Origin of the sequence: Stenotrophomonas sp. 1337, assembly GCF_031455455.1 — a bacterium.
Lineage (GTDB): Bacteria > Pseudomonadota > Gammaproteobacteria > Xanthomonadales > Xanthomonadaceae > Stenotrophomonas > Stenotrophomonas indicatrix.
Genome location: NZ_JAVDSR010000001.1, coordinates 166,361 through 223,252 on the forward strand (window position 1 = coordinate 166,361; position 56,892 = coordinate 223,252).

51 protein-coding genes and 1 pseudogene (2 of these 52 only partly in view) are annotated in these 56,892 nt (G+C 67.8%); 14 read left to right on the plus strand and 38 right to left on the minus strand.

What is annotated here, in order from left to right:
• On the plus strand, nt 1-49 hold the end of the coding sequence (locus tag J2X70_RS00795; RefSeq protein ID WP_309908394.1) for a methyl-accepting chemotaxis protein. Its footprint begins 2,072 nt before the window's first position; only the last 49 of its 2,121 coding nucleotides appear in the window; the start codon falls outside the window, past its left edge; the stop codon is at nt 47-49.
• 102 nt (nt 50-151) lie between these two features.
• On the opposite strand, the gene J2X70_RS00800 is transcribed toward J2X70_RS00795, so the two are convergent.
• Nucleotides 152-1,054, minus strand: a complete 903-nt coding sequence (locus J2X70_RS00800) for a LysR family transcriptional regulator (RefSeq protein ID WP_059065568.1) — start codon at nt 1,052-1,054, stop codon at nt 152-154.
• A gap of 105 nt (nt 1,055-1,159) precedes the next feature.
• Here J2X70_RS00800 and J2X70_RS00805 point away from each other — a divergent pair, with 105 nt between their 5' ends.
• Together J2X70_RS00805 and dkgB are read left to right on the plus strand one after the other, a co-directional pair.
• Nucleotides 1,160-2,374, plus strand: coding sequence for an MFS transporter (locus J2X70_RS00805; protein WP_025877602.1), 1,215 nt, complete (start codon nt 1,160-1,162; stop codon nt 2,372-2,374).
• An 85-nt stretch (nt 2,375-2,459) separates the two neighbouring features.
• A complete protein-coding gene (dkgB, locus tag J2X70_RS00810; protein WP_100437066.1) occupies nt 2,460-3,269 on the plus strand; it encodes a 2,5-didehydrogluconate reductase DkgB in 810 nt (269 codons plus the stop codon).
• A gap of 138 nt (nt 3,270-3,407) precedes the next feature.
• Here dkgB and J2X70_RS00815 read toward each other — a convergent pair whose 3' ends face one another.
• Together J2X70_RS00815 and J2X70_RS00820 are read right to left on the minus strand one after the other, a co-directional pair.
• Nucleotides 3,408-5,162 (minus strand): ATP-binding protein, encoded by a 1,755-nt coding sequence (locus J2X70_RS00815; RefSeq protein ID WP_309908400.1) that lies wholly within the window; start codon nt 5,160-5,162, stop codon nt 3,408-3,410.
• Nucleotide 5,163: 1 nt separating this feature from the next.
• A complete protein-coding gene (locus J2X70_RS00820; RefSeq protein ID WP_032976819.1) occupies nt 5,164-5,568 on the minus strand; it encodes a hypothetical protein in 405 nt (134 codons plus the stop codon).
• 309 nt (nt 5,569-5,877) lie between these two features.
• On the opposite strand from J2X70_RS00820, the pseudogene J2X70_RS00825 reads away from it, so the two are divergent.
• Nucleotides 5,878-6,540: pseudogene (locus J2X70_RS00825) on the plus strand (YdcF family protein); the annotation flags it as partial.
• A gap of 76 nt (nt 6,541-6,616) precedes the next feature.
• Here the strand turns inward: J2X70_RS00825 and J2X70_RS00830 are convergent.
• A complete protein-coding gene (locus tag J2X70_RS00830; RefSeq protein ID WP_309908403.1) occupies nt 6,617-7,318 on the minus strand; it encodes an alpha/beta hydrolase in 702 nt (233 codons plus the stop codon).
• 45 nt (nt 7,319-7,363) lie between these two features.
• Between J2X70_RS00830 and J2X70_RS00835 the strand changes: the two genes are divergently transcribed.
• On the plus strand, nt 7,364-7,744 hold the full coding sequence (locus J2X70_RS00835) for a YbjQ family protein (protein ID WP_309908406.1): 381 nt from the start codon (nt 7,364-7,366) through the stop codon (nt 7,742-7,744).
• Nucleotides 7,745-7,786: 42 nt separating this feature from the next.
• On the opposite strand, the gene J2X70_RS00840 is transcribed toward J2X70_RS00835, so the two are convergent.
• Nucleotides 7,787-10,513: a bifunctional acetate--CoA ligase family protein/GNAT family N-acetyltransferase gene (locus J2X70_RS00840; protein ID WP_099844117.1), complete on the minus strand. Its 2,727-nt coding sequence runs from the start codon at nt 10,511-10,513 to the stop codon at nt 7,787-7,789.
• Between the two features lie 136 nt (nt 10,514-10,649).
• Entirely contained in the window at nt 10,650-12,020 is a 1,371-nt protein-coding gene (gene mgtE, locus J2X70_RS00845; RefSeq protein WP_025877611.1) for a magnesium transporter, read from the minus strand.
• A 344-nt stretch (nt 12,021-12,364) separates the two neighbouring features.
• On the opposite strand from mgtE, the gene J2X70_RS00850 reads away from it, so the two are divergent.
• The gene (locus J2X70_RS00850) at nt 12,365-14,143 is read left to right on the plus strand and encodes a monovalent cation:proton antiporter-2 (CPA2) family protein (RefSeq protein WP_080149582.1); all 1,779 of its coding nucleotides are present in this window, start codon (nt 12,365-12,367) and stop codon (nt 14,141-14,143) included.
• Nucleotides 14,144-14,655: 512 nt separating this feature from the next.
• Here J2X70_RS00850 and J2X70_RS00855 read toward each other — a convergent pair.
• The 26 genes from J2X70_RS00855 to J2X70_RS00980 form a co-directional block, all read right to left on the minus strand.
• Nucleotides 14,656-17,994, minus strand: a complete 3,339-nt coding sequence (locus tag J2X70_RS00855; protein WP_309908412.1) for an ankyrin repeat domain-containing protein — start codon at nt 17,992-17,994, stop codon at nt 14,656-14,658.
• A complete protein-coding gene (locus J2X70_RS00860; RefSeq protein ID WP_025877986.1) occupies nt 17,987-18,247 on the minus strand; it encodes a YcgL domain-containing protein in 261 nt (86 codons plus the stop codon). Before J2X70_RS00860 ends, J2X70_RS00855 begins: the two co-directional genes overlap by 8 nt.
• 159 nt (nt 18,248-18,406) lie before the next feature.
• Nucleotides 18,407-18,847: a hypothetical protein gene (locus J2X70_RS00865; protein ID WP_025877987.1), complete on the minus strand. Its 441-nt coding sequence runs from the start codon at nt 18,845-18,847 to the stop codon at nt 18,407-18,409.
• 37 nt (nt 18,848-18,884) lie between these two features.
• Nucleotides 18,885-20,123, minus strand: coding sequence for a beta-ketoacyl-ACP synthase (locus J2X70_RS00870; RefSeq protein WP_279208198.1), 1,239 nt, complete (start codon nt 20,121-20,123; stop codon nt 18,885-18,887).
• Nucleotides 20,123-20,854, minus strand: coding sequence for a 3-ketoacyl-ACP reductase FabG2 (locus J2X70_RS00875; protein WP_279208197.1), 732 nt, complete (start codon nt 20,852-20,854; stop codon nt 20,123-20,125). The genes J2X70_RS00870 and J2X70_RS00875 overlap by 1 nt, the downstream gene beginning before the upstream one ends.
• Entirely contained in the window at nt 20,851-21,309 is a 459-nt protein-coding gene (locus tag J2X70_RS00880) for a hotdog family protein (RefSeq protein ID WP_025877993.1), read from the minus strand. Before J2X70_RS00880 ends, J2X70_RS00875 begins: the two co-directional genes overlap by 4 nt.
• Nucleotides 21,306-22,493, minus strand: a complete 1,188-nt coding sequence (locus tag J2X70_RS00885; RefSeq protein ID WP_099844121.1) for a beta-ketoacyl-[acyl-carrier-protein] synthase family protein — start codon at nt 22,491-22,493, stop codon at nt 21,306-21,308. The genes J2X70_RS00880 and J2X70_RS00885 overlap by 4 nt, the downstream gene beginning before the upstream one ends.
• Nucleotides 22,490-23,044, minus strand: coding sequence for a DUF3261 domain-containing protein (locus J2X70_RS00890; RefSeq protein ID WP_033832520.1), 555 nt, complete (start codon nt 23,042-23,044; stop codon nt 22,490-22,492). Before J2X70_RS00890 ends, J2X70_RS00885 begins: the two co-directional genes overlap by 4 nt.
• Nucleotides 23,032-24,306 (minus strand): NAD(P)/FAD-dependent oxidoreductase, encoded by a 1,275-nt coding sequence (locus J2X70_RS00895; RefSeq protein ID WP_105164857.1) that lies wholly within the window; start codon nt 24,304-24,306, stop codon nt 23,032-23,034. Before J2X70_RS00895 ends, J2X70_RS00890 begins: the two co-directional genes overlap by 13 nt.
• A gap of 62 nt (nt 24,307-24,368) precedes the next feature.
• The gene (locus J2X70_RS00900; protein ID WP_309908419.1) at nt 24,369-26,714 is read right to left on the minus strand and encodes an MMPL family transporter; all 2,346 of its coding nucleotides are present in this window, start codon (nt 26,712-26,714) and stop codon (nt 24,369-24,371) included.
• Complete coding sequence (locus J2X70_RS00905) at nt 26,707-27,336, minus strand: outer membrane lipoprotein carrier protein LolA (RefSeq protein ID WP_049466720.1); 630 nt, start codon at nt 27,334-27,336, stop codon at nt 26,707-26,709. The genes J2X70_RS00900 and J2X70_RS00905 overlap by 8 nt, the downstream gene beginning before the upstream one ends.
• Nucleotides 27,333-27,764 carry an acyl-CoA thioesterase gene (locus J2X70_RS00910; RefSeq protein ID WP_025878003.1) on the minus strand — a complete coding sequence of 144 codons (432 nt, stop codon included), beginning with the start codon at nt 27,762-27,764 and terminating at the stop codon, nt 27,333-27,335. The genes J2X70_RS00905 and J2X70_RS00910 overlap by 4 nt, the downstream gene beginning before the upstream one ends.
• Complete coding sequence (locus J2X70_RS00915) at nt 27,751-29,301, minus strand: aromatic amino acid ammonia-lyase (RefSeq protein WP_080149574.1); 1,551 nt, start codon at nt 29,299-29,301, stop codon at nt 27,751-27,753. The genes J2X70_RS00910 and J2X70_RS00915 overlap by 14 nt, the downstream gene beginning before the upstream one ends.
• Nucleotides 29,291-30,232 carry an acyltransferase gene (locus J2X70_RS00920; RefSeq protein ID WP_025878007.1) on the minus strand — a complete coding sequence of 314 codons (942 nt, stop codon included), beginning with the start codon at nt 30,230-30,232 and terminating at the stop codon, nt 29,291-29,293. Before J2X70_RS00920 ends, J2X70_RS00915 begins: the two co-directional genes overlap by 11 nt.
• 1 nt (nt 30,233) lies before the next feature.
• A complete protein-coding gene (locus J2X70_RS00925) occupies nt 30,234-31,004 on the minus strand; it encodes a glycosyltransferase family 2 protein (RefSeq protein WP_309908422.1) in 771 nt (256 codons plus the stop codon).
• A complete protein-coding gene (locus J2X70_RS00930; RefSeq protein ID WP_309908424.1) occupies nt 30,994-32,682 on the minus strand; it encodes an AMP-binding protein in 1,689 nt (562 codons plus the stop codon). The genes J2X70_RS00925 and J2X70_RS00930 overlap by 11 nt, the downstream gene beginning before the upstream one ends.
• Entirely contained in the window at nt 32,675-33,226 is a 552-nt protein-coding gene (locus J2X70_RS00935) for a membrane protein (protein ID WP_025878012.1), read from the minus strand. Before J2X70_RS00935 ends, J2X70_RS00930 begins: the two co-directional genes overlap by 8 nt.
• A 22-nt stretch (nt 33,227-33,248) precedes the next feature.
• The gene (locus tag J2X70_RS00940) at nt 33,249-33,506 is read right to left on the minus strand and encodes an acyl carrier protein (protein WP_025878014.1); all 258 of its coding nucleotides are present in this window, start codon (nt 33,504-33,506) and stop codon (nt 33,249-33,251) included.
• 16 nt (nt 33,507-33,522) lie between these two features.
• On the minus strand, nt 33,523-33,780 hold the full coding sequence (locus tag J2X70_RS00945; RefSeq protein WP_005411610.1) for a phosphopantetheine-binding protein: 258 nt from the start codon (nt 33,778-33,780) through the stop codon (nt 33,523-33,525).
• A complete protein-coding gene (locus J2X70_RS00950) occupies nt 33,767-34,564 on the minus strand; it encodes a lysophospholipid acyltransferase family protein (protein WP_309908428.1) in 798 nt (265 codons plus the stop codon). Before J2X70_RS00950 ends, J2X70_RS00945 begins: the two co-directional genes overlap by 14 nt.
• On the minus strand, nt 34,557-35,303 hold the full coding sequence (locus J2X70_RS00955) for a beta-ketoacyl synthase chain length factor (RefSeq protein WP_309908430.1): 747 nt from the start codon (nt 35,301-35,303) through the stop codon (nt 34,557-34,559). Before J2X70_RS00955 ends, J2X70_RS00950 begins: the two co-directional genes overlap by 8 nt.
• A gap of 229 nt (nt 35,304-35,532) precedes the next feature.
• Nucleotides 35,533-36,546, minus strand: coding sequence for a cytochrome d ubiquinol oxidase subunit II (gene cydB, locus J2X70_RS00960; protein WP_025878022.1), 1,014 nt, complete (start codon nt 36,544-36,546; stop codon nt 35,533-35,535).
• A 1-nt stretch (nt 36,547) separates the two neighbouring features.
• A complete protein-coding gene (locus J2X70_RS00965) occupies nt 36,548-37,945 on the minus strand; it encodes a cytochrome ubiquinol oxidase subunit I (protein ID WP_309908432.1) in 1,398 nt (465 codons plus the stop codon).
• Between the two features lie 180 nt (nt 37,946-38,125).
• A complete protein-coding gene (locus tag J2X70_RS00970) occupies nt 38,126-38,341 on the minus strand; it encodes a hypothetical protein (protein WP_080149569.1) in 216 nt (71 codons plus the stop codon).
• Nucleotides 38,338-38,982 (minus strand): sigma-70 family RNA polymerase sigma factor, encoded by a 645-nt coding sequence (locus J2X70_RS00975; protein ID WP_309908434.1) that lies wholly within the window; start codon nt 38,980-38,982, stop codon nt 38,338-38,340. The genes J2X70_RS00970 and J2X70_RS00975 overlap by 4 nt, the downstream gene beginning before the upstream one ends.
• Before the next feature lie 37 nt (nt 38,983-39,019).
• On the minus strand, nt 39,020-39,349 hold the full coding sequence (locus J2X70_RS00980; protein ID WP_025878030.1) for a hypothetical protein: 330 nt from the start codon (nt 39,347-39,349) through the stop codon (nt 39,020-39,022).
• Between the two features lie 166 nt (nt 39,350-39,515).
• Here J2X70_RS00980 and J2X70_RS00985 point away from each other — a divergent pair, with 166 nt between their 5' ends.
• Genes J2X70_RS00985 through hemF form a run of 6 tightly spaced genes read left to right on the plus strand, consistent with a single transcriptional unit; the run spans nt 39,516 to nt 46,257 of the window.
• The gene (locus J2X70_RS00985; RefSeq protein ID WP_080149568.1) at nt 39,516-41,888 is read left to right on the plus strand and encodes a S9 family peptidase; all 2,373 of its coding nucleotides are present in this window, start codon (nt 39,516-39,518) and stop codon (nt 41,886-41,888) included.
• Nucleotides 41,885-42,304, plus strand: a complete 420-nt coding sequence (locus J2X70_RS00990; RefSeq protein ID WP_059065604.1) for an NUDIX domain-containing protein — start codon at nt 41,885-41,887, stop codon at nt 42,302-42,304. The genes J2X70_RS00985 and J2X70_RS00990 overlap by 4 nt, the downstream gene beginning before the upstream one ends.
• Before the next feature lie 30 nt (nt 42,305-42,334).
• Nucleotides 42,335-42,898, plus strand: a complete 564-nt coding sequence (locus tag J2X70_RS00995) for a hypothetical protein (protein WP_140225361.1) — start codon at nt 42,335-42,337, stop codon at nt 42,896-42,898.
• A 35-nt stretch (nt 42,899-42,933) separates the two neighbouring features.
• On the plus strand, nt 42,934-44,127 hold the full coding sequence (locus J2X70_RS01000; protein ID WP_309908437.1) for a hypothetical protein: 1,194 nt from the start codon (nt 42,934-42,936) through the stop codon (nt 44,125-44,127).
• Between the two features lie 41 nt (nt 44,128-44,168).
• Nucleotides 44,169-45,350, plus strand: a complete 1,182-nt coding sequence (locus tag J2X70_RS01005; RefSeq protein ID WP_309908439.1) for a hypothetical protein — start codon at nt 44,169-44,171, stop codon at nt 45,348-45,350.
• A gap of 10 nt (nt 45,351-45,360) precedes the next feature.
• A complete protein-coding gene (hemF, locus tag J2X70_RS01010; protein ID WP_059065612.1) occupies nt 45,361-46,257 on the plus strand; it encodes an oxygen-dependent coproporphyrinogen oxidase in 897 nt (298 codons plus the stop codon).
• Nucleotides 46,258-46,359: 102 nt separating this feature from the next.
• On the opposite strand, the gene J2X70_RS01015 is transcribed toward hemF, so the two are convergent.
• On the minus strand, nt 46,360-46,842 hold the full coding sequence (locus J2X70_RS01015; protein ID WP_025878041.1) for a YetF domain-containing protein: 483 nt from the start codon (nt 46,840-46,842) through the stop codon (nt 46,360-46,362).
• A gap of 315 nt (nt 46,843-47,157) precedes the next feature.
• Nucleotides 47,158-49,932 (minus strand): DNA polymerase I, encoded by a 2,775-nt coding sequence (gene polA, locus J2X70_RS01020; RefSeq protein WP_309908441.1) that lies wholly within the window; start codon nt 49,930-49,932, stop codon nt 47,158-47,160.
• Nucleotides 49,933-50,029: 97 nt separating this feature from the next.
• Between polA and J2X70_RS01025 the strand changes: the two genes are divergently transcribed.
• Nucleotides 50,030-50,314, plus strand: coding sequence for a DUF2782 domain-containing protein (locus J2X70_RS01025; protein ID WP_025878043.1), 285 nt, complete (start codon nt 50,030-50,032; stop codon nt 50,312-50,314).
• 459 nt (nt 50,315-50,773) lie between these two features.
• Here the strand turns inward: J2X70_RS01025 and J2X70_RS01030 are convergent, their stop codons facing one another.
• The 4 genes from J2X70_RS01030 to J2X70_RS01045 form a co-directional block, all read right to left on the minus strand.
• Nucleotides 50,774-51,220, minus strand: coding sequence for a universal stress protein (locus J2X70_RS01030; protein WP_025878044.1), 447 nt, complete (start codon nt 51,218-51,220; stop codon nt 50,774-50,776).
• A 192-nt stretch (nt 51,221-51,412) separates the two neighbouring features.
• A complete protein-coding gene (rtcA, locus tag J2X70_RS01035) occupies nt 51,413-52,429 on the minus strand; it encodes an RNA 3'-terminal phosphate cyclase (RefSeq protein ID WP_025878045.1) in 1,017 nt (338 codons plus the stop codon).
• 81 nt (nt 52,430-52,510) lie between these two features.
• Nucleotides 52,511-53,737 (minus strand): RtcB family protein, encoded by a 1,227-nt coding sequence (locus J2X70_RS01040; protein WP_134833270.1) that lies wholly within the window; start codon nt 53,735-53,737, stop codon nt 52,511-52,513.
• 528 nt (nt 53,738-54,265) lie between these two features.
• Nucleotides 54,266-55,813: a VWA domain-containing protein gene (locus J2X70_RS01045; protein ID WP_025878049.1), complete on the minus strand. Its 1,548-nt coding sequence runs from the start codon at nt 55,811-55,813 to the stop codon at nt 54,266-54,268.
• A gap of 187 nt (nt 55,814-56,000) precedes the next feature.
• Between J2X70_RS01045 and rtcR the strand changes: the two genes are divergently transcribed.
• Nucleotides 56,001-56,892, plus strand: partial view of an RNA repair transcriptional activator RtcR gene (gene rtcR, locus J2X70_RS01050; protein ID WP_309908448.1) — the 5' portion only. It continues 701 nt past the right edge of the window; the window shows 892 of its 1,593 coding nt (coding positions 1-892); it begins with the start codon at nt 56,001-56,003; the stop codon falls past the right edge of the window.

The following is a 56,892-nucleotide window of genomic DNA, read 5'->3' on the forward strand; positions in this document are numbered from 1 at the left end:
TCTGGGAACCGCGACGGCGAGCAAGGGTGCGCTGGCGCGCGCGGCCTGACGGATCCACCGGGCAGTGTGGGGGTTGCCGGCCAGTGGCCGGCACTACCATGCGTGCGATTCCCGGTAATGCCGGCCGCTGGCCGGCAACCCGGACACTCCATCAGCGCAGGTAATCCGAGGCGGCCATCGCCTCGCCCAGGTAATCCAGGAACGAGCTGATCCGTGCCGATACGGCCGTGTTGCGGTAGTACACCGCATGGATCGGCTGGTACACATCCAGCGTCTGCGCGGCCAGCACCGGCACCAGGGTGCCGGCCGCGCGGTCGCGTTCGGTCACGAAGTCGGACAGGCAGGTGATGCCCACGCCCTCCACCGCCAGCGTGCGCAGGGTCTCGCCGCTGGACACCGCGATGTCTGGCCGCACCAGCAGCTGCCCCTCGGCATCACCCGGCAGCGGCCATCGGTTCAATGACTCCGGCTCGTTGAACCCCAGCAGCGTGTGCTGACCCAATGCCACCACGCTGGCGGGCTGGCCGTGCGTGGCCAGATAGGCCGGGCTGGCCAGCACCTGCAGCCGGCAGCGCCCCAGCGGCCGCGCATGCAGGGTGGAATCGGCCAGCGGGCCGATACGGATCGCCAGATCGGTGCGCCGTTCCAGCAGGTCGATGTAGCGCTCGGAACTGTTCAACTCCAGCTGCACGTCCGGATAGCGCGCGCGGTAGCCAGCCACCAGCGGCGCGATCACGTGCAGCACGAACGGCATCGCTGCATCCACCCGCAGCCGGCCGGCCGGACGCTCGCGCCGCGCCGCCATCTGTTCCTCGGCCGATTCCACTGCATCGATGATCGCCCGCGCATGGCGCAGGTAGGCCTCGCCCTCGGCGGTCAGGTGCAGGCGGCGGGTGGTGCGGGTCAGCAGGGTCGTGCCCAGCTTGTCCTCCAGCCGGCCCAGCGCGCGGCTCACGCCCGAGGGTGTCTGCCCCAGCTGCTCGGCAGCCGCGCTGATCGAACCGCTGTCGATCACCGCCAGGAAGGCCTGCATTTCGTCGAGGGTGGTTTTCATGGCGCCATTATTGACCACGCGGCAAGAGTGATTGGCGTGAAGACCGGTTTTTCGGCAAAGGTCGGCCGCGCACACTGCGCGCCTTCCTTCCCTCTGGACACTGTCATGATCCGTGGCATTCCGCTCGCCCTGCTGGCGCTGACCCTCGGTGCCTTTGCCATCGGCACCACCGAATTCGTCATCGTCGGCCTGATCCCGACCATCGCCGCCGACCTGCAGGTCAGCCTGCCCTCGGCCGGCCTGCTGGTCTCCCTGTATGCCCTGGGCGTGGCCGTCGGCGCGCCGGTGCTGACCGCGCTCACCGGCCGCGTGCCGCGCAAGACCCTGCTGGTGGCGCTGATGGTGCTGTTCACCCTCGGCAACGTCATCGCATGGATGGCACCGGGCTACACCTCGCTGATCGTCGCCCGCATCCTCACCGGCCTGGCCCACGGCGTGTTCTTCTCCATCGGCTCGATCATCGCCACCGCCGTGGTGCCGAAAGAGAAGGCCGCCAGCGCGATCGCCATCATGTTCACCGGCCTGACCGTGGCGCTGGTGACCGGCGTGCCGCTGGGCACCTTCATCGGTCAGCACCTGGGCTGGCGCGCCACGTTCCTGGCCGTGGCCGGCCTGGGCGTGATCGCGCTGCTGGGCAGCCTGCTGTTCGTGCCGCGCGGCCTGGCACAGAGCGCGCCGGCCACCTTCCGCCAGCAGCTGGGCGTGCTTGCGCAGCCGCGCCTGCTGATGGTGTATGCCATCACCGCGCTTGGCTACGGCGGCACCTTCCTGTCCTTCACCTACCTGGCGCCGATCCTGCAGGACGTCACCGGCTTCTCGGCCAACGCGGTCAGCCTGGTGCTGCTGGTGTATGGCGTGTCGGTGGCGATCGGCAACCTGTGGGGCGGCCGCATGGCCGACCGCATGGGCCCGATTCCCGCGCTGAAGCGCATCTTCGCGCTGCTGGCCATCGTGCTGCTGGTCATGACCTTCACCGCCCACAACACCTGGCTGATGCTGCTGACCGTGCTGGCACTGGGCGCGGTGGCGTTCGGCAACGTGCCCGGCCTGCAGGTGTATGTGGTCAAGCAGGCACAGCGCTACGCACCGCAGGCGACCGATGTGGCCTCGGGCCTGAACATCGCCGCCTTCAACATCGGCATCGCGCTGGGTGCGTCGCTGGGCGGCCTGGTGGTCGAGCACATCGGCCTGATGCATACGCCGTGGCTGGGTGCGCTGGTGGTGGTCGGTGCGTTCGCACTGACGGCACTCAGCGGCCGCCTGGACCGTCGCGACGGTATCGGCGATCGCGCCGAAGGCATTGCGGTGAGCGCGCACTGATGCATGCAATGCACCGTTGCCGGCATGCACACGGCCCCTGCCCTACCCTTTGCGATCACCTCCTTCCCCCGCTTTGGAGTTCTCCATGACTGTCCCCGCTTTCGGCCTCGGCACCTTCCGCCTGAAAGACCAGACCGTGATCGACTCGGTGCGCAACGCGCTGGACGTCGGCTACCGCGCCATCGACACCGCGCAGATCTACGGCAACGAAGCCGAGGTCGGCCAGGCCATCGCCGAGTCGGGCGTGCCGCGTGACGAGATCTACCTGACCACCAAGGTGTGGATCACCGAGTTCAAGCGCGATGCGCTGCTGGCCAGCCTGCGCACCAGCCTGGAAAAGCTGCGCACCGACCACGTCGACCTGGCATTGATCCACTGGCCGTCACCGAACGACAAGGTCGATACGCCGATGGAGGAATACCTGCCTGCCCTGGCCGACGCCAAGGCACAGGGGCTGACCCGGGAGATCGGTATCTCCAACTTCACCATCGCCCAGACCCGCAAGGCGATCGAGATCCTCGGCGCCGATGCCATCGCCACCAACCAGATCGAGATCCACCCCTACCTGCAGAACCGCCTGCTGGTGAAGTTCCTGCAGGACAACGGGATCCGCGTCACTGCCTACATGAGCCTGGCCTACGGCGAGGTGATCAAGGACCCAGTGATCCAGGCCATCGCCGGCCGTCATCAGGCCAGCCCGGCACAGATCGCGCTGGCATGGGCGCTGCAGCAGGATTACGCGGTCATTCCGTCGTCGACCAAGCGCGAGAACCTGGCCAGCAACCTGGAAGCCGCCGCGATCCGCCTGACCGAAGACGACATGGCGCAGATCGCCAAGCTGGACCGTGGCCACCGCCTGGCCAATCCGGAAGGCATCGCACCGGCTTGGGATTGATCCCCCCGGGGACGGACGCCTGCTGTGGTAGACGCCGACCTTGGTCGGCGCTGACCTCTGGTCGACCGATGAAACAACGTGCCGACCAAGGTCGGCACCTGCCAGAGCCACCGCACCGGGGTCGGCGCACGCGTGGCCCTACACCGTTGCACCGGAACCACCGCGTCCCGCAACATCGCGCAACCTATCCAGGACCTCCTGGATGTCCAGTGGCTTGCACAGAAAGCCGGCCGCACCCAGCGCACGCGCCCTCTCGATCACCTGTACCCGGGTATCTGCGCTCATCACCAGAACGGGGGGCGACTCAGGGTCCCTGACCAGTACCTCCAGTACATCCCATCCGCTGCAGCCAGGCATATGCAGATCAAGCAGAACGACGTCGGGCGCCAGTGCCTTGATGATGGCCTGCGCATCGTGACCATCATGGCGGCAGCTGAGGCGATGGCCGGCACACTGCAGCAGGTGCCGCACCACGTCGCGGTTGGTCTCCACGTCCTCGAACAGCAGGCAGTGCAGCGGACGAACCATCGCCGCGTGCGACTGGAAGAGCTGTTCCAGGGAAGGAAGCGGATCAGCCTCATCGGCCGCGGCCACAGTGAAGGACCACACGAATGAGGCGCCCCCGGCGTCGCTGCGGCCTACGTTGATCGTTCCGCCCATGGCATCAGAGATCAGCCGAACGATGTACAGCCCGAGCCCGACCCCCTGCTCGCAGCGCGCTTCGCCCTGGCTGACCTGCACGAAGGGCGAGAAAATCATCTCTCTCTGCGCATCATCGATGCCCGTCCCGGAGTCGCAGACCGAGATCCGCACCAGCCAGTCCTCTGCCGATCGAACGGCGCCAACCGAGACCTTCGCCTCGCCCGCCATGGGGCTGAACTTGATGGCATTGCAGAGAAGATTGGTCACCACCTGTTCGATGCGACCGCCATCTGCCAGCATCCATACGTCCGGCCTCCCTGCGTCCACCTGCAGAACCACGCCTTTGTCGGCAGCCGCAGGCATACAGCTGGCCTGCGCCGCCTCGATGATGGAAAACAGCGAACAAGGATGTGGCCGCAGCTGCAGCTTGCCACCATCAATGCTGGCAACGTCGAGGACATCATCGATGCGATGCCTGAGCGCCTGTGCCTGCCTGGCAACCGTGGCCAGTGCATGTCGCTGGGCAGCACTTGCCGTATCGACTTCCAGAAGCTGGATACCGCTGATGATCGCATTGAGCGGTGTGCGAAGCTCATGGCTCATTGTGCCGGCGAATCGCCCCTGCGCCTCGCGCGAAGCAATGGCACGCAACGCGATTTCGCGCATTGCAGCCACCAGTGACGCCACGACCAGCGGCAACAGGATGGTCAATGCCAGCGCATAGGCCAGATAGGCGGGCCGCGAAAACCAGTAGCCTTCGGGTGCTGCCCACAGCAAAGCCAATGCCGTTACCGCGATTGCCGGCGCCATGGCCTTGCGTCCGTAAGCCACCGTCGCAGCAATGACGAGGAACGGCAGGATTGCATTGAGCGCCATCAACAGGATGAAGGCCGAGTGCACCTGGATGGCCACCATGACCAGACTGAGCAGAAGACCCGCCGCGTCGTACCACGAACGGCGACGCTGCGAGCAGAGATTTATAAAGAGAGCCCAAGCCACAGACACTGCCAGAAGTACGATGGCGACCGGCAACACGCGCGCGGCCTCATCGGCCAGAACCCGCTGCGGGCCATCCAGCCAGAGCCAGCACCACAGCACCGCAAGCGCCTGCAACAGCACCCGGAACCCGCTGGCGCGCGGCTCCTGCAGGCACGACAGCAACATAGCCAGGCGGTGCATCTCCAACGCACGCGCGGCATGCAGCAGCGCTGCTGGGGACGAGGTGTGCAAAGACGTGTGCGGACCATGCATGTCAGCGTCCCCTGGTCAGTGATTGACCCGTCGTGCGCCGCAGCAGGCGCTGTGCCGAGATCGCCAGTGCGCAGCCGCGCAGACGCACGGTGCCGATGACTTCACCGGAGCGGAGAGCGTCAGCCAGGCCTTCGCAGGCATCGGCGATCCTGCGGCTGCCCAGCGCCGAAGTTACGCTTTTCAATGCATGCACGCGCGAGAGTTCCTGTTCCAGACAACCAGAGGATTCATTCTCCGCAGCGTTCACCCAACGCGAGATCGCCTCGTCCAGGGCGGCGGTGAATGATGAGAGCTGGTCTGGCGCAGCCACTGCAATCAGGCTGAGCATAGATCGCTCGCCGAGCTCAGGACCGTCTGCAGGGTACTGCCGCGACTGTGCCCCTTGCGTTGTGTTCAAGCGCCGCATTGCGTTCCTCCGCCTGTCGCATTCAACACCTGAAGAGATGCTTATCCGCGTTCCGCAACGCTCGACCAGAGGCCTGAAGCGACAGCGTGCGAGACATACGGACTACTGCATCCGTTGATGGATCTGCAGGAACAGCTGCGGAAACGTGCTACCGAGAAGAAGCCCGACAGCAACCGCGAGCAGGATGGCGCCCACGATGGCAGCACATCTGACCGGGAGTGACATTCGCTTCAGATCCATGGCATCCAGCATGGAAGCGCCCATCGCGCAACGCCATCGGAATCCATTCAAATTGTCCTGAGGTTCGTCATGCTGGCCTTGACACTTTTCCTGCTGCTTTTGTGCGCTGTTCTTGTCCGAAAGCAACACGTACGCAGCGCCGCCGCGCTGGCCTTGGCGCCGCTGGCGATCCTGGCCAGCGCGAGCCCGCCCATCACGCAATGGCTGCTGGACCTGGCACAGGACGCACCTTCAAGCATTGCACCGGCGCCGCATCCACGCACGGCCATTGTCGTGCTGGGCGCTGGCATCGATCAGGATGCTCACAGCTCTAGGCCAAGCCTGGCTGGCAATAGCCGGTTGATGGCCGCAGCGCAACGCTACCTCGCCTGCGAGCGCAACGGCGAAACCTGCGCGGTGCTGGTCAGTGGAGGTGCCACGACGCCGGACAACGCCACGGAAGCCGAGGTCTACGCGCGTGAACTGATTGCGCTGGGCGTGCCTGCGGGCCACATTGTCCGCGAGCAGGCCAGCGTGAACACCTGGCAGAACGCCAGGAACAGCAGCCGAATCATCCAGCACGACAGTCTCCGGGTGGTGCTGGTGACTTCAGGCCTGCATCTCAAGCGCAGCCTGATCTACTTCCGGCACTTCGGTGTCGTGGCCGAGGGCCTGCCCAGTGATCGCCTCCGCGCCGCAGCAGGATGGCTTCCCTCCGCATACAACCTGCTGCTGATCGAAGTGATGGTGCACGAATACATCGGCGTGCTGCGCTACCGCGTTTACAACGGCATGGGGTGGAACGAGGAATCCATCAGGCAGGACAGTGTCACACCTGCAACAACCATCCGCGCATTGCCGCACTCACCTCGTCCGGCTTCTCCATCGGTGCCAGGTGCCCGCAATCGGGCACCACCACCAGCTGCGAATGCGGCACCAGCGCGTGCATCTCCTCGCTCACCGCCAACGGCGTGATGCGGTCGTTCGCACCACAGACGATCAGCAGCGGATCGCGGTAGCCGGCCAGCACATCGTGGCCATCACTGCGCTCCAGCGCGCTCTGGCGCAGGAACACCTCCGCACCCAGCCGTGCGGTCATGTCACGCACGCGCTGCACCAGCACGTAGTCGTCCAGCCGCGAGGCGTCGATATAGCTGCGCATCAGCGCGTCACCAAAGCCGTGGAATTTACCGGGCAGGCGCACGCTGGCGCACTGGCTGCGGCGCTGTTCGGCACGTTCCGGGGAGTCGGCATGAATCGAGGTGTCGATCAGGGCCAGCTGCAGCACACGCTCCGGCGCGGTGCGCAGGATCTGCTGGGCGACGAAGCCGCCCAGTGAGAAACCGGCCAGCGCAAACCGTTCCGGCGCCTGCGCCAGTACCTCCTCGGCAACGGCCTGCAGGGTCTCGCCGCGGGTCTGGTCGCCCACGGTGCAGTCGGCGATATCGGCCAGGTCGGCCAGCTGGGCGCGCCAGAGTTCGGCGTCGTTGAGCAGGCCCGGGAGCAGCAGCAGGGGAATGCGGTCGGTCATGCGGGTATTGTGGCGTCTTCAAACCCACAACACGACCAGACACCCATGGCCGACCCCTACAACAGCGGTACCCCGACCACGTCAGCAGCGCGCTTCGAGGATTCGATGGTGACGACCGCCTTCGAGCTGCCCGGCTACCGCATCGCGCGCAACCTGGGCGTGGTACGCGGCATCACCGTGCGCTCGCGCTCGATCGTGGGCAACTTCCTTGGCGGCATCCAGACGATCTTCGGCGGCAACATCACCATCTACACCGAGTTGTGCGAGCAGGCGCGCGAGGAAACCTATCGCGACATGGTCAAGCATGCGCGGCAGCTGGGTGCAAACGCGGTCATCGGCATGCGCTACGACGCCACCGATGTGATGACCGGCCTGACCGAAGTGCTGTGCTATGGCACGGCGGTGGTGGTCGAGCCGCTGCATTGAATCCGAAGTTCCGCCGGGCATGGCCCGGCGCTACCGTCACGGTCACGCCACCGGCGGGACGTCGGGCACTTCCACCTGCTGCACCGGCAACGTCACCATCATCACCGTCGGGTCGTCCGGGTCCAGCCGGGTCTTGAAGCCCAGGCTCTGGCACATCGCCAGCATGGTGCTGTTCTCGCGCAGCACCTGGCCTTCCACCACGTCCAGGCCCAGCCACTTGGCGTACTCGATCATGATCGCCATCAGGCGCCAGCCGATGCCGTGGCCCTTCAGATCCGAACGGATCAGGATGCCGTACTCGCCACGGTGGTAATCCGCATCGGCATGCAGTCGCACCGCGCCGAGCATCTCGCCGCTGCGCGGTTCGAGCGCCACCAATGCGATCGAGCGGGCGTAGTCCAGCTGGGTCAGGCGGGCGATGAACTCGTGGCTGAAATGCTTCACCGACTGGAAGAAACGCAGACGCAGATCCTCGTCGCTGACACGCGCGAAGAACGCACGGAACAGCGCGTCATCTTCCGGCCGCACCGGGCGCACGAACGCGCGACCGCCATCGGACAGCTCGATGGTGCGCTCCCATTCCTTCGGATACGGGAACACGGCGAAGCGTGGATGGCCACGGCCCTTGTGCAGGATGCGCGACGGCGCAACCGCAACGCGCGCGTCCAGCGCGAGGATGCCCTTGCTGTCCACCAGCAGGGGATTGATGTCCAGCGTGCGCACTTCGGGAATGTCCGCCGCCAGCTGCGCCAGTTTTACCAGCGCCAGTGCCAGTGCACGCTCATCGGCGGCGGGCACGTCGCCATAGGCTTTGAGAATGCGCGAAGCCCGGGTCTGGCCGATCAGCTCGTGGGCCAGGCGCAGGTCCAGCGGCGGCAGCGCCAGTGCCTTGTCGTTGATCACTTCCACCGCCGTGCCACCGCGCCCGACCACGATCACCGGTCCAAACGTGGCGTCGTCGGCGATGCCGACGATGATCTCGCGCGCCTTCGGGCGGACGATGGTCGGTTGCACCAGCAGGCCGTCGATACGCGCGTCCGGCCGCAACTGCCGTGCACGGGCAAGGATCGCCTTGGCCGCGCTCTGCACCGCCGGCAGCGTCGCCAGATTCAGGCGCACGCCATCCACTTCGGATTTGTGCGGAATATCGGGCGACAGGATCTTCAACGCGACCGTCGCGCCACGCTCCAGCAAGGGTTGCGCCAGGTCCATCGCCTCGTGCGCATCGCGCGCGTGCATCACCGGTGCAGAGGGGATGCCGTAGGCCTTCAGCAGTTCATGGGTGGCCAACGGGTCCAGCCAGCCCTGGCCATTGGCCAGCGCGGCTTCGACCAGCGCGCGCGCACGCGCGGTATCCACGCTGAAATCCTGCGGCAGGCTCGGCGGCGTTTCCATCAACGCACTCTGTGCCTCCCGGTAACGCACCAGATGCTGGAAGCCGCGCACGGCCTCCGCTTCGGTGGGATAGGTCGGCACGCGTGCGGCATTGAGGGTGGCAGTGGCCTGGTCGTCGTTGCCCAGCCACACCGCGAATACCGGCTTGTCGCGGTGGTGGCGCGGGCGCAGGCCGAGCGTACGGGTCAGCGCCTGCGCCGCATCGGCCGACGAGGTGAACGCGGTAGGCACGTTGACCACCAGCACCGCATCGTTCTCGCTGTCGGCCAGCAACGCTTCGATGGCAGTGGCATAGCGATCACCATCGGCGTCGACCACGATGTCGACCGGGTTGCTGCGCGTCCAGCCCTGCGGCAGTACCGCATCCAGCTTCTGCACGGTGCTGTCGGACAGTTGCGCCAGCGTGCCCTGCAGGGCGATCAGCTGGTCCACCGCCAGGTGGCCGACGCCACCGCCGTTGCTGAGGATGGCCAGGCGACGACCGGGGAAGGTGCCAAGCCGGCCCAGCGACTCGGCCGCGGTGAACAGTTCGTCCAGCGCGCTCACCCGCAGCAGGCCGGCACGGTTGAATGCCGCGCCGTACACATCATCGGCGCGCGCCAGTGCCTGCACGTGGGTATCGGCGCTGCCCGGCTGTACCCGTTCGGCGCGCCCGGACTTCACCACCACCACGGGTTTGGCACGCGCAGCGGCGCGCGCGGCCGACATGAACTTGCGCGCGTCCTTGATCTGCTCGACATAGAGCAGGATGGCGCGGGTACGGTAGTCGGTGGCGAAATAATCCAGCAGATCGCCGAAGTCCACGTCCATGGTGTCGCCCAGCGAAACCACCGCGGAGAACCCCACCGAGCGCGCCACGCCCCATTCCACCAGGGCGGCGGCAATCGCCGAGGATTCGGAAATCAGCGCGAGGTCGCCGGCCTGTGGGAAATGCGCGGCGATGCTGGCATTGAGCCGTGCATGTGGTGCGATCACGCCCAGGCAGTGCGGGCCAAGGATGCGCAGGCCATGCGCGCGCGCGGCGGCCTCCACCTGTGCCCATGGCGAGCCCGGGCCTTCTCCCAGGTGCGCGGTGAGGATGATCGCGGCCTGCACGCCACGTTCGGCAGCGGTGCGTACCACCTGCGGCACGATGGCGGCCGGTGCGGTGATCACCACCAGTTCCGGCACCCAGTCCAGGTCCTTCAGCCGCTTCACCGTGCGGATGCCATCGATCTCGGCATGGCGCGGGTTGATCCATGCCACTTTGCCGGGGAAGCCGGTGCCGCGCAGGTTGCGCATCACCGCGCGGCCCGCCGAGCGCTCACGCGGGCTGCCGCCGATCACCGCGACCGACTGCGGACGGAACACGGACTGCAGGTGGTAGGTACTCATGTGCCTACGTTACACGGACCGGCGCTGCGGCGGCATGATCGTGCGCAGGAACCTGGCATCGCATCCACGCATGGCGTGGATCTACTGCGCCGGCCAGAACCAGTAGATCCACGCCATGCGTGGATGACGCCCCCCGTTACAGCAGCGTCCCGTGCAGGATCATCGCGGCGATGCTGAAGTAGATGACCAGGCCGGTCACATCCACCAGGGTGGCCACGAACGGGGCCGAGGCGCTGGCCGGGTCGAAGCCCAGCCGCTTGAGGATGAAGGGCAGCATCGACCCGGACAGCGAGCCGAACGTGACGATGCCCACCAGCGCGGCACCGATGGTGATCGCCAGCAGAATCCAGTGCTCGCCGTAGTCATGGAAGCCACCGAGCTGCCAGATCACGATGCGTACGATGGCCAGGCAACCGAGGATGGCGCCGAGCACCATGCCGGTGGGTACTTCGCGTAGTGCCACCTTCCACCAGTCGCGCAGGCGCAGTTCGCGCAGCGCCAGGCTGCGGATCAGCAGCGAGGTCGCCTGCGAACCGGAGTTGCCACCCGAGCTCATGATCAACGGAATGAACAGGGTCAGCACCACCGCGCGCGCCAGTTCGTCCTCGTAGTGCTGCATCGCGCTGGCGGTCAGCATCTCGCCGACGAACAGCACGCTCAGCCAGCCGGCGCGCTTGCGCAGCATCTCGAAGAAGCCGATCTGCATGTACGGCTTGTCCAGCGCCTCCATGCCGCCGAACTTGTGCGCGTCTTCGGTGGACTCTTCGATCAGCGCATCGAGGATGTCATCGACGGTGACGATGCCGAGCATGTGCTGCTGCGCGTCCACCACCGGAATGGCCAGCAGATCGTGGCGGCGGATCAGCCGCGCCACGTCTTCCTGGTCCATCTGCGCATCCACCATCACCGGCGGATTGACCTGGGCCACGTCCAGGATCGATTCCTCCGGCAGCCCGGTGATCAGCCGGCGCATGGTCACCACCTGCTGCAGCTGCTGGTTGGCCGGGTCGAGCACGTAGATCGCATACACGGTCTCGCGCGTGCGTTCGACCTGGCGGATGTGCTGCAGGGTCTGGGCCACGGTCCAGGTGGCGGGCACGGCGACGAACTCGGTGGTCATCAGCGCACCGGCGGTGTTCGGCGGGTAGCTCAGCAGCTTCTGGATGGTCTGCCGGGCTTCGTTGCCCAGCAGCGGAATCAGCCGCGCGCGTTCTTCTTCATCCAGCTCGTGGACGATATCGGTGGCACGGTCGTCGGCCATCAACCCCAGCAGCGCGGCGGCGCGCGCCGGCGGCAGTGCGGCAACCAGTTCGCCACTGCGGTGCAGCTCCGGCGCCTCGAGCATCTTCACTGCGCGCGGCAGCGACAGCGCGGCCAGCGTCTCGGCGGCGCGCTGCAGTTCGAGCGTGTTGAGGAATTCGACCGCGTCGGCGGTGTTGTAGTTCGCCAGCGGTGCCGACAATGCTGCGGCATCGGCCACCGGACGCAGCAATTGCTTCTGGTTCATGGTGATTCGCCTTCATGGGGTGCGACCTCGCGCAACGCCAACGCAGGCAAACCGTCCCGGTGTCAGGCGGTGGCCATCGCTGGCGTCGACCGAGGTCGACTTCTACTGTCGCTGGACATGGGTTGGGGACTCCGGAGGGGTGTACTGCCGGACACGCCGGCAGCGGCGGGCAGTCTGGACCTGCGGTCGGTGCAGGTCAACCCGCCACGCTGACCGGACAATGGGCCCGCTGCCGTTCTCGTGCGTACACAGCGGCGCGCGCATAATGACCAGGTGGCATCCGCCGCGCTTCCCCTCCCCGCCGAACGGACGCACAGCCGGCCTCCCGATGACCAGGTATTCCCATGCATAGCGGTGGTCTGGAACTGGCACTGGTGCTGCTGCTGGCCGCGGTGATCGCGGTGCCGGTGTTCAAGAAGTTCGGCTTCGGCGCGGTGCTGGGCTACCTGGCGGCCGGCGTGGTGCTGGGTCCGGACGGTCTGGGCTTCGTACAGGACGCCGACCGCATCCTCGGCGCGGCCGAGATCGGCGTGGTCATGCTGCTGTTCGTGATCGGGCTGGAGCTGTCCCCGGCCCGGCTGAAGGTGATGCGGCGCTCGGTGTTCGGTGCGGGCGCGGCGCAGGTGGCGCTGTCCGGGCTGGTGCTGGGCGGCCTGCTGCTGCTCGATCACTTCCAGTGGAAGAGCGCGCTGGTGGTGGGCGTGGCGCTGGCGCTGTCGTCGACTGCGGTCGGCCTGCAGCTGCTGTCCGAACACAAGGCGATCAACAGCGACCATGGCCGGCTGGGGTTTGCCATCCTGCTGTTTCAGGACCTGATCGCCATTCCGCTGCTGGCCGCGATTCCGCTGCTGGGCGGGGTCAAGAACGAGACGCTGCGCTGGGAAGATGCGGCCGTCGCGCTGGGCGCGCTGGCGGTGGTGATCCTGTGCGGGCGGCCGGTGCTGCGCCGGGTGTTCGGCATCATCGCCCGCACCCGCAGCCCGGAGGTGTTCACCGCCACCGCGCTGCTGGTGGTGCTGGGCACCGCCTGGTTCATGCAGGAAGCCGGGCTGAGCCCCAGCCTGGGGGCATTCCTGGCCGGCGTGCTGCTGTCCGATTCGGAATTCAGGCATGAGCTGGAATCGCAGATCGAGCCGTTCAAGGGCCTGCTGCTGGGCCTGTTCTTCATTGCCGTGGGCATGGGCATCGACCTGGACCGCATCGCCGCCGAACCGTGGATGATCGCTGCGGGCGTGGCGATCCTGCTGGTGGTGAAGTTCAGCCTGCTGTACGCCATCGGCCGCATCGCCAGACTCAGCTCGCGGCAGTCGTTGCTGCTGGGCAGCGTGTTGTGGCTGGGCGGCGAATTCGCCTTCGTGGTGTTCAACGAAGCCCAGCGTGCGCATCTGCTGGGCAATGCCAACCATGACCGGCTGGTGGCGATCGTCGGCCTGTCGATGGCGATCACCCCGTTGCTGATGATCGCCCTGATGCGCCTGCTCGGCGAGGAGAAGGTCGCGCCCCGCCAGGCGGCGGAGGCCGACAAGGTGGCGCCGGACAATCGCCCGAAGGTGCTGATTGCCGGCATGGGCCGCTTCGGCCAGGTGATCGCGCGCCTGCTCACCGCGCAGAAGGTGCCGTTCGTGGCACTGGAGGCGAACCCGGACACGGTGGCCGACCTGCGCCGCTTCGGCAACCAGCTGTACTACGGCGATCCGACCCGGCCGGAGATGCTGCGCGCCGCCGGTGGCGAGCACATCGACGTGTTCGTGATCACCGTGGACGACCCGGAAACCAACCTGCGGGCGGTGCGCATGGTGCGCCGCCTGTACCCGGACGCGACGGTGCTGGCGCGTGCGCGCAACCGCCAGCATGCCTGGCGGTTGATGGACATGTCGGCCGAACCGTTCCGCGAAGTATTCGGTACCAGCCTGGAAATGAGCGGGCGCGTGCTGACCGCGCTGGGCGTGGCACCGAACGTGGCCGAGCGCCATGTGCAGCAGTTCCGCGAGCACGACGAGAAGCTGCTGCGCGACCAGTACCTGGTCTACGACGACGAGGCCGCCGTGATCCAGACCTCGCGCGATGCCCGCAACGACCTGATGCACCTGTTCGAAGCGGACGCGGAAAGCGACGACAAGTAGATCCACGCCATGCGTGGATGTTTTTGTTTCCGTGCGCGGCGATCATCCACGCATGGCGTGGATCTACTGAAGGCATCCTGCCGACCAACGGTCGGCACCCACCCAATGGAAGGCGACCGTCAGCCGTTGTCGCGCAGGAACCTGGCCATCGACGATACGCCCGGCACGCGCGGCACGCGCGGCTCGGACGCGGAAAGCGACGGCGACAAGCAACGCTGATCGACGGAGTTGGGTAGTGCCGGCCGCTGGCCGGCAACCTCATGAACCTCGCCAGGATTGCGAAGCTGCCGGCCAGCGGCCGGCACTACCGCGCCCAGGGGTTAGCCGTTGTCGCGCAGGAACCTGGCCATCGACGATACGCCCGGCACGCGCGGCTCGGACGCGGAAAGCGACGGCGACAAGGAGCGCTGATCGACGGGGTTGGGTAGTGCCGGCCGCTGGCCGGCAACCTCATGAACCCCGCCAGGATTGCGAAGCTGCCGGCCAGCGGCCGGCACTGCCGCGCTTTGGGGTCAGCCGTTGTCGCGCAGGAACCTGGCCATCGAAGAGACACCCGGCACGCGCGGCTCGAACTCGGCGGCGACGTCGATGAAGCCGCGCATCACCGCGATCTCGCGCGGGCTGCGGTTCAAGCCATCGCGCGCTTCCGGGTCGGCACCGGCGCGCAGCAGGCGCTGCACCAGCAGCGGCAACCCGTGCAGGGCGGCCAGGTGCAGCGGGCCGAAGCCGCGCGGATCGCGCACGTCCAGGCTGACGTCTTCATCCAGCAGGCGCTCGACGGCGGCCATCACCACCTGCTCGTCGCAGGCGGTTCCCGGTTCGGCGCGCGCGCCCAGCAGCAGCAGCAACGGCGTGACCGCACCGGCGGCGGCCTGATCCGGCTCTGCACCAGCCAGCAGCAGGGTATCGAGCAGCGCCAGCAGGCGCGAACGGTCGCGCGCACTGAAGCCATACAGGGCTGCGCAGTGCAGCGGCGCCAGCTGCTGGGCATCGCCGGCGTGCACATCGGCACCGGCGGTGAGCAGGCGCGCCACGATGTCCGGCAGGCCCAGCGCCGAGGCCAGCATCAGCACGGTGACCCCGCCTGGCAGGCGGTGTTCGAGCTGCGCACCGGCGTCGAGCAGGGCCGAGACGATCTCGACCTGGCGCATGCTGACCGCCGCTGACAACGGCGTGGCACCACTGGCAGCGGCATGCTGCGGATCAGCGCCGCGCGCCAGCAGCAGGTCGACCACGGCCAGGTGGCCACCGCCGGCAGCACGCAGCAGTGCGGTGCAGCCCTGCGCATCGACGGCGTCGACGGCAAAGCCCAGATCATTCAAACGACGCACGGCGTCGACATCACCGGCCATCGCGGCGGCCGGCAGATCGCCTTCGCGCAGGGTCCGGCGCGGCAACGGCCAGACGCGCCAGTCCAGCCAATCAGCCAGATCACGACGACCGATCGACAACGCCACGCCCAGCGGTGTCTGCCCATCGGCAGCACGCGCTTCCGGCGAGGCGCCGTGCTGCACCAACAGCTTCAAGGCGCTTTCGCGCGCCAGTGCGGTGGCCAGATGCAGCGCGGTCATGCCATGGCTGTCGCGTGCTTCGCGGTCCACGCCGGTGGTGAGCAGGGCCTGCTGCAGGCGCAGCCAGCCCAGGCGCACCGCCAGCGACAACGGCGGATCACCGGCTGGCGAGGCGGCAAACGGATCGGCGCCCCGCTCCAGCAGTTCCAGCGCCAGCTGCTCAAGGCCACGCGCCGCCTGGTCGTGCTGCGCACAGGCGGCCAGGAAACGCGCCAGGCCGCCACGCCCGGCCGGCGACAGGCCGTGCTGCAGCATCACCTGCAGGGCTGGCACGGCATCGATGCCGCGCGAAAGCAGCGCGAACATCGGCGTATCTGCGCAGGCGTCGCGCACGTACGGATCGGCACCATGGGCGAGCAGCCAGTCGACCGCACGCGGCTCCAGCGCCAGCTCCGGATCGAGCAGCAAGCCACCCAGTTCTTCGGGCTGGCACAGCTTGGCCAGTGCGGCCACGCCATCGGTATTGCCGAACCCCAGCGCCTCGCGCAGCAGGGTCAACGGCGGGCGGTCGGGCAACAGGCCGCTGGCGCTGGCCGTCTCACCGCGCTCGGCCAGGCCATCGCTGACCGCGGCGGGCAGCGGGTAGGACGGGTCCAGCAGGGCCACGATCGCCCAGCGACCGGCTTCGGCGGCATAGTCCACCGCGCGCCGGCCGGCCGGATCGCTGCCGTCGGCAGCGATGCCCAGTTCCAGCAGGCGCTTGATCAACAACGGCGAAACGTCCTCGGCCATCGTGGCCAGCAGCACCGCGTTGCGGCCATCGGTGTCGACCGCAACCAGGTCGGGTTTGTGCGGCAGCAGGTGCTCGACCACGGCAGCGCGGCCGGCGCGTGCGGCTTCCAGCCACGGCGTGCGGCCCAGCGCATCGCGCGCTTCCAGGTTGGCACCGGCGGCCAGCAGCACGCCGATGATGTCCACGTGGCCGGCCAGTGCGGCTTCATGCAGCGCGCTGCGGCGCTGGCGGTCGCGCGCGTCGGCACGTGCCTTGTGCTTGAGCAGCAGCTGCACGCCGGCCGGATCGTCGTCCTCGGTGGCGGCCGCGGCCAGCAGCACCGGGGTGCCGTCAGCCGGTTCGCTGCGCGCGCCACGCTCCAGCAGGAAGCGCGCCAGGCGCCAGTTGCCGACCTGGCAGGCCACCGCCAGCGGTGACCAGCCATCACGGTTCAGTGCGTCCACTTCAGCCGCCGCATCGCGCAGCAGCGCGGCCACGCCCGGGTCGGAACTGCGCGCGGCGTGGTGCAGGGGCGTGTTGCCCTCGCTGTCGGTGGCGCGCGAATCGGCACCGTTGGCCAGCAGGGTCATCACCGCTTCCGGACGCCCATGCCAGCTGTCGCGGGTCGCGGCCAGCAGCGGGGTCATGCCACGGTGCGGCGCGTTCACATCGACGCCGCGGCCGATCAGCTCGCGCAGCAGGCGCAGGTCCGGCAATACTGCGGCCAGTACAGCCAGGCTGCGCTGGTCGCGCCAGTTCGGGTCAGGCAATGAATGCGGATCGGCGCCGGCCTGCAGCAACTGCAGCGCGCGGTCGATGCGGCCGTGGCGTGCGGCTTCGTACAGGGCCGGGGTCAGCTCCTGCGGCGCCAATGCTTCCAGCGGCGTGGTGTCCACCGCAGTGCTGAACAGCGTTTCGCGATCGACCGGCAGTTCAGCGCCAACCGGGCCGCGCAGCGAGACCAGCGGCGCCGGTGCGATGCGCTGCAGCAGCAGGTGGAGCAGCGGCGACAGCAGCAGCACCGCCAGTGCCGACGGCCAACGCGCGCTTTCCGGCAGCAGGCCCGGCCAGGTCGGCAGTACCACCAGTGCGGCCAGGGCCATCACCAGTGCGGCCACGCCAAGGCCACGCCAGGCGCTGAGGTCGCGGCCGGCCAGCGCCTGCCAATGCTGGGCCAGGCCACCGTCGAGACGCTCGACATCATTCCACAGCGGCCAGGTGCGCCAGGCCGCCAGCAGGCCAGCGCTGACCAGCACGCTCAGACCCAGCACCGCAGCCAGGCTACCGCTGTCGCGCAGCGCGGCCAGCGGCCAGGCCAGCAACAGGGCCAGCAGCAACGGCGCGGCGATCCACAGTGCCAGCAGCGCCGGCAGGTCCTGGCGGACGATCACCTTCGGCGGCAGCAGCGCACGGCTGCGCCGCCACCACGAGATTCCCAACGCGAACGCCGGTTGTGCCAGTGCCGCCAGCACCGCACCGGGCAGGCCGCCCAGCGCCGAACCCAGTGCCAGCAAGGCACCCAGGGTGAAGGCCAGCGACAGGGCGCGGGATCGGGAAAGCTCAGTCATAGTGGCGCAGCATCATGCTGCTCACCGACGGCGGCACCTGCAGGTAGAACCCGCGCTCGGTCAGTTCGCTGCGCACCTTGGCCGGGTCGGCCTGGGCCAGCCGGCGCTCCGCGTCCAGGGTCACGTCCAGCACGAAGACGAGCGGACCCAACGACGCCGACAGCGGCGCAGGCAAAGCGCTGAAGTCATCGCGTCGGGCGAGATAGACGTAGGTGTCCGGCTTGAGTTGGCTTTTATAGACGTAGGCGTGCATGTCCACGGGACGATAACCCGGGAAGAGCCGTGATTGTGTCGGAAAGCCGACACCGGGGAAAGCCGTCACGCGACGATGGCGGCGCGATCGACGGCGTTTCCCCGTTGAGGTTCAGCAATGTGGCGGCGCCGTTCAGGCTGCGCCACCGGTCGGCAGCGCTTACTTGACCTTGGCGTAGGTGCCCTTCAGGGCCACGCCGGCGACGAAGGTGCCGGCCCAGCACTCGTAGTTGGTCGCGCTCTTGAACTCGTTCTTCTTGTAGTAGCTGACGATGTCGACCACGGCGTTGGCGCCGCGCGACTTGGCACCGTCCTGCAGGGCCAGCAGTGCCGACAGCGCGACCCAGTTGCAGGCCTCGACGTCGCTCTTGTTGGCGGCGTTGGTCTTCTTGTTGGTCACGTCTTCGCCCAGGCGCTGCTGCACGCTGACCGGCTGGCCGGCCAGGTAGAAGCGCACGCTGCCGTCGATGCCGGCATCTTTGGCGGCCTGCGAACTGATCAGCTCGCGCAGGGACTGTTCGACGCGGGTATCGCGCGCCGAAGCGGTGGAAGTCAGGGCCAGCAGCGCGGTGGCAGTGGCGATCAGCAGGGTGCGGCGCATCGGAACGTCTCCTTGTTGGGGTGCGGGTACGGCGGGGTCACGCGCTCCAGCGGCGGAACACCAGCGAGGTGTTGATGCCGCCGAAGGCGAAGTTGTTGCTCATCACGTACTCGGCCTGCAGCTCGCGGCCTTGCCCGGTGATGAAGTCGAGCTGGCCGCAACGCGAGTCCACCTCGACCAGGTTCAGGGTGGGCGCGAACCAGCCGGCGCGCATCATCTCGATGCTCATCCAGGCTTCGAACGCGCCGCAACCGCCCAGCATGTGGCCGACGTAGCTCTTCAACGAGCTGATCGGCACGCGGCTGCCGAACACCTGGGCGGTGGCCTGGGTCTCGGCGATGTCGCCGTGGTCGGTGGCGGTGCCATGGGCGTTCACGTAGTCGATCTGTGCCGGCTGCAGACCGGCGTCTTCCAGCGCCAGGCGCATGGCCTGGGCCATGGTATCGGCGCTGGGCTGGGTGACGTGCTGGCCGTCGCTGTTGGTGCCGTAACCGACGATCTCGGCGAGGATGGTCGCGCCGCGTGCCTGCGCGTGTTCCAGATCCTCCAGGATCAGCGTGCAGGCGCCCTCGCCCAGCACCAGGCCATCGCGGCCGGCATCGAACGGACGCGGGGTGGTGTGCGGTGCATCGTTGCGCGTGCTGGTGGCAAACAGGGTGTCGAACACCGCCGCAGCCGTGGCGTCGAGCTGTTCGGCCCCACCGGCCACCATCACCGTCTGCTTGCCGCTGCGGATCGCTTCATAGCCGGCGCCCACGCCTTGGCTGCCCGACGTACAGGCGCTGGAAGTGGTGTAGACACGCCCGGACAAGCCGAAGAACACACCGATGTTGACCGGCGCGGTGTGGCTCATCATCTTCAGGTAGGTGGTGGCGCTGATGCCGTCGGTGGTGAACTCATGCAGCATGCGGCCGAATTCGCCGGTGGCTTCGTGGCTGCCCGACGACGAGCCATAGGCCACGCCGGTACGGCCACTGCGCAGCACCGGGTGCTCGAACAGGCCCGCCTCACGCAGGGCGACCTCGGTGGCGCGCACCGACATGATCGCCACCTTGCCCATCGAGCGGGTGGTCTTGCGGTTGTAGTTCGGCGGCAGCTCGTAGTCCTGCGCCGGCGCGGCAAGCTTGGTGTTCAGGCCCGCGTACACATCCCATTCCGGCATCGAACGCACCGCATTGCGGCAGCTGCGCAGATGGGCCTGGATGGTCGGCCAGTCGTGGCCAAGCGGACTGATGGCGGCAGCACCGGTGACCACCACGCGACGATCGGCGGCCATCAGATCATCCCTCCGTTGACCGAGATCACCTGGCGGGTGATGTAGCCGGCCGGCTCGGACAGCAGGAACGCGACCGTGGCCGCCACTTCCTCGGGACGGCCGACGCGGCCGGCCGGGATCAGCTTCAATGCGTGATCGACCACTTCTTCGTTGAGCATGTCGGTCTCGATCAGGCCCGGGGCCACGCAGTTGACGGTGATCTGGCGGCTGGCCAGTTCCAGCGCCAGTGCCTTGCTGGCACCGATGATGCCGGCCTTGGCCGCACTGTAATTGACTTGGCCACGGTTGCCGGCCACGCCCGACACCGAGGACAGGGTGACGATGCGGCCCGGCTTGCGCCGCCGCACCATCGGCATGATCAGCGGATGCAGCACGTTGTAGAAACCGTCCAGGTTGGTGTGGATCACCTGGTCCCAGTCGTCCTCGGACAATGCCGGGAACGCGCCGTCACGGGCGATGCCGGCATTGCACACCACGCCGTAATAGGCGCCATGTGCCTCCACGTCAGCCTCCAGCGCAGCACGCGCGGCAGCACGGTCGGCCACGTCGAAGGCCAGCACGCGCGCCTGCCGGCCCAGCGCCTGGATCTCGTCGGCCACCGCCTGTGCTTCTTCCACACGGCTGCGGCAATGCACCACCACGTCGAAGCCATCGCGCGCGATACGCAGCGCAATGGCCCGGCCGATGCCCCGGCTCGCGCCGGTCACCAGCACGCTTGGATTCCCTGTCATGCCTGTCCACTCTCCAGATAGGCCATCGAGTCGGCCGGTTCGAACACCGACACGTTGGCAACCGCCCATTCTTCTTCGCCTGCCAGGATGCGGCAGGCGAACATCCCTAATCCATTGTCGCCCAACAGCTCGCAACGCGCCTGTACCTGCAGGCGGGTGCCGCTGGGGAAACTGCTGCGCGTGCTGGTGTAGCGCCGGCTGCCAAGCAGGAAGCCCAGCTGCGGCGGGTTGCCGGCCGTGCGTGCGCGGCAGCCGGCCCAGGCAGCGATGGCCTGGGCCATGTATTCGATGCCGACCCATGCCGGGACCGCACCGTCTTCGATGAACAGGCCGGCCTCGGGCACCACCAGTTCCGCCTCGATGCCGTCCTGGTCCCAGCGCAGGATGCGGTCCAGCAGGCACATGTCCTGGCGGTGCGGCACCACCTCTTCGATGGCATACAGCGGCATGTTCATCGGCGCTCCAGTGCCAGTACGGCATTGCTGCCGCCGAAGGCGAACGAATTGCTCAGCACCCGCCGCGGCAGCTGCTGCAGGAAGGTCGCCGGGGCTACCAGCGGCAACGCCGGCAGCGCCGGATCGGCCACGCCGTCCCACCAGTGCGGTGGCAGCTGCTGCTGCGGATTCTCGGCCAGCAGGATCCAGCACAGCGCCGCTTCGATCGCACCGGACGCACCCAGCGTGTGGCCGGTCAGTGGCTTGGTCGAACTGGCCGGCACGGCGGTGCCCAGCACCTGCGCCACGGCGTGGCTTTCCATGGCGTCGTTGTGGCCTGTCGCGGTGCCATGCAGGTTCACGTAATCCACTTCCGAAGGTGCCCAGCCAGCACGCTGCAACGCCTGCTGCAGGGCATCGATGGCACCCAGACCCTGCGGGTCCGGTGCCGACATATGGTGCGCGTCGGCCGACTCACCCCACCCCGCCAGGCTGACCGGGCCTGCATCGCGGGTCAGCAGGAACAGCGCGGCGCCTTCGCCGATGTTGATCCCGCAGCGATGCTGCGAGAACGGATTGCAGCGCACTGCGGAGACCGATTCCAGCGCGCTGAACCCGGCAACGGTGAACCGGCACAGGGAATCGGCACCACCGGCGATGACCGCATCGACGATGCCCGAACGCAGCATGCGCGCGGCCGACATCAACGCCTTGGCGCTGGACGAACAGGCCGTGGACAGCGTCCAGGCCGGGCCCAGCGCACCGCTGCGCTCACGCACGAACTGCGCGGCGGTGCCCATTTCCTGCTGTGCGTAGTCGAAGCCTTCGGGCCAATGGCCGTGCTCGGCGCGGGTACGCAGCGCCTGTTCGGATTCACCGATGCCCGAGGTGCTGGTGCCCAGCACCACCGCCACACGCTCGGCGCCGTAACGGTTGATGGCATCGGCAACGGCCGGCGCGATCTGCGCCAGTGCCACGTCCAGCAGAGCATTGTTGCGGCCACGCAGGGACACCGGCAGTTCCTCCAGCGTCGGCAGCGGGCTGTGCACTTCGCCCAGCGCGAGGGTGCGACCCGGCAGCAGGCTGGCGTTGTCGCTCAGGCCGCCGGGCGCATCGGCGAACAGCGCAGCAGCCACCGCGGTGCGGCCCTCGCCCAACGCGCAGACCACGCCGAGGTCGTTCAGGAAAATGGGAGCGCTCTTCATTCCTGGCCGGCCATGTCGATCGATTCGATGCGCAGGGTGTAGCCCTCGGCGCGGTTGTCCAGCTGCACGCTGCCATCGCCCAGGCGCTGCAGCTGCAGCCACACGGTGCCGTCGCGGGACAGGCTGCGCTGGCGGCCGTCGTCGCTCACCTGCCAGCCGGCCGGCAGCGCGGCGGCAATGGCGTCCGTCGGCCACAGCGCGAACTGCAGGTCATCCAGTACGCGTTCGGCACGTACCTGTGGCGGCAGCCACGGTGCACGCTGCTGGGTCAGCTGCTGGCCGTCCCACTGCAGGCGCACACCGGTCTGGCCCATCGCCTGCACGGCCAGCCGCACCTGCTGCGCGTCGGCTTCCAGCAGCGCATCCAGATCACGCTCGTGGCTGCCGAAGCGGAAGTGCAGTTGCTGCTGCAGGGCCAACGGCGCCGGCAGGCTGGACGGTGCCAGCCGCAGCGGCGGCAGGTCGACCAGCGGCCGCGGCATGCGGCTGGCACAGGCGGCCAGCAGCAGGCACAGCAGGACCGCGGAGAGGCGGACGATCAGGCGCTGCACAGTTCCTCCAGCACGCGCATGCGACGGCCACTGTCGTCGGCCACATACGGATTGTTGGTGTCCCAGGCGTAGCCGGCCAGGATGGAGCTGATCATGTCGCGTACCTGCGGCTGCTGGTCGGGGTGGTAGATGATCTTCTGGAAGCCGCCCTGGTACCAGCTTTCGACGAAGCGGCGGAAGGTTTTCACACCGGCGCGCAGCGGAATCGAGAATTCGCTTTCCCAGTCCACGGTCTCGCCCGCGTAACGGCGCTTCAGGCATTCGCTGGCCAGCTGCGCCGACTTGAACGCGATGGTGACGCCGGAGGAGAACACCGGGTCGAGGAACTCACCGGCGTTGCCCAGCAGCGCATAACCCGGGCCCCACAGCGAGCTGACATTGGCCGAATAGCCGGTGATGCGGCGCACCGGCAGCACCGCCCATTCGGCATTGGCCAGCAGCGAGGTCAGGTTCGGATCCTCGCCGACGATGGCCTGCAGCTTCTGCAGGTCGTCGCCTTCGTAGCGCTCGAAGAACGATGGCTCGGCGACCACGCCCAGCGAGCAGCAGCCGTTGGAGAACGGAATCGTCCAGTACCAGACGTCGATGTGCTCGGGATGGGTGGTGATCAGGATCTTGTTGCGGTCGAATTCCGCTTCGGCCGGGATGTTGTCGCGCACGTGGCAGAAGATCGCGCCCCGCACCGGGAAGTTGGACGGTGATTCCAGGTCCAGCAGGCGTGGCAGCAGGCGCGCGAAACCAGAGGCGTCGAGGATGAAATCGGCTTCGATGCGGTACTCGCTGCCATCGGGGCGGCGCACGCTCACCAGCGGCTGCTCGCCCGGCTCGACGGACAGCACTTCGTCACCGAAGCGCAGGGTCGCGCCCATGCGCTCGGCGCCGCGCGCCAGCACGTTGTCGAAGTCAGCGCGCTGCACCTGGTAGGTAGTGCCCCAGCCCGGCGAGAACTTCTTCCTGAAGTCGAACGCGGTGCGCGCTTCCCCGTGCACGAAGGCCGCGCCGTTCTTGTACTGGAAGCCTGCCTCGACCACGTCCTGCAGCAGGCCCGCCGCTTCGATGTATTCCATGCTCTGCGGCAGCAGGCTCTCGCCGATGGAGAAGCGCGGGAACTGCTGGCGCTCCAGCATCAGCACCCTGCGGCCCTGCTGGCGCAGCATCGCCGCGGCCACCGAGCCAGCCGGGCCGGCGCCGATGATCAGGATCTCGGTACGTTCCACGTCTTCGTGGCGGGAAGAATCAGCGGCATCCACAGCAGTAGTCATCGGTGCGTCCTTGTTGCTCGATCAGGTGGAAAAGCGGAGGAATCGGAATGAAGCGTGCCCGGTCAGGCCGGCGGAGCGTCATGCGGTGGCGGCCGGAACAGCGGCGAGATCAGCCACACCAGGCCGATGCCGAACAGCAGGGTGAGCCCGAACGCACGCAGCGCCGGCGTCTGCGAAAGACCCAGCAGGCCGAACGACAGCCAGGTGCTGGCCGCACCCACGCATACCGCCAGCCAGGCGCTGGCATCGCCGCGGTGCTCGATCAGGAAGATGCCGTAGTCGATGCCCATGCCCAGCAGCAGCATCAGTGCCAGCACGTTGAACAGCTGCAGCGGCTGGCCGAACAGGCCGAGCAATCCAAGGGTGAGCGCACCGGCCACCAGGGTCGGTGCGAATACGCGCCAGGCCTGGCGCCGGTAGCGCAGCCACAGGGCGCCGAACACCAGCACGATGCCGACCAGCAGCAGGCCGCCCATCAGCTTGCGGTAGTGGCCCAGCAGCTGCGAGAAATCGGCCGTACGGTCGACCCAGCGCACGCCGCCCAGGCCTTCGGCAGCACCGCGCAGGGTGGCCAGTGCATCGGCACGCGACAGGTCATCGACCATCACCACGCTGATCATCTGCCCGCCCACGTTGCCGACCCACAGGTGGCGGAACGGCTGCGACGCCGGCGACGCGAGGAACGCCTCGGCGCTCAGCGGCGCCGCTGCAAATGCCGGGCGCTGCAGGGGCTCGCCCACCGCTTCGCCCACCGCGGCCAGCACGCCGGGTTCCACCCTGGCGGTCAGCGCCGCATCGGCCTGCTGCCGTGCGGGCGATGGCAACCAGTCACTGATTGCGCGGTAACCGCCGATGCGCTTGTCGTGGGTCAGTTCACGCAGGCGCGTGGTCAGCGCTTCTTCGCGCTGCAGCAGTTGTGCGGCATCGCTGCCCTGCACCAGGTAGAACTGCGCCGGGCTGGGCATGCCCAGCAACTGGCTGAGGCGGATCTGCTGGGCCATCAGCGCCGGCGGCGACGACTGCAGGCTGCGCAGGTCGTCGTTGCTCTGCAGGCGGGCGATGCCGATGACCGACACCAGCGCGGCCACGCCGAGGAAGATCGCCACCGGGCGACGCCCGTGCAGGCGCGGGAAACGCTCCAGCGTGTTGCCCAGCCACTGCGCGAAGCGGGTGGTACGGATCTCGCCACCGTCCAGCCACGGGAACCAGAAGATCACCGTGAGGAAGGCAGCGGCCAGCCCCACCACCGAGAACAGCGCCATCTGCCGCAGGCCGGGGAACGGCGCCAGGCCCAGCGCCAGGTACGCCAGCGCACTGGTCAGCAGCGCCAGCCACAGGCCCGGCAGCAGATGCCGCAGCAGCTTCCAGCGACGGTCGGCCGGCTCGGCCTGGCGCGAAGCGAACCAGTGGATGCCGTAGTCCTCGGCCACGCCAACCAGCGAGGCACCGAACACCAGGGTCAGCACATGCACCTTGTCGAACACCAGCACGGTCACCGCCAGCGCCACGCCACAACCGATCAGCAACGAAGCGGCAACCAGCAGGATCGGCCGCAGCGAGCGGAACGCCAGCCACACCAGCAGCAGCACCGCCGCCAGCGAGCCCCAGCCGATGGTGTTGATCTCCTGGTTGGCCTGCACGGCAGCCGCTTCGGCATGCAACGGCACGCCGGCATGCAGGATCTCCAGATCCAGCGCAGCGGCCTTGGCCGCCTGTCCGGCGCGTTCGAGCAGGCCATCGAGATGACGCTCGCCATCGAGCCTGAAGGCCGAGCCCGGCGTATCGAACTGCAGCGCCGCCCAGTGCTTGCCTTCGGCCTCGAGCAGGCCGTCATCGCCCAGGCGCAGGCCGGAGCCCTGGGCCTGCTGCTGCCACCACTGCGGCCACAGCGACAGCGGATCCTGCCGCCACTCGGTCAACCGCGGCGCGCCCATCGGGCCGTACAGCGCGCCGAGTGCCTGTTCGGCCAACGCACCGGGTTCGGCCTGCTGCAACTGCTCGCGCTGGGCCGGGGTCAGCAGGCGATCGCGGTACGGTGCGTAGAACCCACGCGCCTCATCGAACCAGCCTTCGATCGAACCACTGGGCACCAGCAGCGCGCTGTCGGCATCACTGGCCATCGCCGCGGCGAACGCGGCCTGCGCGCGCTTGGCAGCGGCACCGTCGGTACTGCCGAGCAGCACCACCACCTGCCGCGAGCTGCCATCGGCAATGCGCCGGGTGACGTCGCTGAGCAGGCGGTCGTGCGCGTCCTGCGGCAGCAGGGCAAGGATGTCGGTGTCAATCCGCGACTCCTGGCTCCACAGGCGCCACTGCTGCGCACCCAGCACCAGCAACAGCAGCAGCCAGGCGATGCCCAGCCAGTGCCACCAGCGGCGCAGGCGATCCGGTGCGGCGCTGTCACTCAAAGCGGCGCGCCTCGTCGGCGTTCAACGTGGCCGGCGCTTCGCTCAGCGCAGTGAACTGGATGCGGGTGCGATCCTGGTTGGCTTCGATGATCTCGACCTGGCGCACGTAACGGTCGCCCTGCAACGTCAGCGACTGGAAGGCCTTGGCCAGCATCGCCGACTTCGGCGTCAGCTTCAGGCGCCAGCCCTGCCCTTCACGGGTGGCCTCGACGTTGAACTGGCTGGACAGTGCCTGCACGTCACCGCTCATCAACGCGAACATGATCGCGTTGACCGAGCGCATCGCCGGCTGCTGGCGCGCGTCCAGTTCGACGCGGGTGCTGCCATCGCGCTGGCGGCTGAGGATTCGGTCGGCAGTGACCACCACCTCCGACGGGAACGGCTTGAGCGTGGACCAGATCACGCCGTGCTTGCGCGCGACCACGAACTGGCCCTGCGAACGCAGCGGGTTCTTGAAGCCGCTGACCTGCTTTTCCTGGGTGAACTGCCCGCGCAGCACGTCCGGTCGGGCGACGGCCTGGGTGATGGCATCGACGGCGGCATCGGCCGCCTGCACCAGCGGTGCGGCCACCAGCAGCAGCGCGCACAGCAGCACGCGCGTAAGACGAAGGGATCGGTTCACGGGGCAGGCACTCCAAGACGCTGCCACAGCACCGGCGGGCACTGATACAGCATTTCCTTGCTGGCCGCGTCGACCGCGACCTGGATGGTCATTGCGCGGGTCAGCACCTGGCCGCTTTCCGCATCGAGGATCTCGTATTCGATCTTCAGCCGGTTCTCCCACTCGACGATGCGCGAGCGCACGCGCAGCGCCTGGCCAAACAGCAACGGCCGCACGTACTTCACCCGCGCGTCGACCACCGGCCACAGGTAGCCCGATTCGAGCATCTGCGGATAGTCGTAGTCGTAGCGCTTCAGCAACGCGCAGCGCGCGATCTCGAAGTACTTGAAGTAGTTGCCATGCCAGACCACGTTCATCGGATCGCAGTCATGGAAAGCAGGGGCCAGCTCGACCTCGCCGACCAGTTCGTTACCTTCATTCACCGACATACAGCTCCCAGCGTTGCGCGCGGATCTCCACCAGCAGTTCCCGCAGTTCGCGATCCAGCGCGCGGTCTTCTTCGACCAGGGCGATGCGCTGCCCCAGGTCGGCGTACATGTCGGCCAGACTGCCATGCAGCTGCGCGTTCATGCCAACCCGTTCGCGCAGCGCCAGGCCCTGGCGGGCAGCGATCAGCATGGCCGCCACCACCTGTTCAGTCAGTTCGATCACGCGCAGGCAGTCGCGCGCGGCGATGGTGCCCATGCTGACCTTGTCCTGGTTGTGGCATTCGGTGGACCGCGAGAACACCGAGGCCGGCATGGTCTGCTTCAGGGCCTCGGCCGTCCACGCCGAAACGCTGATCTGCAGCGCCTTCAGGCCATGGTTGATCGCCGCGCGCGGGCCGGTGGCCGCCGACAGGTTGGCCGGCAGGCCGTGGTTGTAGCGGGCGTCGACCACCAGCGCCAGCTGCCGGTCGAGCAGGTCGGCGATGTTGGCAACCGTGTTCTTCAGCGTGTCCATCGCCAGTGCGATGTGCCCGCCGTAGAAGTGGCCACCGTGCAGGATGCGCTCGCCGTCGGCGTCGATCAGCGGGTTGTCGTTGGCGCTGTTCAGTTCGGTTTCGATCAGCTGGCGCAGGAACGGCAGGGTGTCTTCCAGCACACCGATCACGTGCGGCGCGCAGCGCAGCGAGTAGCGGTCCTGCAGGCGCTGCTCGTTGCGCGGCGGGCGCTCGCTGTGCAGGTCGCTGCGCAGGCGTGCGGCAATGCGCGACTGCCCCGGGTGCGGCTTGGCGGCGAACAGGGTTTCATCGAAATGGTGCGCGTTGCCGTCGCTGGACAGCACGTTGAACGCGGTCAGGCGCGTGGCCATGCGTGCCAGGTAATCGGCGCGCTGCCAGGCCAGGCAGGCCAGGCCGGTCATCACCGCCGTGCCGTTCATGATCGCCAAGCCTTCCTTCGGCCGCAGCTTCAGCGGGGTCATGCCGATCTTCGCCAGCACGTCGGCAGCCGGCTGTACGCGGCCGTCGTGCAGCACCTCGCGTTCGCCGCACAGCACGGCCGCCACGTACGACAGCGGGGTCAGGTCGCCACTGGCGCCCACCGAGCCTTCGGCCGGAATCAACGGCAGCACATCGTGCTGCAGCAGCGTGGCCAGGCCTTCCAGCAACGACACGCTGACGCCGGACATGCCGCGCACCAGCGAGGCCAGGCGCGCGGCCAGCACGGCGCGGGTCTCGGCCGGGTCGAGGTAACGGCCCAGGCCGCAGCCATGGTAGGTGTACAGATGGTGCGGCAGCTCGGCGACCAGTGCCGGCGGAATGTTCACCGTGCACGAATCGCCGTAGCCGGTGGTCACGCCATAGATGACGCCATCCTCGCGCAGCAGGCGGTCGAGGAAGTCGGCACCACGCTGGATATGTGCGCGGAACGCCGGCACATCGCTCAGCGCGGCCTCGCACTTGCGCTGGGCCAGGGCGACCACGTCTTCGATGGTCAGCGGTGCATCGCCGAAACGGCACACGGGTACGGCGTCAATCGTCATGAGGAGCCTGATCCCAGAAGGGGAAGAAATTGAACCAGTCCAGCGGGGACTGGATGACCTGGAGTTCCAGCCAGCGCGCGAAGCGCTGCGCCTGTTCGGCCAGTGCGGCATCGCGTGAACCGCGCGGCAGCACCACGCGGTCGGCGAACTGTTCGAATGCCACCCGATAGCCGTCGCCCTGGTGCAGGCACGACATCGTGTAGACCGGGCAGCCGAGCGCGGCCGCCAGCACATAGGCGCCGATCGGGAACGGCGCGCGGTGGCCGAGGAAATCAGCCATCACGCTGCGCCCGCCCTGCACCGGCACGCGGTCGCCAACGATGGCGACGAAGCCACCCGAGGCGACCTTGTCGGCCAGCATCATCGCCGTGGCCGGGCCCATCTCGGTAACCTGCACCAGCTCCACCGCGGCCAGCGGGTCCAGCCGCTGCAACAGCCGGTTGAAGCGCTGCGCGTGCGCGGTATGCACCAGCACGGTGATGCGGAAGCCCGGCACCTGCTCGGCCAGCACCTGGCACAGTTCCAGGCAGCCGATGTGCGCGGTCAGGATGAGGCCGCCTTCGCGGCGCGCGATCCTGCCCAGCACCAGGTCACGCTGCAGGCGGATGCGCTCGGGCGGATAGCGGCCGCCGAGGCCGAGAATCTTGTCCAGCATCGTGTCGGCGAAGCTGAAGAAGTGGCGCAGGCTGTCGCGCCGGGTGGGCGCATGGCCCAGCGCACCGGCATGGGCCTGCAGCCGCTGCAGGTACTGCATCGAGGCCTGGCGACCAACGCGGTTGCCCAGCCAGTGGCAGGCCACGACCGGCCACACGCAGAGGTGGAACGGCCAGCGCCCGAACCAGCGGTGCACCCAGCACAGGAACAGCACGCCGGCCACCGACGTGGACTCGCCGATGTCGGCCCAGTGCGGGGCGTCGTGCGCGTGACTCATCTCAGCCCTGCCCCTGCAGGCGGCGCCACAGCAGGCGCGGCGCGCGCCAGAGCATGCCGAAGAACAGCCGGGTATGCATGCGGCTGATGCGCACGTTGTCGCGCCACACATCGAAATGCGAAACGCCGTCGGCGGGATAGGTCACCCGCGTAGCCAGGTGGTCGACCGGTACCTGCCGCCAGTACAGGCGCACCATCACTTCGGTGTCGAAATCCATGCGCCGGCCGACAGTCTCCTCGCCGATCAGGCGCAGCACCGGCGGCAGCGGATACACCCGGAATCCACACATGGTGTCGCGCAGGTGCAGCGACAGCGTGTTGATCCACACCCAGATGTGGGTGGCGTAGCGACCATACAGGCGCGCCTTCGGCACACTGGCATCGTAGGCGGGAATGCCGCAGATCACGGCGTCCGGCCGCGCGCGGGCGGCGTCGATGAAGCGCGGCAGGTCGCCGGTGTCGTGCTGGCCGTCGGCATCGATCTGCAGCACATGGGTATACCCACGACGCTGCGCTTCGGCGAAACCGGCCAGCATCGCACCGCCCTTGCCCTGGTTCACGTCCAGCCGCAGCAGGTCGACGCCCGCTCGCTGTGCCAGTTCCCGCAGTACCAGCGCGCAGGACGGCTGCGAGCCATCGTCGACCAGCAGGCAGGGCAGGCCCGCAGCCTGCACGCCATCGACGACCGCGCCGATGGCGTGTTCGTGGTCGTACACGGGAATGACCACCAGCGGCGCGAACGCGCCGCCAGCGGTGGCCGGCTCAATACGCATCGGCGAACACCACCCTGCCGCTGGCGTGCACGCCATGCACCGAGGTGTAGCGGAACGTCAGCACGCCGCGCCCGGTGTCCCAGTCCAGGTGCAGGGTCAGCTCGTCGCCGGGGCGGGCCACGCGCTGGAACTTCACTGCATCCATGCGCTGGAAACCAACCGGCAACACGAAGGCCTGGCGGCCGAAGCGCACCGCCCAGTCCAGCTGGGCGACGCCGGGCAGGATCGCCGCCTGCGGGAAGTGGCCCTGGAACGCGCGCAGCGCGGGGTCCAGCGTCATCCGCAGGGTGGCCGCCGCCTCGTCGCGACAGTCCCAGACCGGCACCGGCATCATCGGCTGGAACAACGCCACAAGTGAAGCCTGGGTGACCTTGCCCTGGGCATTGATCGGGAGCGATTCGACCAGGCGCCAGCGCCGCGGGCGGGTGACCGCATCGTGGCCCTGCGCCAACCGCGCACCGAGCCGCTGCCCCAGCGCACGCCGTGCGCCGTCACTGGCACGTGCCAACGTCGGATCGGCCGGCACCACCACGGCCGCCAGCTGCTCGCGCTGGCCCTGCAGCACCAGCACGCGCACGTCCTCGACTTCTGGATCCTCGCGCAGCGCGCGCTCCAGTGCATCCAGCGAAACGCGGCGCTCTTCGATCTTGACGATGCGGTCGGCACGGCCCAGCAGGCGGAAACGGCCATCGGCCAATGCTTCCACGCGATCCTGGGTGCGCCACCAGTCCAACGTCTCCAGGTGCGGCGAGGCCACCGCCAGGCAGTCCTCCTCGATCCGCCACTGCACGCCCGGCAACGGCTGCCACGGCGGTGCATCGGTGTCCCAGCGGCGCCAGGCGATGCCACCGGTTTCACTGCTGCCGTAAACCTCGGTGGGCGCCACGCCCAACCACTGGCGGACCTGGCGCGCGGCGTCCTCGGGTAGCGGGCCGCCGGAGGAGAACACCGCACGCAGGCGGCCGTGCAGGCACGCCCAGTCGAGCTGCTCGGGCAGGCGCTTGAGATGGGCCGGGGTCGCCACCAGCACCGTATCGGTACCGGCCAGCGCGCCCACCAGGTCTTCGTGGAAGAAGCGCCGGGGCTGGATCGCACGGCCGGCAGCCAGCGGCCACAGCACGCGGAACAGCAGGCCGTAGATATGCTGGTGGGACACGGTGCCATGCACCTGGGTACCGTCGAGCTGGGCGCCGAAGGCGGCCTGCAGCGCATCGACTTCGCGCGCCAACTGGTCCAGCCGCTTGCTGATCGCGCTGGGTTGGCCGGTGCTGCCGGAGGTGAACACGCACAGTTCGCAGGCGCGCTCGTCCAACGGCAGCAGCACCACGCCGGCGGCGGCGCTGTCGGTGGCCTGCAACGGCTGGTAATCCGCCGACAGGTCACCTGCGAAGCCACTCACCTGCGGCTGCAGCGCCTGCAATGTCGCGGGCAGGTTGTCGGCGGCCAGGAACACCCGCTTGCCGGCATGCCAGGCACCGAACAACGCTGCAGCGAAGGCCACGGTGTCATCGAAGTAGAGCGCCCAGTCACGACCTTCGGCAGCGCTGAAAGCGTCATGCCAGGCCAGTACGCGCAGGCGGAAGGCGACATGGTCGAGGGCAGTGCCATCGCAGATACCGATGTCACGACCGGGCTGCGCCGCGATCAGCAGCCGGTCCAGGGCAATCCAGTCAGCCATGCGCGTGCGCTGCCTTGACCCGACGCCGTACCAGCCATTCGCCCCCGAACAACAATCCCATCATCACGTACGCCAACAATCCGTTGTAGAGCATCCAGACCCGGTCCGACGCATACAGCGCGGTGAGCAGGGCGAGACCACCATTGAGAACGAAAAAGCCGCACCACACCTGGGTGACGCGGCGGGTATAGACCACCGCGAACGGTGGCAGGTCCGGCTCCTGCAGGCGCGCCAGGCGTTCCACCAGCGGCGGACCGAAGCGCAGGCTGGTGGCGAACACCGTCAGCATCACCACGTTCACCAGCGCCGGGTACAGCTTCAGCGGCAGGGCCTGGTTGAGCACGGTGGCCAGCCCGGCCAGCAGGCCCGCGCCGGCGGCGGCGGCCCACCACAAGGGCTGGCGGGTGCTCAGCGCGCGCAGCAGGGCCAGCGCGAACAGCAGCAGCGACAGCCAGCGTGGCTCGAAGCGGCCCATCGCCAGGTAGACCAGCACCGGATAGGCAAGCGAAATCGCTGCCACCACGACCATGCGTGCCCGTGCCATGGTCGCGGCGTCCGTGCTGCTGTCAGGCAGCGGCCTGACCGGGCAGCAGGCCATGCACGACATCAACGATGTCCTGCACGGTGCGCACGGCCTTGAACGCTTCAGGCTGCAGGTTGCGGCCGAGCAGCGGCTTGAGCTGCACGATCAGGTCCACGGCATCGATGCTGTCGATGTCCAGGTCGTCGTACAGGCGCGATTCCGGGCTGATCCGCGCCGGCTCGATCTCGAAGCTGTCGGTCAGGATGCGGACGATGCGCTCGAACAGTTCATTCTTGGTCATGGCAGTTCCTGGCGCCTTACGACTGGCGGGCGGCGACGAACTCGCCGAGCGCGCGCACGCTGGAGAAATGGCGACGGGTTTCTTCCGAGTCGGCCGAGAGGCTGACACCGTACTTCTTCTGCAGCGCCAGGCCCAGTTCCAGTGCATCGATCGAGTCCAGGCCGAGGCCTTCCACGAACAGAGGCGCGGTCGGATCGATGTCCTCCGGGGTGATGTCCTCCAGTGAAAGCGAGGAAATGATCAATTCCTTGATCTCGTGCTCAAGTGCTTGCACGGGTCGGATCTCCAGACAGGTCGAAATAACGAGTGAGGTGGTCGGTGACGCGACGGGCCGCCAGGGCATCCCCCCTTGGCGAGTCATCTTCGGCCAGGAACGGCGCGATCGGGATATCTTCGCCGATCTGCAGCTGAACGTGAAAACGACGTGAGGGTACACGATACCACTTCTGGCCCTTGGTCAACGTCGGCGGGGTGCAGGTGATGCGCACCGGGGTGATGTCCAGGCGCCCGCGCACGGCGATGTTGGCCGCGCCACGCTGCAGCCGCAACGGCTGCCCCGGCACGCTGCGGGTGCCTTCCGGGAAGATCACCAGGGTGCCGCCGGCGTGCACGGCCGCCGCGCAGTCATCGACCAGCCCAGCGCCGTCGTCATTGGAGATGTAGCCGGCGGCACGCACCGGGCCGCGCATGAACGGGTTGCAGGCCACCGCCCGCTTGACCACGCAGTCGGCATTGGGCAGCAGGGCGATCAGGCAGACCACGTCGATCAGGGTCGGGTGGTTGGCCAGCACCAGCAGGCCGTCGCGCTGCAGGCGTTCGCGCCCGTCGACCCGCAGGGTCATCACGCCCAGCCGGCACATCAGCCACACATGGCTGGCGAAGGCGCGCTGGACCAGCCGGCGGGCCCGGCGGCGACGTGCCACCGGGTCGCGCATCAGCAGCAGCACCGGCATCACCAGCACGCCCAGCAACAGACCGCCGACGCCAAACGCGGCGAAGCTGAGGCCGGTGCCGAACACCCGCCAGGCATGATCAAGGCGGCGCAGCGCCTCAGCCACGGCGGCGCCAGGACCAGCGTTGGCCCTGGGTCAGGTGCTGCAGCTGCGGATCCCCGGCCAGCAGGAAGCGGTGCAGGTCCAGCGCATGCGGCAACACGCCCGGCGCGGTCGGCCCGGCGTCGCCGGCGACCTGCCAGGACAGCGAAAGATCGGTGCCGCCGGCAGTACCGGCGGGTGCCAGGCGCCAGCACCAGGCGAAGAACGGGTCGGGTTCGTCGGCGAATTCGGCGTAAACGTCGGGCAACGGCGACTCATAGACCACGATCCGCACTTCACTGGCACCATCACCAAGCAGGCCGACGGCCTCCAGACACGCCGCTTCCACCGTCGACTGGCCAGCGGACAACGCCAGGTAGTTGCCCCGGTGGCCGCGGGCGATCGAATACAGCGCGGCGATCGCGTTGTGCACCGACAGGCCGAAGCCGGTGGGCGACAGCGGCTGATCGGCCACCAGCGAGCCCAGCAGGTCCATCGATCGGGCGACATCGCCATGGCGGCTGGCGAACACCAGCGGTACCTGGCTGTCAGCGCCCTGCCCGTCCTCGCACCAGCACGCAGCCTGGATCGCCATGCGGCCCAGGCGTTCGATACGGCGCCGCTGCATGGCCGGAATCTCGGCCAGCGCCGGCGTGTCCTCACCCTGCGGCAGGAACGGTGCTCCGGCCCAGCCCATCCATTGGCTACGCTCGGTCAGGCCAGGCGCCCAGGCGGCCCAGTCGACAACGGAAAATTCGATCATTACCGGTGATGTTTCGATGGGCGAACGAGAGTCTCGAGCCATTACGGCGACACGCGGCTGCCCCCCATTCCTGCAGCCATGCATCCGTCCAGGACGTCGCCGGCTGCCCCCCTGGCTGCCGGAAAGGAGCGCACGCTAGCACGTCCGACACAGGGATGACATGTTTCACAAAGCACAACGGGGAGCGGTCAGCGACCGCCCCCCGCATGGACCGATCCAGCGAGCCGGTTCAGTGGTAGCCGGCGTCGGCGCGTACCTTGCCGCGGAACACCCGGTAGGACCATGCCGTGTAGCCCAGGATCACCGGCAGCAGCACCACCAGCCCCACCAGGGTGAAGCCCAGCGACGAGGCCGGCGCGGCGGCCTGCCACAGCGTCATCGACGGCGGCAGCAGGTACGGCCACATGCCCAGCACCAGGCCAGCGAAGCCAAGCACGAACAAGGCCAGGCTGAGCAGGAACGGCGGCAGGTCGCGACGCGGATGGGTGGCGCTGCGCCACAGCGCGATGGCCACCGCCAAGGTCAGCAGCGGCACCGGCGACAACCACCAGAAGTTGCCGTCGCTGAACCAGCGGTCCATCAGCCGCGACTGCAGGAACGGCAGCCAGCTGCTGACCAGGCCCATTGCCGCGATCACCGCGACCACCAGCGGGCGGGTCATCTGCCGGGCCAGCGCCTGCACGCGGCCTTCGGTCTTCAGGATCAGCCAGGTGCTGCCCAGCAGCGCGTAGCCGGCTACCAGCGCGGCACCGGTCAGCATCGCGAACGGGCTGAACCAGCCGAACGCGCCGCCTTGGTACACGCCATCGACCAGCGGCAGGCCCTGCACCAGCGTGCCGAGGATCACGCCTTGGGCAAAGGTGGCCAGCAGCGAACCGAGGCCGAACGCCACGCTCCACAGCCGCCGTGAACGGTGCGCCTTGAAGCGGAACTCGAAGGCCACGCCACGGAACACCAGCGCCACCACCAGCAGCAGCACCGGCAGGTACAGCGCCGACAGCAGTACGGCGTACGCCTTCGGGAAGGCGGCCATCAGGCCGGCGCCGCCGAGCACCAGCCAGGTCTCGTTGCCGTCCCAGATCGGCGCGGCGGTGTTCATCATCAGGTCCAGCTGTTCCTCGTCCTCGGCGAACGGGGCGAGGATGCCGATGCCGAGCACGAAGCCGTCCAGCACCACGTACATCAGCACGCCGAAGCCGATCACCGCGAACCATGCCACCGGCAGCCAGGTCATCAGGTCCATGTCAGCGCTCCTCCAGCGGTTCGTCGGCGGCCGACAGCGGCCGCGCCGGGGTGTGGCTGCCATGGTCCAGCGACGGGCCTTCGTCGTACGGCTGCGGGCCGTGGCGCAGGATCTTCACCAGGTACCAGATGCCCCAGCCGAACACGAAGGCATAGCCGATCACATAGACACCCAGCGACAGCGCGGTCATCCATGCACTCTGCGGGCCAACGGCATCGGCGGTGCGCAGCACGCCATAGACCACCCACGGCTGCCGCCCCATCTCGGTGACGAACCATCCCGACAGCAGCGCGACGAAGCCGCTGGGCAGCATCCAGTTCCAGCCACGCAGCAGCCACGGCGAGGCCAGCAGCTTCTTCCGCCACAGCTGGAAGGCCGAGACCCAGGCCAGCACCAGCATCAGCGTGCCCAGCCCGACCATGATGCGGAAGGCGAAGAACACCGGCGTCACCGGCGGCCGTTCGCTGGCCGGCACCGACGTCAGCGGATCGAACGTACCGTCCAGGCTGTGGGTGAGGATCACGCTGCCGAGCTTGGGAATGGCCACCTCGAAATCGTTGCGCTCCTCCTTCTCGTTGGGCAGCGCGAACACCACCAGCGGCACGCCCTCGCCCTCCTTGGTCTCATGCCAGTGCGCTTCCATCGCCGCGATCTTCATCGGCTGGTGCTTGAGCGTGTTCAGGCCATGCATGTCGCCGACGAAGATCTGCACCGGCACGGTCAGCGCCGCGAACGCCACCGCCGCGATCAACATCCGCCGCCCCGCTTCCACGTGCGTTCCCCTGCGCAGATACCATGCGCCCACACCACCGATCACGAAACAGGTGGTGATGAACGAACCCAGCGCCATGTGCGCCAGCCGGTATGGGAAGGACGGGTTGAACACCACCTGCCACCAGTCGACGGGGTGCACGACGCCGTTGACCATCTCGTAGCCGGCCGGCGTATGCAGCCAGCTGTTGGACGAGAGGATCCAGAAGGTAGAGAACAGCGTGCCCAGCGCCACCATGCAGGTGGACAGGAAATGCAGGCGCGGCGACACCCGGCCCCAGCCGAACATCATCACGCCGAGGAAGCTGGCTTCCAGAAAGAACGCGGTCAGCACTTCGTAGGTCAGCAGCGGGCCGATCACCGTACCGGCCACTTCGCTCAGCCGCGGCCAGTTGGTGCCGAACTGGAAGGCCATGACGATGCCGCTGACCACGCCCATGCCGAAGGACACCGCGAAGATCTTCTGCCAGAAGAAATACAGCTCGCGCCAGACGGGCAATTTCGTGCGCAGCCAGCGCCATTCGATGAAGGCCAGCCAGCTGGCCGTACCGATGGTGAAGGCCGGGAACAGTACGTGGAAACTGATGACGAATCCGAACTGGATCCGCGACAACAACAACGCGTCCAAGGGACGCCTCCTGCCAGGTGCCGGTGGGATACCAGACCACTTTAGGGGGATATCGTTAAGCCGGGATGCGACCGGGTGACGCGCTGCTTCACTTTGTCGCAGGGTGCGTGGAAGCCGCCGGGCCATGCCCGGCGGGGTGCTGATTCACGCGGTAGCGCCGGGCCATGCCCGGCGGGGCGTTCACCGCCAGAAATACCAGACGCCCATCGCCAGCAACGCGCCCAGCAACACGATCTGCACCACCGCATAGCCCACGCTGCTGTCGCGCGACTCGGACGCAATCCGCTTCTGCAGCGCTTCGCTCACATCCGGCACGTCGTCCTGCCTTACCTGTTCATGCAAGGCCTGCGAGAGCGCACGCTCGTCGGGTTCGCGGGAATCGGTTGGTCGGCTCACCACGGTTCTCCGGCGGTGGCGTGCTTCACCAGCTCCTGTTTCAGGACCTGGCGCGCACGGTGCAGGTGGCTCTTGATGGTACCCCGGGCCAGCCCGGTCACCTGCTCGATCTCGGCCAGATCGAAATCCTCCAGGTAGTGCAGGCCGACGATCAGGCGCTGCGGCGCACTCAACCGCTCCAGCGCCACGCCCAGTTGCCGGCCGGCCTGCAGCGCCTCACTGAGTTCGGCCGGGCCCGGCCCTTCATCGCCGATACCCAGCTCTTCAGGTACCTCCACCGCCACCATCCACTGCGCTTCCAGTCGCCGCCGCCGCAGGTGCTGCAGCGCGGTGGTGTAGGCCACGCGCGAAATCCAGGTCCGCAACGAAGATTCAAAACGGAACCGGTGCAGCTGGCGGAACACGGCCAGGAAGGTTTCCTGCAGCAGGTCGGCCACCTGGTCGCGGTCGCCGACCATGCGCCCGATCACATGCGCGCAGGTGCGCTGATGTGTTTCCACCAACTGCGCGAAGGCCGCTTGCGAGCCGTCGATGATCGCGCCCACCAGAGCGCGGTCGTCCGACCACGCAGAGGGCTCCTCCACGGGGACATTGCGCCGCCGCCCGCGCAGTGCAGCCAGTGCTCCCCCCAGAAGGCTCATGCGGGGGGCGCCCCTTGTGCCCGCAGCATGCGCCGGCTCAGCCCTTGCGCGTGGCGGGGCGGGTGAAGTGCCAAGCCAGCAGCTGGCCCAGCCCTGCGCTGCCGACCAGCGCGGCAGCTGCGCCGAACGTCAGGTCGCGTGCACCGATGGCCTCCAGCAGCGCCATGGCCAACGCCAGGCAGACCAGGCTGATGCCCCAGCGCAGCGCGCCCTGGCGGCGGCGTTCCTCTTCCAGCACCGCCAGCGAGCGGATCACCTCTTCCGGTACGTGCGGTGCCACCAGCTTGCTGCGCGCACGCGCATCGGCGATGGCATGGATCGCATAGGCGATGCAGATGAAGAGGGTGATCGGGATGAGTTCCTGCATGTCGTGCTCCTGTCCGGTAGATGATGCGGGTTCAGGAGATTGGATGCGCGACCCTGCCGACCGGTTGCACCGCTTTGCCGATTCCGCTGCCATGACCTGTGGCCCCTGCCCGGGGCCGGGACGGCTGCTACGCTTGCCCGGTTTCCTCTTCTGGTGCCGTCCGCCCATGTCCCGAGTGCTGCCCCTGTCCCTCCTGCTGTCTGCCGTGCTGGCCGCTCCGGCCGCGCAGGCTGCGCCGACACCGATCACCATCGAACAGGCCATGGCCGACCCGGACTGGATCGGTCCGCCGGTGGAGAAGGCCTGGTGGTCGTGGAACAGCCAGCAGGTGGAATACCAGCTCAAGCGCAACGGCAGCCCGGTGCGCGACACCTTCCGCCAGCCGATCGCCGGTGGCGTGGCCGCGCAGGTGGCCGATGACCAGCGCGGCAGCCTGGACGTGGCCGATCCGGTGTACGACCGCAGCCGCACGCGCAGCGCGTTCGTGCGCAACGGCGACGTGTTCGTGCGCGACCTGCGCAGCGGCGCACTGACCCAGCTGACCCGCAGCAACGAGCGCGCCAGCGGCGTGAACTTCGCCGCCGACAATGGCGTGATCTGGCGCGTCGGCCAGAACTGGTTCCACTGGACCGCCGCCAGCGGCGTGCAGCAGGTGGCCAGCCTGAAAGCCGAAAAGGATCCCAGCACGCCGCCGAAGGCCGACGTGCTGCGCGACCAGCAGCTGCGCACGCTGGAAACCCTGCGCCGCGACCGCGAACAGCGCGAGGCGCTGAAGGACCAGGACCAGCGCTGGCGCCAGGCCGACCCGACCCGCGCACCGGGTCCGGTATTCCTGGGTGCCGACGTGGAGATCGTCGACAGCGTGCTGTCGCCGGACCTGGGCCACCTGATCGTGACCACCAAGCCGAAGGACTTCGATGACGGCCGCGGCGGCAAGATGCCGCTGTACGTGACCGAGTCGGGCTATGAGGAAACCGAGGACACCCGTCAGCGCGTCGGCCGCAACGGCTTCGAGCCGCACACCCTGTGGTTCGTGGATGTACGCAGCAGCAAGGCCGAGAAGCTGTCGCTGTCCAGCCTGCCGGGCATCGGCACCGATCCGCTGGCCGAGCTGCGCCGCAAGGCCGGCAAGGACGCACTGAAGGGCGACCGCAGCGTGCAGGTGATGAGCGACTTCATGGGCGGTGGCATCCGCTGGAGCGCTGACGGCCAGCAGGCCGCGGTGATGCTGCGCGCCAACGACAACAAGGACCGCTGGATCGTCAGCGTTGCTGCCGCCGACGGCCGCGTGCAGAACCGCCACCGGCTGACCGACAACGCCTGGATCAACTGGGGCTTCAACGATTTCGGCTGGATGGCCGATGGCCGCACGCTGTGGCTGCTGTCCGAGGAATCCGGCTTCTCGCACCTGTACACCCAGGCCGGTGGCGGCAAGCCGCAGGCGCTGACCAGCGGCAAGTGGGAAACCTCGGCGCCGGTGCTGTCGGCCGACGGCAAGGGCTTCTACTTCCTGTGCAACCAGCAGGCCCCGCATGACTACGAAGTCTGCGCGGTCGATACCGCTGCCCGCCAGGTGCGCGAGCTGACCAGCCTCAATGGCGTGGAAGATTTCTCGCTGTCGCCGGACGGCCAGCAGCTGCTGGTGCGCTATTCCGGCGCCTACCTGCCGGCGCAGCTGGCGGTGGTGCCGAGTACCGGCGCTGGCCAGGCGCGCGTGCTGACCGATACCCGTACCGCCGAGTACAAGGCGCGCCAGTGGATCCAGCCGAAGCTGGTGGCGGTGCCGTCCAAGCATGGCGCCGGCGTGGTCTGGGCCAAGTACTACGAGCCGGAAAACAAGGAACCCGGCAAGAAGTACCCGATCGTGATGTTCGTGCACGGTGCCGGCTACCTGCAGAACGTGCACCAGCGCTACCCGGCCTACTTCCGCGAGCAGATGTTCCACAACCTGCTGGTGCAGAAGGGCTACATCGTGCTGGACATGGACTACCGCGGCAGCGAAGGCTATGGCCGCGACTGGCGCACGGCGATCTACCGCAACATGGGCCACCCGGAGCTGGAAGACTACAAGGACGGCCTGGACTGGCTGGTCGACACCCAGCAGGGTGACCGTGACCACGCCGGCATCTACGGCGGCTCCTACGGCGGCTTCATGACCTTCATGGCCCTGTTCCGCTCGCCGGGCACGTTCAAGGCCGGCGCCGCGCTGCGCCCGGTGGTCGACTGGCACCAGTACAACCACGGCTACACCAGCAACATCCTCAACACCCCGGACATCGATCCGGAGGCGTACCGCGTGTCCTCGCCGATCGAGTACGCACAGAACCTGCAGGACAACCTGCTGATCGCCCACGGCATGATGGACGACAACGTGTTCTTCCAGGATTCGGTGAACCTGACCCAGCGCCTGATCGAGCTGCACAAGGACAACTGGTCGATCGCGCCGTACCCGCTGGAGCGCCATGGCTACGTGCGTGCCGATTCCTGGCTGGACCAGTACAAGCGCATCCTCAAGCTGTTCGAGCAGAACCTGAAGTGAGTGCTGCCGCGGCCACGATCCACATCGTGGCCGCGGTCATCCTCGATGACCGTGGCCGGGCACTGGTGGTGCGCAAGCACGGTGCCAGCCGCTTCATCCAGCCAGGCGGCAAGCCCGACCCGGGCGAGGCACCCCTGCAGGCACTGGCACGCGAACTGGACGAGGAACTGGGTGTACAGCTGCACACCGCTTCGGCCATCGCACTCGGGAGTTTCGAGGACTGGGCGGTGAACGAGCCCGGCCATCGCGTGCAGGCGCAGGCCTGGCGGGTGTGGATCGAAGGTGAGCCGTGCGCGCGTGCGGAGATCGCCGAACTGGCCTGGGTGCCGCTGCAGCCGCCGCACGGCCAGCCCTTGGCACCCTTGAGTGAACACCATATCCTGCCGGCGGTCGCTGCCCTGGCGACGGCCCGCTGACCCGGCGGGCATCGCTCACCCGGACAACGGATGTCAGCTTCGATTCCCTCGATTCCAGCACCTGCCCCACCGCCACCCAGCAACTGGGTCGGCGCAGTGGCGCAGGGCTCGTTCTGGCTGAGCCTGCTGGTCACCCTCTATTTCCTCGCGCAGGCGCTGATGGCCGCGGTACTGGCCCGTACCGGGTTCTGGACCACGCTGGTGACACTGGCATGGGAACAGCAGCTCGACGGCAGCCTGTGGTGGATGCTGAAACACCCGGCGGCCACCTCGCTGCTGGTTGCCCTGCTCTGCCTGTTCTCGACCCTGGCCAGCTGGGGCCTGTGGCGCGAGCGACGCTGGGGCCTGTGGGCCTATGTGTGGATGCTGGGCCTGAGCGCGCTGGCCAACTTCGTGATCGCCTGGTGGATGGATCGCCTGCTGCTGGTGTTGATCGCGCTGCTTGCCAGCGACCCCACGGCACAGCATGAGCTGCAGGTACAGCGTGTGCTGTTCACCCTGACACTGGTCGGCACCTCGGTGCTGTTTGCGGGGCTGCAGGGCTGGCTGGGTTGGCGCCTGCTGCGACCGGACATCCGCGCGCGCTTCCGCTGAACTTCTTCCTGCCTTCCGCACGACAAGGATGTCGCATGCCTGCCCTGCTCCGAATGTTTCTGGTCGTCACTGCGCTGCTGCTGGCCACCCCGCCGGCGCCGGCCGCAGCCTCCGCTTCCACGCCCGCGCCGCTGCGATGTGGCCGGTACGTCAATGCGCAGAATGATGCCGCGCTGGTCATCGACTCACACAACCGGGGCCGTCGCCTGGCGACGGGCTTTGATCTCGAATCGCTGCAGATCGAACGCGATGGCAACGGCCTGGTGCTGGTCAACCTGGATGACGGCGTGGCAACAGCGCTCACTGCCAGTGCTGATGGCAGACGCATCAACGACACGCTGCAGGACTATCAGCTGCGTGCACCGGCGGTCTGCCAGCCGGTGGCCGTGAACGCCGCCGGCAGCTGCCTGGCCGATGCGAACCGCTGCATGGCTCGCCTGCACGCGGCGACGCCGCCGCAGCTGCTGACCGCCTGCCAACAGGGCGTGGGCGCGGCCTGCAGCGGCCTGTTGCTGGGCTACGTGGACGATGCGCTCCTCGCCGCCGCGTCTGCCAAGGGCGTAGCGCTGGCTACCGCCGCACCGGCGCCCTGCACCACCGATGCGGAGCGCGAGGAGGTGCTGACCTGCCGTAATGCCCGTCGTGACGCGTTGGCCGCCGCGGTGGCACAGGCCAGTGGCCAGGCGTTCGCCCGTGGCATCGATCCAGCGTGGGTGGAACTGCCGGCGGCGCAGCGCGACCAGTTGCAACAGCTGTGCCTGCAGCAGCGCGCTGGCCGCTTCTGCACCGAAGTGGCCGAGCAGCAGTTGAATGCGCGCGATCCGCAGGCGGCCGTGCAGGCGTTGCAGGTGGTCTGCGACAGCGGTCGCTACAGCGCATGCGAGCGGGTCGAGCCCCTGCAGGCACTAGGTGCCGCGCTGCGCCTGGTCAATGCGACCGAGCCGCCCTGTGGCCTGTACCGGGCCGACGGCGGCACGATCGATGTGGTTGCGTTCGGCGACGATGGCCACGCGACGATCGGTAGCCAGCGCTCGCAGGTGCGACTGCTGGAGGGTGCCATCCATCTGCGCAATGACCACGGCAGCGATCATGTGCTGCGCCTGCTGGCCAATGGCGACCTGCTGGGCATGGATGCCTGGACCGGCTACCAGCGTTACCAGCGGCAGCCGGGTGCTGTGCGCTGCGAGGCTGCGCCCACCCGTGATACCGCACCATCTGCCCGCCGATGATGACCATCGTTCCACGTACCGTTTCTGCAAGGAGTTCCTGCATGCCCCCCTCCACTGCCCACCGCGGCCACCTGTCACGCGGGTGGATCGCCGCGCTGCTGTTGTCGCTCGGCTCGGCAGCATCCGCGCAACCACTGCTGTGCGGCACCTTCAAGGACGCCGACAGCGGCGCCCGGCTGACGGTGGAAAGCCCAGTGCAAGGCTCCCGCCTCATCCCCGGCGCGGCCCCGGAGCCCTACAACCTGGAGCAGCTGCAGGACGTGCTGATGCTGGCCAACCTGGCCACCGGCGACATCGAGGCCCTGCAGATCATCGACGAGGGCCACGCGCTGGCCGGCGAAGAGCGTTACTACACGCTGGAAAGCACGGCGGTCTGCCAGGCGTCGCCGGTGTTCGCAGCGGGCAGCTGCCGCGCCGATATCGCCAGCTGCATGGATGACATGGCAGTGGCCGGAACCGAGCGCTGGCGGCAGTGGTGCCGTGAAGGCGTGCCGGCCGGCTGCAATCGCTTGATCGAGGATTATCGCAGCGACGCCCGCAATGCCCTGGTGCTCGACATCGCCCTGGCCAGCAATCGCGAGGAGCCTGCTGAACCTGCGGCATGCCAGCGTGGCCGCACGGACGTCGACGCAGAAGCATGCAGACAGGCCGAAGCGGTGGGCCGGGTGCGTGATGCGGCCTGGGCGTTCTCGGTGGCGCGAAGCATCCCGCGCGACGTGCCGCTACCGGCAGCGCAGCTGGACGAGGTCAGCATGCTGTGCCGCGAGCATCCCAGTGCCAGTTCCTGCCATGCCGCGGCCGTGGCGCTGTGGGCATCGGCGCGCCTGCTGCCGGCCCGCGATGCCCTGCAGCTGGCCTGCAGCATCGGTCGGGACCCGCAGGCCTGCAGCAGCGTCGCCCCCTTGGCCGCACTGAGCAGCGCAGACCTGGTCATCGTGGACGTGGCCACGCTGCCCTGCGGCCGCTATGCGGCGCAGGGCCACGCCCTGGTGTTCGGCGACGACGCCCAGGTCCAAGTCGATGCATCCGGCAGGCAGCCGGCGGTGATGCGCGCGGGCGCCATCCGGGTGCGGAACGAGGAAGGCGAGGACCACGTGTTCTGGCAGCTGGCCAATGGCGATCTTGTCGGCAACGACCGTTGGGCCCGCTTCGCCCGCTACCAGCGTGATGGTTCGTCGCCGACCTGCGGGGCGCGCGCCAGCGCAGGCACGGCGCTGCGGTAAAGTACGCGCCATGAACGAATTCGAGCGCGTTCGCGCCTACCTCACCGACCTGCAGGACCGCATCTGTGCAGCGATCGAATCCGCCGATGGCCGGGCACGCTTCCAGGAAGATCTGTGGCAGCGCGCCGAAGGTGGCGGTGGCCGCACCCGCGTGCTGCGCGATGGCGCGGTGTTCGAGCAGGCCGGTATCGGCTTTTCCGATGTGGCGGGCAGCCGCCTGCCGCCGTCGGCCTCGGCCAACCGGCCGGAACTGGCCGGTGCCTCGTGGCGCGCCACCGGTGTGTCGCTGGTGTTCCACCCACTCAACCCCTACGTGCCGACCACCCACGCCAACGTGCGCTTCTTCCAGGCCCAGCGCGACGGCGAGGTGGTGGCCAGCTGGTTCGGCGGTGGCTTCGACCTGACCCCGTTCTACCCGTTCGACGAGGACATGCAGCACTGGCATCGGGTGGCGCGCGATCTGTGTGCACCGTTCGGCGACGAACGCTACGCCGCGCACAAGCGCTGGTGCGATGAGTATTTCTTCCTGCGCCACCGCAATGAGACGCGTGGTGTGGGTGGTCTGTTCTTCGATGATCTGCACGGCGATTTCGAACGCGATTTCGCCTACCTGCGCGCGGTCGGCGATGGCTTCCTCGATGCCTACCTGCCGATCGTGCAGCAGCGCAAGGACACGCCCTACGGCGAACGCGAGCGCGAGTTCCAGCTGTACCGCCGCGGCCGCTACGTCGAGTTCAACTTGGTCTACGACCGTGGCACGCTGTTCGGCCTGCAGAGTGGCGGGCGCAGCGAGAGCATCCTGATGAGCCTGCCGCCGCGGGTGCGTTGGGAGTACGGCTTCAGCCCCGACGAAGGCAGTGCCGAAGCGCGCCTGGCCGATTACCTGGTGCCGCGCGACTGGGTGTGATGTGTGGCGCCCACAGCGGTCGAGCAAGCTCGACCACTACCGGGACCGGGACCGGGCCGAGGCGACAGGCGGTCGGGCCAGCTCGATATCGACCGCACCCGCTCAATCGTCCTTGCGCTTGGGAATGATGGTGATGTGGCCGTTGGTTTCCAGCAGTGCCAGTTCCACTTCTTCCACGCCGATGCAGCTCTGCTGGCGCATGGCGACATCGAAATCGGCGCGGCTGACCAGCTCGCGCCGCAGCACACTGTCGAAGAGCTTGCCGTTGCGCGCGATCACCACCGGTTCGCCCTCGATCAGCCGTTCCATGCGGCGGCTGCGGGCGGTGATCCAGCCTACGCCATAGTTCAGCAGGATCAGCGTGGCCGCCAGCAGCAGGCCGCCGGCCAGCGAGGTATCGGTGCCCAGCAGTGCGTTCTGCACCGCGTTGCCCAGCAGCACGATCAGCAGCACGTCGAACGGGGTGACCTGACCCAGCGCGCGCTTGCCGCTGAGCCGGACCATGCCCAGCACGACTGCGTAGACCACCACCGCGCGCAGGATGAATTCCCACCACGGCATCGCCAAGTCGAACAGATCGGGCATTGCGGGTTTCCCTGCTGGGCGGTGGCCCAGCGTGGCGCAGCAGCGCACAAATAAAAAGCCCCGCTGACCAGGGGGAGGTCAACGGGGCCGGGGAACGGGCGCTTGGGGAGGAGCCCCCGTTCCGAGATCTGCTCCAGGGGATGGGAGAGATCCACGACAGGCATTGCGCCTGTCGGGAGTTATAGAAGCACTCCGAACACTAACGGTTCGTGAAGGGGCCCAATTTAATAAGCACCCATCAGGGAAACATTCATGTTTGAGTCAGAAATATCATGCAAATGAACGAATTCACGGCGTTTTCGGCCTGAATGCGACTCAGTGCGCCTCATCCCAATTGCTGCCAGTACCGGTATCGACCACCAACGGCACCCGCAATTGTGCCGCTTGCGACATGCGCTGCACGACATTGCTACGCAGTTCTTCGATGAAACCGGCCTCGGCTTCGAACACCAGTTCATCGTGCACCTGCAGGATCATCCGCGCCGGTGCGCCGCTGTCACGCAGCCATTTGTCCACATCGACCATGGCGCGCTTGATGATGTCGGCGGCGGTGCCCTGCATCGGTGCATTGATCGCCGCACGTTCAGCGCCAGCACGCAGGCCCTGGTTACGTGCATGAATGTCGTTCAGGTACAGCCGGCGACCGAACAGGGTCTCCACATAGCCCTGCTCGCGGGCCTGCTCGCGCATGCGCTCCATGAAGTCACGCACGCCCGGATAGCGGCTGAAGTACAGCGCCACGTAGTCCTGCGCCTGGCCACGGTCGATGCCGAGGTTGCGGGCCAGTCCGAACGCGCTCATGCCGTACATCAGGCCGAAGTTGATCGCCTTGGCCGCGCGACGCTCGTTGCTGGTCACTTCTTCCAGGGTGCGGCCGAACACCTCGGCGGCGGTGGCGCGATGCACGTCGGCGCCCTGCTCGAAGGCCCGCACCAGGCCCGGGTCTCCGGACAGGTGGGCCATGATCCGCAGCTCGATCTGCGAATAGTCGGCCGCCAGCAGCTGGAAGCCTTCCGGGGCGATGAACGCACGGCGGATGCGGCGGCCATCCTCGGTGCGGATCGGGATGTTCTGCAGGTTCGGATCGGACGAGGACAGGCGGCCGGTGGCGGCACCGGACTGGTGGTAGCTGGTGTGCACCCGGCCGGTTTCGGAGTTGACCATCTCCGGCAGCTTGTCGGTATAGGTGCTGCGCAGTTTGGCCAGGCCACGGTACTCGAGGATCACCCGGGGCAGCTCGTGCTGCTCGGCAATCGCCTCCAGCGCCTCTTCATTGGTGCTGGGCTGGCCCTTGGGGGTCTTCACCACCGCCGGCAGCTTCAGTTCGTCGAACAGCACCGCCTGCAGCTGCTTGGGCGAATCCAGGTTGAAGCTGCGCCCGGCCAGTTCGGTGGCCTTCTGCTGCGCGGCCAGCATGCGCGAGGACAGGTCCTGGCTCTGCCGGCGCAGTTCGTCGGTGTCGATCCGCACGCCATTGGCTTCGATGCTGGCCAGCACCGGCACCAGCGGCATCTCGATGCTGCGGTACACGCTGTCCAGGGTCGGTTCGGCCAGCAGCTGCGGCTGCAGCGCGTGGTGCAGGCGCAGGGTGATGTCGGCGTCTTCGGCGGCGTAGCGGCCGGCCTCGTCGATGCCTACCTGCGAGAACGAAATCTGCTTGGCGCCCTTGCCTGCCACGTCCTCGAACTTGATGGTGTTGTAGCCCAGGTAACGCAGGGCCAGCGAATCCATGTCGTGGCGGGTGGCGGTGGAATTGAGCACGAAGCTCTCAAGCATGGTGTCGTCGTGGTAGCCCTGCACGTCCACGCCATGGCGGCGCAGCACGTGCAGGTCGTACTTGCCATGCTGGCCCAGCTTCTTCTTCGCCGGGTCCTGCAGCACCGGCCGCAGCGCATCGAGCACCTGTGCCAGCGGCAACTGTGCCGGCGCGCCGGGATAATCGTGGCCGACCGGGATGTAGGCGGCCTTGCCCGGCTCCACCGCCAGGCTGATGCCGACCAGGCGCGCACGCATCGCATCCAGTGCGTCGGTCTCGGTGTCGAAGCTGATCAGGTCAGCCTGCTGCACGCGCGCGACCCAGGCCTGCAGCTGCTCGGTGGTCAGCACGGTCTCGTACTCGCCGGGCGCCGACAGCGCCGGATCGAGCTCGCCGACGGGCGGCGCTTCGGCGCTGCCACGGGCAAAGCCGGCGGCGGTGCCACGCAGGCTCGGCGTCGCATCGTTGGCCACTGCAGGCGCCGGTACCGGCCCGCCCAGCTCCTTCAATGCCTGGGTGAAGCCGTAACGCAGGTACAGCTCGCCCAGGGTGGACACATCCGGATCGCGCAGGGCCAGCGTGGTCGGGCTGGCGTCCAGCGCGACGTCGGTGCGGATGGTCACCAGCTCCTTGTTCAGCGGCAGGCGCTCCAGCGCGGCGCGCAGGTTTTCGCCGATCTTGCCCTTCATGGTCGGCGCCGCTGCCATCACCCCGTCCAGATGCTGGTATTCGGCCAGCCACTTGGCGGCCGTCTTCGGCCCGCACTTCTCCACGCCGGGCACGTTGTCCACGGTATCGCCCATCAGCGCCAGCAGGTCGACGATCTGGTCGGCGCGCACGCCGAACTTGTCCATCACCGCCGCGTCCGAATCCATGCGGCTGCCGGTCATGGTGTTGACCAGTTCGATGCCCGGCCGGACCAGCTGGGCGAAATCCTTGTCGCCGGTCGAGATGGTGACCTTCAGGTCCTGTGCCACGCCCTGCAGGGCCAGGGTGCCGATCACATCGTCGGCCTCCACGCCGTCGATGCGCAGGATGCTGATGCCCAGCGCTTCGACGATGCGGCACATCGGCTCGACCTGGCTGCGCAGTTCATCGGGCATCGGCGGGCGGTTGGCCTTGTACTGATCGTACAGGTCATCGCGGAAGGTCTTGCCGGGGGCATCGACGACGAAGGCGACGTAGGCCGGGCGCTCCTTCAGCGTCGAGCGCAGCATGTTGACCACGCCGAACAGCGCGCCGGTGGGCTCACCCTGTGCATTGGACAGGGGCGGCAGCGCGTGGAACGCGCGGTACAGGTAACTGGACCCGTCGATCAGGACTAATCTGCTCATGTGTCGATTCTACGCGCCTGTTCCTGCATCGCGGCGACACGGCAGCGACGCGGCGTTGGGGCATAATCAAGGCTCTTTCCAGGCAAAGGCCCCGCCGATGAAGACCCTGATGCTGGCTTCCCTGCTCCTGCTTGCTGGCTGCGCCAGCATGGGCGGCGCGGGCGCTCCCCCGGTGGACGTCAAGGGCGCCGATGTTTCCAAGCGCACGATGGACAACGGCGACACCATCGAGGAATACCGGGTGTCCGGCCAGTTGCGCATGGTCAAGGTGACGCCGGCACGCGGCGCCCCGTTCTACATGTATGACAAGAACGGCGATGGCCGCTTCGACAATGACAAGGATGGCGTGTCGCCGGTGTACTGGAAGCTGTACAGCTGGTGATGTGGCCGGGGTCGGATCCCTTTCCACGGGAAAGGGCTCTGACCCCATCAAGGCGATCGGCACGGCCCATCCACGCATGGCGTGGATCTACTGGGCATTGCGGTGGCCCCATCCACGCATGGCGTGGATCTACTGGGCATTGCGGTGGCCCTATCCACGCATGGCGTGGATCTACTGGGCATTGCGGTGGCCCCATCCACGCATGGCGTGGATCTACTGGCATTGCGGTGGCCCTATCCACGCATGGCGTGGATCTACTGGCATTGCGGTGGCCTTATCCACGCATGGCGTGGATCTACTGGCATTGCGGTGGCCCCATCCACGCATGGCGTGGACCTTTGACGGTGAACTGGAGTAGATCCACGCCATGCGTGGATGCTCTTCGGGCCGCCGGAAAAAACAACGCCGGCGCGCATCCTGCGGCCGGCGTCGGGTCCCCTCCCCGGGAACGCTTCCGTATCAGCGGATGACCAGCACCGGCAGCGTGCTGCGCGCCAGCACCTCGGCGGTCTGGCTGCCCAGCAGCACGCGGGTGACGCCGCGGCGGCCGTGCGAGGTCATTACGATCAGATCGCTGTTGCGCTGGCCCGCCGTCTCGATGATGCCGTCGGCCGCGTAGCGGTCCAGCACATGCACCGGATTGGCGGTGATGCCCTGCTCGGCCGCCTTGGCCAGGGCCGGCTGCAGCACCTTCTGCGCGCCTTCCTCGCGGTCGGCCTTGTACTCCGGGCTGTTCATGTAGCCCACGCTCCAGCCCATGGCGTCGTACATACCGACGGCCCAAGGCTCGGAGACGGTGACGATGTCGACCTCGGCGTTGAGGTCCTTGGCCAGCTCCAGGCCCTTGGCCAGGCCCTTGTCGGCCAGCTCCGAGCCATCGGTGGCGATCAGGATGCGCTTGTACATGGTGGGGCTCCGCGGTGATCCAGCCAGTGGGAACGACACCATTACACAGCCTGTGTGGAGATCGTGCCTTGCGCAGGATCAATCCGGCAGCGCGCAGCGATGCCTGCGCAGCGCGGCATGATCGGCCGACGCGCCCAGGATCGACAGGCGACTGGAATGCTCCGGTAGCGCCGGGCCACGCCCGGCGGGCACTCAGGCCTGCACCGTCACCCGCCAGCCACCGTCGTGCGGCTGCCAGTCGAATTCCACCGGCAGGAACTTCTCGATCAACCGCGCATTGCTGACCAGGTGATCGCTCAGCACGTGGGTGGTGAACGCGCCGCCGCCCGCCAGCGCCATCGGCAGCAGCAACTGGTCGGACAGGTACTCGCCAACAGCACCTGTCCCGTCCAGGTACTGCTTGACCTGCCCGGCCAGGCGCGCCCCGACCTGCTCGGCGGAGACACTGCGCTCGCCGTGGCCGCTGAACACCTCCACGTGATCACCATGACGCACGCGCACCAGGGCGACGTTGCCCGGTCCCAGCGCCGGCCGTATCGACTGCACGTTGCGCGGGTGCGGGTCCACGCCCAGCGTCTCGGCCAGTACCTGCAGTTCACGCAGGCCGATGCCGCTGGACAGGCCGGACATCAGCACCTGTGCCTCGATCGCCTGCAACGGTGCACGCACCTCCAACGACGGCGGCTGCAACGCCGCGCACGGCTGCACCTGCACCTCCATCACGCCGCCACCGGCTGGATGGAAGCCGTGCTGCAGCAGCTGCATCGACGCCTGCACGCCCATCCGGCCCAGCGCCGGCAGATAGCTTTGCGCGATGAAATCCGCGCTGGGTGCCAGCGGGTTGTGGGTACCGCCTTCCAGGCGCAGCTGCGACGGCCCCTGCGCGCGCCACAGCGCGGGCAGCACGGTCTGCAGCACCAGCGTGGCCGAGCCGGCGCTGCCGGTCGCGAAGTGGTAGGTGCCGGCGCTCACCCGCCCCGGCTCGAAACGCAGCGAGGTAGCGCCCAGTTCTGCACCGTGCACACAGGCGTTGCCGACCCGCGCCGCAGCGTTCACCGCGGTCAGGTGCTGGCGCATCAACCCCGGCTTGCGCCGGATCGCGCGGATGTTGTGCAGCGTGAAGCCGGTGCCGGTGCACAGGCTCAGGGTCAGTGCCGAGCGCAGCAGCTGTCCGCCTCCGTGCCCGCCATCCAGTTCAATCATGTCCATCTGTCTGTTCCTCCGTGCCCGTTGTTCGATGCCGGGCCCTGCTGCCGTGCGCGGCGCAGTGTACGCCGCGCACGGGTTGCCTCATCCCTTCACGCACACCACCTGGCGCAGCGTGTGCACGATCTCGACCAGATCGCGCTGGGCCTCCATCACTGCCTCGATCGGCTTGTAGGCCGCCGGCGATTCATCCACCACCTCCGCATCCTTGCGGCACTCCACGTGCGCGGTGGCCTTGGCGTGGTCATCCACCGTGATCAGCTTGCGTGCCTGGGTACGGCTCATCACGCGGCCGGCACCGTGGCTGCAGCTGTGGAAGCTGTCCTCGTTGCCGAGGCCACGCACGATGAAGCTCTTGGCCCCCATGCTGCCCGGAATGATGCCCAGTTCGCCCTTGCGCGCACTCACCGCGCCCTTGCGGGTCAGCATCACTTCCTTGCCGAAGTGGGTCTCGCGGTTCACGTAGTTGTGGTGGCAGTTCACCGCCTCGGCCTCGGCCTCGAACGGCTTGCTGATCACCGTGCGCACCGCGGCCACCACGTTGCGCATCATCACCTCGCGGTTCATGCGTGCGAAACGCTGCGCCCAATCCACCGCGAACACATAGTCGCCGTAGTGCTGGCTGCCCTCGGGCAGGTAGGCCAGGTCCTGGTCGGGCAGGTTGATCATCCAGCGGCGCATTTCCTGCTTGGCCAGCTCGATGAAGTAGGTGCCGATGGCATTGCCTACGCCACGCGAACCGGAGTGCAGCATGAACCACACGCGCTGCTCCTGGTCCAGGCAGACCTCGACGAAGTGGTTGCCGGTACCCAGCGTTCCCAGGTGCTTGAGGTTGTTGGTGTTCTTCAGGCGCGGGTGACGCTCGCAGATCAGTGCGAAGTCATCCACCAGCTGCGCCCAGCCTTCCACCGCCAGTTCGGGCGGCGTGTCCCAGCTGCCCTTGTCACGGCCCCCGCGGGTGACGCTGCGGCCGTGCGGCACCGCCCGCTCGATCGCGCTGCGCACCGCCGACAGGTTGTCCGGCAGGTCGCTGGCAACCAGCGTGGTGCGCACCGCGATCATGCCGCAGCCGATGTCCACGCCCACTGCTGCAGGAATGATCGCGCCGATGGTCGGCACCACCGAACCCACGGTCGCGCCCTTGCCCAGGTGCACGTCGGGCATCACCGAGATCCACTTGTGGATGAAGGGCAGCTTGGCGATGTTCTGCAGCTGCTCGCGCGCCTGGTCTTCCAGCGGCACGCCGCGGGTCCACAGCTTGATCGGTGCAGCGCCCGGCTGCTGGATCACGTCGTAATTGAGGGTGGTCATGGTGATGTTTCCTTTCATCCAAAGCAAAAACAAAGAAGGTGCGGTGACAAAGGGGGTGGAACATTCCGTCACCCGCGTTGCCGCGGAGGACGGCCGGGACTTGAACCCGACCCCGAAGGGCTTCCGATGTAGTTCCACCTGCATTCCCCGCGCAACGAAAGCGAAGGTGCCGGCAGCACGACAAGAATCTGGAGGAACATCCTGCTCTACCACTGAGCTACTGCCGCGTTGCCGTGGCAGGCGGGAGTCGAACCCGCGACCTGGAGCTTAAGGGGCTGTAGTTCCTCCGGCATTCGCGCTGCCGGCATTGAAGCGGTGGCACCGTTGCCGGTGCCGTTTGAAAAGGTGCGGTGACAAGGGAGGTGGAACGTCTGCTTCCTCACGACAGGCAGGAAACGCGGGACTCGAACCCGACCCCGAAGGGACAACCAATGTAGTTCCACCAGCATTCACCGCGAAAACGAATTCCTGGCCCTGCCCGGCTGGCCCCATTGCCAGCCGGGCGGTCCGTGCGGCCTCCCTGCCGCCTTACAACGCCATGTCCTGGATGCGCTCGACCCAGCTGCTGCCGTCCTCGGCCGCAGCGGCGTACTGCGCCATCAGGTCGAACACCGCATCGCTGAAGCCACCGATGTGCAGCACGTCACCGCGCTGCACGGTCTGGCTGCTGGCCACCGGCTGCAGGTCGATGCACACCAGCCGCGCCTGTGGGCAGCGACGCTTCAGTGCATCCCACTGCAGCATCGTGGCCGTCTGGCCGCCCTGGCGGGTGTCACGCCAACTCTCGTTGTCCGACACCAGCACCACCAGGTCCACCGGCTCGCGCCGCAGGTTGAGGTAGTGCAGCGGCGCGCTGACCGACGTACCACCGCCGTTGATGGCCAGCTGGCGGGCCAACGTCATCACGCTGTCGCGCGGGTTCAGGCGCACGTGGCGCACCTCGGTATCGAACGGCAACACCTTGGCCTGCGGCTGGCCGCGCAGCACGCAGGCTGCAACCAGCGCCGCCACGTCCACGCAGCGCGCCGCCGTGCTGGAGCCCTTGCGGTAGCCGGTTACCGGCGACTGCATGGAACCGGACACGTCCACCGCCACCACCACCCGCCCGGGCAATGCCGGGGCCGACGCCGTGGCGATCTCCATCGCGTCCTGCAACGCTTCCAGGATCGGCGCCGGCAAGCCACCGCCGGCGTGGAAGGCCATCAGCAGCTGGTAGGGCAGTACGCGGGCACGACGCACCTGCTGCGGATCACGCAGGCGCTCTGCGATCACCTGCACCATCGCCGGATCGTCGAACACGCCATGGCGGGCGAACGTGTTGAGGTTCATCCGCATCGACTGCCACGATGCATTGCGGGCCAGTGCCGACCACTGCGCCGCGTCCAGCGGCAGCGTGCTGTAGTACTGGAACGGCAGGTCCGGCGGCAGTCCGCGCGGGTCACGCTTGAAAGCCTCGTACGCCTGCACCACTGCCGGCAGCTGCTCCTCGTCGTAGGGACGACCGATGATCCATGCATACAACGCCTTGCGCTCGGCGTTGGCCGGCTTCGGGTGCACCATGCGGATCACATCGGCCAGCGACGGCTGCTGGCCGATCGCCGCACGCACCAGCGTTTCCGCCGACGCCTGCTGGATCCACTCACGCACCCTGCGCTTGGGCAGCGAGCCCAGCGAGCGGCGCCCCACCTGGCCGCTGCGCATGATCTGCACGAAGGTGCGCAGCTGGCGGCCGTTGTCGATCACCCGCGGGAAAACCAGGGCGAACGCCTCCGGGTCGCGCAGGCTCAGCACCGCCAGCAGCAGCGCCGGCATGTCCTTCATGTGTGCGACCTGGCGGGCGTACAGGGCGGTGCGGGCAATGAAGCGCGGCTCGACCTGCGCGGTCAGCGCCAGCACCTGCTGCAGCTGTGCCTCGGCGTCGCTGTAGAAGGTGTTGTTCAGGCACCCGGTGGCCGCATACAGCGCCAGCGCCGCACGCGGGTCGCGGCGGTAGGCCAGGCCACCGGCTTCATTGACGGTGTCTGCCTGCGGCGGCTGCGGCGTGCGCATCCAGGAGAAGAGCGAAAGGTTGGCCATGCTGATGTCCTCGGCGGGAACAGCCCGCGTCGTGTCTTGCCGGATATAGAGCAATGGCCGTGCCAACTTTTGCGAAACCATCGCATGCCATTGATTTTGAAATGATTTCAATGAAATAAAACTGTCCTGTCCAGCGGACATCGGCGAAAAGATATATATTTCCCGCGCCTCTTTTATAGGAATGGATATGGCGCGTCGGCAGGTGGTATTCGGCATGCTGGGCACCCAGCTCGACGCAGGCGAGGGTCCGGGCCGCTGGCAGAAGTGGCGCCCGACCGTTTCGCTGGGCATGCATGAGGATTTCCTGCCCGACCGCATCGAGCTGCTGCTGGATGAGCGCCGCTACAGCAAGCTGGCGCGCGTGGTCTGCGAGGACCTGGCGCAGGCCGCGCCGGGCATCAGCGTGCAGCGTCACGACACCTACCTGGCCGATCCATGGGAATTCGAGGGGGTCTACGCCTCCCTGCACGACTTTCTCGCGCGCTACCCGTTCCAGCCGGAGGAGGAGGACTACTACGTCCACATCACCACCGGCACGCACGTGGCGCAGATCTGCTGGTTCCTGTTGACCGAGAGCCGTCATTTCCCCGGACGGCTGCTGCAGACCTCGCCACCGCGCAAGCAGGACGGTGCCGCCGGCACGTACGCGATCATCGACCTGGACCTGTCGCGCTACGACCACATCGCCCAGCGCTTCGCCCAGCAGCAGCTGCTGGATCGCGACCTGCTGAAGGGCGGCATCGCCACCCGCAACGCCGCCTTCAACCGCATGATCGAGCAGATCGAAACGGTGGCCACCCGCTCGCGCGCGCCGATGCTGCTGATGGGACCGACCGGCGCCGGCAAGAGCCAGCTGGCCAAGCGCGTGTTCGAGCTGAAGAAGCTCAAGCACCAGCTGCCCGGTCGCTTCGTCGAAGTGAACTGCGCAACGCTGCGCGGCGACGGTGCGATGAGCACCCTGTTCGGTCACACCAAAGGCGCCTACACCGGCGCTTCCAGCGACCGTGCCGGCCTGCTGCGCTCAGCGCACCAAGGGCTGCTGTTCCTGGACGAGATCGGCGAACTCGGCCAGGACGAAC

What these genes read in the sequence shown, in the direction of transcription:
- J2X70_RS00930 (WP_309908424.1), bottom strand. Translation starts at nt 32,682, where the DNA reads ATGGCTGACTGGATTGCCCTGGACCGGCTGCTGATCGCGGCGCAGCCC.
- J2X70_RS00955 (WP_309908430.1), bottom strand. Translation starts at nt 35,303, where the DNA reads ATGATCGAATTTTCCGTTGTCGACTGGGCCGCCTGGGCGCCTGGCCTG.
- J2X70_RS01030 (WP_025878044.1), bottom strand. Translation starts at nt 51,220, where the DNA reads ATGTACAAGCGCATCCTGATCGCCACCGATGGCTCGGAGCTGGCCGAC.
- cydB (WP_025878022.1), bottom strand. Translation starts at nt 36,546, where the DNA reads ATGGACCTGATGACCTGGCTGCCGGTGGCATGGTTCGCGGTGATCGGC.
- mgtE (WP_025877611.1), bottom strand. Translation starts at nt 12,020, where the DNA reads ATGAACCAGAAGCAATTGCTGCGTCCGGTGGCCGATGCCGCAGCATTG.
- J2X70_RS00855 (WP_309908412.1), bottom strand. Translation starts at nt 17,994, where the DNA reads ATGACTGAGCTTTCCCGATCCCGCGCCCTGTCGCTGGCCTTCACCCTG.
- J2X70_RS00985 (WP_080149568.1), top strand. Translation starts at nt 39,516, where the DNA reads ATGTCCCGAGTGCTGCCCCTGTCCCTCCTGCTGTCTGCCGTGCTGGCC.
- J2X70_RS00920 (WP_025878007.1), bottom strand. Translation starts at nt 30,232, where the DNA reads ATGAGTCACGCGCACGACGCCCCGCACTGGGCCGACATCGGCGAGTCC.
- J2X70_RS00980 (WP_025878030.1), bottom strand. Translation starts at nt 39,349, where the DNA reads ATGCAGGAACTCATCCCGATCACCCTCTTCATCTGCATCGCCTATGCG.
- hemF (WP_059065612.1), top strand. Translation starts at nt 45,361, where the DNA reads ATGAACGAATTCGAGCGCGTTCGCGCCTACCTCACCGACCTGCAGGAC.
- J2X70_RS01025 (WP_025878043.1), top strand. Translation starts at nt 50,030, where the DNA reads ATGAAGACCCTGATGCTGGCTTCCCTGCTCCTGCTTGCTGGCTGCGCC.
- J2X70_RS00850 (WP_080149582.1), top strand. Translation starts at nt 12,365, where the DNA reads ATGCATAGCGGTGGTCTGGAACTGGCACTGGTGCTGCTGCTGGCCGCG.
- J2X70_RS01040 (WP_134833270.1), bottom strand. Translation starts at nt 53,737, where the DNA reads ATGACCACCCTCAATTACGACGTGATCCAGCAGCCGGGCGCTGCACCG.
- J2X70_RS00860 (WP_025877986.1), bottom strand. Translation starts at nt 18,247, where the DNA reads ATGCACGCCTACGTCTATAAAAGCCAACTCAAGCCGGACACCTACGTC.
- J2X70_RS00870 (WP_279208198.1), bottom strand. Translation starts at nt 20,123, where the DNA reads ATGGCCGCCGATCGTCGCGTGGTGGTCACCGGTGCTGCCGCCATCAGT.
- J2X70_RS00975 (WP_309908434.1), bottom strand. Translation starts at nt 38,982, where the DNA reads ATGAGCCTTCTGGGGGGAGCACTGGCTGCACTGCGCGGGCGGCGGCGC.
- rtcA (WP_025878045.1), bottom strand. Translation starts at nt 52,429, where the DNA reads ATGGACATGATTGAACTGGATGGCGGGCACGGAGGCGGACAGCTGCTG.
- J2X70_RS00995 (WP_140225361.1), top strand. Translation starts at nt 42,335, where the DNA reads ATGTCAGCTTCGATTCCCTCGATTCCAGCACCTGCCCCACCGCCACCC.
- J2X70_RS00895 (WP_105164857.1), bottom strand. Translation starts at nt 24,306, where the DNA reads ATGACTACTGCTGTGGATGCCGCTGATTCTTCCCGCCACGAAGACGTG.
- J2X70_RS01045 (WP_025878049.1), bottom strand. Translation starts at nt 55,813, where the DNA reads ATGGCCAACCTTTCGCTCTTCTCCTGGATGCGCACGCCGCAGCCGCCG.
- J2X70_RS00820 (WP_032976819.1), bottom strand. Translation starts at nt 5,568, where the DNA reads ATGCGGCGCTTGAACACAACGCAAGGGGCACAGTCGCGGCAGTACCCT.
- J2X70_RS01000 (WP_309908437.1), top strand. Translation starts at nt 42,934, where the DNA reads ATGCCTGCCCTGCTCCGAATGTTTCTGGTCGTCACTGCGCTGCTGCTG.
- J2X70_RS00940 (WP_025878014.1), bottom strand. Translation starts at nt 33,506, where the DNA reads ATGACCAAGAATGAACTGTTCGAGCGCATCGTCCGCATCCTGACCGAC.
- J2X70_RS00815 (WP_309908400.1), bottom strand. Translation starts at nt 5,162, where the DNA reads ATGCATGGTCCGCACACGTCTTTGCACACCTCGTCCCCAGCAGCGCTG.
- dkgB (WP_100437066.1), top strand. Translation starts at nt 2,460, where the DNA reads ATGACTGTCCCCGCTTTCGGCCTCGGCACCTTCCGCCTGAAAGACCAG.
- J2X70_RS00885 (WP_099844121.1), bottom strand. Translation starts at nt 22,493, where the DNA reads ATGAAGAGCGCTCCCATTTTCCTGAACGACCTCGGCGTGGTCTGCGCG.
- J2X70_RS00805 (WP_025877602.1), top strand. Translation starts at nt 1,160, where the DNA reads ATGATCCGTGGCATTCCGCTCGCCCTGCTGGCGCTGACCCTCGGTGCC.
- J2X70_RS01015 (WP_025878041.1), bottom strand. Translation starts at nt 46,842, where the DNA reads ATGCCCGATCTGTTCGACTTGGCGATGCCGTGGTGGGAATTCATCCTG.
- J2X70_RS00800 (WP_059065568.1), bottom strand. Translation starts at nt 1,054, where the DNA reads ATGAAAACCACCCTCGACGAAATGCAGGCCTTCCTGGCGGTGATCGAC.
- J2X70_RS00915 (WP_080149574.1), bottom strand. Translation starts at nt 29,301, where the DNA reads ATGACGATTGACGCCGTACCCGTGTGCCGTTTCGGCGATGCACCGCTG.
- J2X70_RS00910 (WP_025878003.1), bottom strand. Translation starts at nt 27,764, where the DNA reads ATGTCGGTGAATGAAGGTAACGAACTGGTCGGCGAGGTCGAGCTGGCC.
- J2X70_RS00880 (WP_025877993.1), bottom strand. Translation starts at nt 21,309, where the DNA reads ATGAACATGCCGCTGTATGCCATCGAAGAGGTGGTGCCGCACCGCCAG.
- polA (WP_309908441.1), bottom strand. Translation starts at nt 49,932, where the DNA reads ATGAGCAGATTAGTCCTGATCGACGGGTCCAGTTACCTGTACCGCGCG.
- J2X70_RS00875 (WP_279208197.1), bottom strand. Translation starts at nt 20,854, where the DNA reads ATGACAGGGAATCCAAGCGTGCTGGTGACCGGCGCGAGCCGGGGCATC.
- J2X70_RS00835 (WP_309908406.1), top strand. Translation starts at nt 7,364, where the DNA reads ATGGCCGACCCCTACAACAGCGGTACCCCGACCACGTCAGCAGCGCGC.
- J2X70_RS00935 (WP_025878012.1), bottom strand. Translation starts at nt 33,226, where the DNA reads ATGGCACGGGCACGCATGGTCGTGGTGGCAGCGATTTCGCTTGCCTAT.
- J2X70_RS00830 (WP_309908403.1), bottom strand. Translation starts at nt 7,318, where the DNA reads ATGACCGACCGCATTCCCCTGCTGCTGCTCCCGGGCCTGCTCAACGAC.
- J2X70_RS00925 (WP_309908422.1), bottom strand. Translation starts at nt 31,004, where the DNA reads ATGCGTATTGAGCCGGCCACCGCTGGCGGCGCGTTCGCGCCGCTGGTG.
- J2X70_RS01005 (WP_309908439.1), top strand. Translation starts at nt 44,169, where the DNA reads ATGCCCCCCTCCACTGCCCACCGCGGCCACCTGTCACGCGGGTGGATC.
- J2X70_RS00865 (WP_025877987.1), bottom strand. Translation starts at nt 18,847, where the DNA reads ATGCGCCGCACCCTGCTGATCGCCACTGCCACCGCGCTGCTGGCCCTG.
- J2X70_RS00840 (WP_099844117.1), bottom strand. Translation starts at nt 10,513, where the DNA reads ATGAGTACCTACCACCTGCAGTCCGTGTTCCGTCCGCAGTCGGTCGCG.